This is a genomic window from Aquiflexum lacus (assembly GCF_015476655.1).
Classification (GTDB): domain Bacteria; phylum Bacteroidota; class Bacteroidia; order Cytophagales; family Cyclobacteriaceae; genus Aquiflexum; species Aquiflexum lacus.
The window spans coordinates 1-57,671 of sequence record NZ_JABFHF010000033.1 but is presented as its reverse complement, the minus strand read 5'-3'; the positions used below and the strand labels follow the sequence as shown (position 1 = coordinate 57,671).

At 39.6% G+C, this 57,671-nt stretch carries 51 protein-coding genes and 1 pseudogene; 24 read left to right on the top strand and 28 right to left on the bottom strand.

Annotation, left to right across the window (positions count from 1 at the left end):
* Window positions 1-220: 220 nt before the first annotated feature.
* On the bottom strand, window positions 221-1,867 hold the full coding sequence (locus HMJ38_RS21760; RefSeq protein ID WP_194976558.1) for a UxaA family hydrolase: 1,647 nt from the start codon (window positions 1,865-1,867) through the stop codon (window positions 221-223).
* 104 nt (window positions 1,868-1,971) lie between these two features.
* Between HMJ38_RS21760 and HMJ38_RS21755 the strand changes: the two genes are divergently transcribed.
* The 5 genes from HMJ38_RS21755 to HMJ38_RS21735 all read left to right on the top strand — a co-directional run bounded on the left by HMJ38_RS21755 (window position 1,972) and on the right by HMJ38_RS21735 (window position 7,035).
* Window positions 1,972-2,967, top strand: a complete 996-nt coding sequence (locus tag HMJ38_RS21755) for a sugar kinase (RefSeq protein ID WP_194976557.1) — start codon at window positions 1,972-1,974, stop codon at window positions 2,965-2,967.
* Between the two features lie 237 nt (window positions 2,968-3,204).
* Window positions 3,205-3,864, top strand: coding sequence for a beta/alpha barrel domain-containing protein (locus HMJ38_RS21750; RefSeq protein WP_194976556.1), 660 nt, complete (start codon window positions 3,205-3,207; stop codon window positions 3,862-3,864).
* The gene (locus HMJ38_RS21745) at window positions 3,865-4,845 is read left to right on the top strand and encodes a TRAP transporter substrate-binding protein (protein ID WP_194976555.1); all 981 of its coding nucleotides are present in this window, start codon (window positions 3,865-3,867) and stop codon (window positions 4,843-4,845) included.
* A 403-nt stretch (window positions 4,846-5,248) separates the two neighbouring features.
* Window positions 5,249-5,734, top strand: a complete 486-nt coding sequence (locus tag HMJ38_RS21740; RefSeq protein ID WP_194976554.1) for a TRAP transporter small permease — start codon at window positions 5,249-5,251, stop codon at window positions 5,732-5,734.
* Between the two features lie 5 nt (window positions 5,735-5,739).
* Entirely contained in the window at window positions 5,740-7,035 is a 1,296-nt protein-coding gene (locus HMJ38_RS21735) for a TRAP transporter large permease (RefSeq protein ID WP_194976553.1), read from the top strand.
* Between the two features lie 41 nt (window positions 7,036-7,076).
* Here the strand turns inward: HMJ38_RS21735 and HMJ38_RS21730 are convergent, their stop codons facing one another.
* The 5 genes from HMJ38_RS21730 to HMJ38_RS21710 all read right to left on the bottom strand — a co-directional run bounded on the left by HMJ38_RS21730 (window position 7,077) and on the right by HMJ38_RS21710 (window position 11,468).
* Window positions 7,077-8,279 (bottom strand): BamA/TamA family outer membrane protein, encoded by a 1,203-nt coding sequence (locus tag HMJ38_RS21730; protein ID WP_194976552.1) that lies wholly within the window; start codon window positions 8,277-8,279, stop codon window positions 7,077-7,079.
* A gap of 138 nt (window positions 8,280-8,417) precedes the next feature.
* Window positions 8,418-9,287 carry a PIG-L deacetylase family protein gene (locus HMJ38_RS21725; protein WP_194976551.1) on the bottom strand — a complete coding sequence of 290 codons (870 nt, stop codon included), beginning with the start codon at window positions 9,285-9,287 and terminating at the stop codon, window positions 8,418-8,420.
* A gap of 267 nt (window positions 9,288-9,554) precedes the next feature.
* The gene (locus tag HMJ38_RS21720; protein WP_194976550.1) at window positions 9,555-9,707 is read right to left on the bottom strand and encodes a lmo0937 family membrane protein; all 153 of its coding nucleotides are present in this window, start codon (window positions 9,705-9,707) and stop codon (window positions 9,555-9,557) included.
* 230 nt (window positions 9,708-9,937) lie between these two features.
* Window positions 9,938-10,861, bottom strand: coding sequence for a formylglycine-generating enzyme family protein (locus tag HMJ38_RS21715; RefSeq protein WP_317174582.1), 924 nt, complete (start codon window positions 10,859-10,861; stop codon window positions 9,938-9,940).
* 133 nt (window positions 10,862-10,994) lie between these two features.
* Window positions 10,995-11,468, bottom strand: a complete 474-nt coding sequence (locus HMJ38_RS21710; RefSeq protein ID WP_194976548.1) for a hypothetical protein — start codon at window positions 11,466-11,468, stop codon at window positions 10,995-10,997.
* A 360-nt stretch (window positions 11,469-11,828) separates the two neighbouring features.
* Here HMJ38_RS21710 and HMJ38_RS21705 point away from each other — a divergent pair, with 360 nt between their 5' ends.
* Together HMJ38_RS21705 and HMJ38_RS21700 are read left to right on the top strand one after the other, a co-directional pair.
* Window positions 11,829-12,575 (top strand): DUF2092 domain-containing protein, encoded by a 747-nt coding sequence (locus HMJ38_RS21705; protein ID WP_194976547.1) that lies wholly within the window; start codon window positions 11,829-11,831, stop codon window positions 12,573-12,575.
* 5 nt (window positions 12,576-12,580) lie between these two features.
* A complete protein-coding gene (locus HMJ38_RS21700; protein WP_194976546.1) occupies window positions 12,581-13,885 on the top strand; it encodes a DUF6515 family protein in 1,305 nt (434 codons plus the stop codon).
* 213 nt (window positions 13,886-14,098) lie between these two features.
* On the opposite strand, the gene HMJ38_RS21695 is transcribed toward HMJ38_RS21700, so the two are convergent.
* Together HMJ38_RS21695 and HMJ38_RS21690 are read right to left on the bottom strand one after the other, a co-directional pair.
* Window positions 14,099-14,665 carry a hypothetical protein gene (locus HMJ38_RS21695; protein ID WP_194976545.1) on the bottom strand — a complete coding sequence of 189 codons (567 nt, stop codon included), beginning with the start codon at window positions 14,663-14,665 and terminating at the stop codon, window positions 14,099-14,101.
* A 55-nt stretch (window positions 14,666-14,720) separates the two neighbouring features.
* Window positions 14,721-15,299 carry a hypothetical protein gene (locus tag HMJ38_RS21690; RefSeq protein ID WP_228780202.1) on the bottom strand — a complete coding sequence of 193 codons (579 nt, stop codon included), beginning with the start codon at window positions 15,297-15,299 and terminating at the stop codon, window positions 14,721-14,723.
* A 343-nt stretch (window positions 15,300-15,642) separates the two neighbouring features.
* On the opposite strand from HMJ38_RS21690, the gene HMJ38_RS21685 reads away from it, so the two are divergent.
* The 9 genes and pseudogenes from HMJ38_RS21685 to HMJ38_RS21645 all read left to right on the top strand — a co-directional run bounded on the left by HMJ38_RS21685 (window position 15,643) and on the right by HMJ38_RS21645 (window position 27,002).
* The gene (locus HMJ38_RS21685) at window positions 15,643-16,656 is read left to right on the top strand and encodes a helix-turn-helix domain-containing protein (RefSeq protein WP_194976543.1); all 1,014 of its coding nucleotides are present in this window, start codon (window positions 15,643-15,645) and stop codon (window positions 16,654-16,656) included.
* 124 nt (window positions 16,657-16,780) lie between these two features.
* Window positions 16,781-18,886 carry an alkyl/aryl-sulfatase gene (locus HMJ38_RS21680; protein WP_194976542.1) on the top strand — a complete coding sequence of 702 codons (2,106 nt, stop codon included), beginning with the start codon at window positions 16,781-16,783 and terminating at the stop codon, window positions 18,884-18,886.
* Window positions 18,887-19,201: 315 nt separating this feature from the next.
* Window positions 19,202-20,449: a BamA/TamA family outer membrane protein gene (locus HMJ38_RS21675; protein ID WP_194976541.1), complete on the top strand. Its 1,248-nt coding sequence runs from the start codon at window positions 19,202-19,204 to the stop codon at window positions 20,447-20,449.
* A 136-nt stretch (window positions 20,450-20,585) separates the two neighbouring features.
* A pseudogene (locus tag HMJ38_RS21670) lies at window positions 20,586-21,392 on the top strand (DUF2490 domain-containing protein).
* Window positions 21,393-21,561: 169 nt separating this feature from the next.
* Complete coding sequence (locus HMJ38_RS21665; RefSeq protein WP_194976540.1) at window positions 21,562-22,728, top strand: helix-turn-helix domain-containing protein; 1,167 nt, start codon at window positions 21,562-21,564, stop codon at window positions 22,726-22,728.
* 350 nt (window positions 22,729-23,078) lie between these two features.
* Window positions 23,079-24,917 carry an alkyl sulfatase dimerization domain-containing protein gene (locus tag HMJ38_RS21660; RefSeq protein WP_194976539.1) on the top strand — a complete coding sequence of 613 codons (1,839 nt, stop codon included), beginning with the start codon at window positions 23,079-23,081 and terminating at the stop codon, window positions 24,915-24,917.
* A gap of 211 nt (window positions 24,918-25,128) precedes the next feature.
* The gene (locus HMJ38_RS21655; RefSeq protein ID WP_194976538.1) at window positions 25,129-25,281 is read left to right on the top strand and encodes a hypothetical protein; all 153 of its coding nucleotides are present in this window, start codon (window positions 25,129-25,131) and stop codon (window positions 25,279-25,281) included.
* 89 nt (window positions 25,282-25,370) lie between these two features.
* A complete protein-coding gene (locus tag HMJ38_RS21650; RefSeq protein WP_194976537.1) occupies window positions 25,371-26,126 on the top strand; it encodes a porin family protein in 756 nt (251 codons plus the stop codon).
* A 258-nt stretch (window positions 26,127-26,384) separates the two neighbouring features.
* Window positions 26,385-27,002 (top strand): hypothetical protein, encoded by a 618-nt coding sequence (locus HMJ38_RS21645; protein WP_194976536.1) that lies wholly within the window; start codon window positions 26,385-26,387, stop codon window positions 27,000-27,002.
* 231 nt (window positions 27,003-27,233) lie between these two features.
* Here HMJ38_RS21645 and HMJ38_RS21640 read toward each other — a convergent pair whose 3' ends face one another.
* The gene (locus HMJ38_RS21640; protein WP_194976535.1) at window positions 27,234-27,839 is read right to left on the bottom strand and encodes a hypothetical protein; all 606 of its coding nucleotides are present in this window, start codon (window positions 27,837-27,839) and stop codon (window positions 27,234-27,236) included.
* Entirely contained in the window at window positions 27,839-28,480 is a 642-nt protein-coding gene (locus tag HMJ38_RS21635; protein WP_194976534.1) for a DUF4136 domain-containing protein, read from the bottom strand. The genes HMJ38_RS21640 and HMJ38_RS21635 overlap by 1 nt, the downstream gene beginning before the upstream one ends.
* 170 nt (window positions 28,481-28,650) lie before the next feature.
* Between HMJ38_RS21635 and HMJ38_RS21630 the strand changes: the two genes are divergently transcribed.
* Window positions 28,651-29,421, top strand: a complete 771-nt coding sequence (locus tag HMJ38_RS21630; protein WP_194976533.1) for a DUF2490 domain-containing protein — start codon at window positions 28,651-28,653, stop codon at window positions 29,419-29,421.
* A 194-nt stretch (window positions 29,422-29,615) separates the two neighbouring features.
* Here the strand turns inward: HMJ38_RS21630 and HMJ38_RS21625 are convergent, their stop codons facing one another.
* Together HMJ38_RS21625 and HMJ38_RS21620 are read right to left on the bottom strand one after the other, a co-directional pair.
* Window positions 29,616-30,275, bottom strand: a complete 660-nt coding sequence (locus tag HMJ38_RS21625) for a hypothetical protein (RefSeq protein WP_194976532.1) — start codon at window positions 30,273-30,275, stop codon at window positions 29,616-29,618.
* Window positions 30,276-30,308: 33 nt separating this feature from the next.
* Window positions 30,309-30,764 (bottom strand): copper resistance protein NlpE, encoded by a 456-nt coding sequence (locus HMJ38_RS21620; protein ID WP_194976531.1) that lies wholly within the window; start codon window positions 30,762-30,764, stop codon window positions 30,309-30,311.
* 292 nt (window positions 30,765-31,056) lie between these two features.
* Here HMJ38_RS21620 and HMJ38_RS21615 point away from each other — a divergent pair, with 292 nt between their 5' ends.
* A complete protein-coding gene (locus HMJ38_RS21615; RefSeq protein ID WP_194976530.1) occupies window positions 31,057-33,597 on the top strand; it encodes a glycogen/starch/alpha-glucan phosphorylase in 2,541 nt (846 codons plus the stop codon).
* A gap of 76 nt (window positions 33,598-33,673) precedes the next feature.
* Here HMJ38_RS21615 and HMJ38_RS21610 read toward each other — a convergent pair whose 3' ends face one another.
* The 3 genes from HMJ38_RS21610 to HMJ38_RS21600 form a co-directional block, all read right to left on the bottom strand.
* Window positions 33,674-34,774: a lipase family protein gene (locus HMJ38_RS21610; RefSeq protein WP_194976529.1), complete on the bottom strand. Its 1,101-nt coding sequence runs from the start codon at window positions 34,772-34,774 to the stop codon at window positions 33,674-33,676.
* A gap of 16 nt (window positions 34,775-34,790) precedes the next feature.
* Window positions 34,791-35,405: an HdeD family acid-resistance protein gene (locus HMJ38_RS21605; RefSeq protein WP_194976528.1), complete on the bottom strand. Its 615-nt coding sequence runs from the start codon at window positions 35,403-35,405 to the stop codon at window positions 34,791-34,793.
* 85 nt (window positions 35,406-35,490) lie between these two features.
* Window positions 35,491-36,492, bottom strand: coding sequence for a helix-turn-helix domain-containing protein (locus HMJ38_RS21600; RefSeq protein ID WP_194976527.1), 1,002 nt, complete (start codon window positions 36,490-36,492; stop codon window positions 35,491-35,493).
* 729 nt (window positions 36,493-37,221) lie between these two features.
* Here HMJ38_RS21600 and HMJ38_RS25405 point away from each other — a divergent pair.
* Together HMJ38_RS25405 and HMJ38_RS21595 are read left to right on the top strand one after the other, a co-directional pair.
* Window positions 37,222-37,365 (top strand): hypothetical protein, encoded by a 144-nt coding sequence (locus HMJ38_RS25405; RefSeq protein ID WP_228780201.1) that lies wholly within the window; start codon window positions 37,222-37,224, stop codon window positions 37,363-37,365.
* Window positions 37,366-37,866, top strand: a complete 501-nt coding sequence (locus HMJ38_RS21595; RefSeq protein ID WP_194976526.1) for a sterol desaturase family protein — start codon at window positions 37,366-37,368, stop codon at window positions 37,864-37,866.
* A gap of 92 nt (window positions 37,867-37,958) precedes the next feature.
* Here HMJ38_RS21595 and HMJ38_RS21590 read toward each other — a convergent pair whose 3' ends face one another.
* Window positions 37,959-38,507 (bottom strand): ferritin, encoded by a 549-nt coding sequence (locus tag HMJ38_RS21590; protein WP_194976525.1) that lies wholly within the window; start codon window positions 38,505-38,507, stop codon window positions 37,959-37,961.
* Between the two features lie 303 nt (window positions 38,508-38,810).
* Between HMJ38_RS21590 and HMJ38_RS21585 the strand changes: the two genes are divergently transcribed.
* The gene (locus HMJ38_RS21585) at window positions 38,811-40,151 is read left to right on the top strand and encodes a Gfo/Idh/MocA family protein (protein WP_194976524.1); all 1,341 of its coding nucleotides are present in this window, start codon (window positions 38,811-38,813) and stop codon (window positions 40,149-40,151) included.
* A 54-nt stretch (window positions 40,152-40,205) separates the two neighbouring features.
* Here HMJ38_RS21585 and HMJ38_RS21580 read toward each other — a convergent pair whose 3' ends face one another.
* From HMJ38_RS21580 to HMJ38_RS21570, 3 genes are all read right to left on the bottom strand, one after another.
* Window positions 40,206-40,781 (bottom strand): hypothetical protein, encoded by a 576-nt coding sequence (locus HMJ38_RS21580; protein ID WP_194976523.1) that lies wholly within the window; start codon window positions 40,779-40,781, stop codon window positions 40,206-40,208.
* Window positions 40,782-40,861: 80 nt separating this feature from the next.
* Window positions 40,862-41,422: a GNAT family N-acetyltransferase gene (locus tag HMJ38_RS21575; protein ID WP_194976522.1), complete on the bottom strand. Its 561-nt coding sequence runs from the start codon at window positions 41,420-41,422 to the stop codon at window positions 40,862-40,864.
* A gap of 13 nt (window positions 41,423-41,435) precedes the next feature.
* The gene (locus tag HMJ38_RS21570) at window positions 41,436-42,560 is read right to left on the bottom strand and encodes a pyridoxal phosphate-dependent aminotransferase (protein ID WP_194976521.1); all 1,125 of its coding nucleotides are present in this window, start codon (window positions 42,558-42,560) and stop codon (window positions 41,436-41,438) included.
* Between the two features lie 225 nt (window positions 42,561-42,785).
* On the opposite strand from HMJ38_RS21570, the gene HMJ38_RS21565 reads away from it, so the two are divergent.
* The gene (locus HMJ38_RS21565) at window positions 42,786-43,577 is read left to right on the top strand and encodes a hypothetical protein (protein ID WP_194976520.1); all 792 of its coding nucleotides are present in this window, start codon (window positions 42,786-42,788) and stop codon (window positions 43,575-43,577) included.
* A 608-nt stretch (window positions 43,578-44,185) separates the two neighbouring features.
* Here the strand turns inward: HMJ38_RS21565 and mgrA are convergent.
* The 9 genes from mgrA to HMJ38_RS21520 form a co-directional block, all read right to left on the bottom strand.
* Entirely contained in the window at window positions 44,186-45,202 is a 1,017-nt protein-coding gene (gene mgrA, locus HMJ38_RS21560) for an L-glyceraldehyde 3-phosphate reductase (RefSeq protein WP_194976519.1), read from the bottom strand.
* Between the two features lie 267 nt (window positions 45,203-45,469).
* On the bottom strand, window positions 45,470-45,757 hold the full coding sequence (locus tag HMJ38_RS21555) for a helix-turn-helix domain-containing protein (RefSeq protein ID WP_194976518.1): 288 nt from the start codon (window positions 45,755-45,757) through the stop codon (window positions 45,470-45,472).
* Window positions 45,754-46,002 carry a type II toxin-antitoxin system RelE/ParE family toxin gene (locus tag HMJ38_RS25400; protein WP_317174583.1) on the bottom strand — a complete coding sequence of 83 codons (249 nt, stop codon included), beginning with the start codon at window positions 46,000-46,002 and terminating at the stop codon, window positions 45,754-45,756. Before HMJ38_RS25400 ends, HMJ38_RS21555 begins: the two co-directional genes overlap by 4 nt.
* Before the next feature lie 205 nt (window positions 46,003-46,207).
* On the bottom strand, window positions 46,208-47,539 hold the full coding sequence (locus HMJ38_RS21545; protein ID WP_194976517.1) for a YfcC family protein: 1,332 nt from the start codon (window positions 47,537-47,539) through the stop codon (window positions 46,208-46,210).
* A 175-nt stretch (window positions 47,540-47,714) separates the two neighbouring features.
* The gene (locus tag HMJ38_RS21540; RefSeq protein WP_194976516.1) at window positions 47,715-48,374 is read right to left on the bottom strand and encodes a hypothetical protein; all 660 of its coding nucleotides are present in this window, start codon (window positions 48,372-48,374) and stop codon (window positions 47,715-47,717) included.
* 47 nt (window positions 48,375-48,421) lie between these two features.
* Window positions 48,422-49,186 (bottom strand): hypothetical protein, encoded by a 765-nt coding sequence (locus HMJ38_RS21535; protein WP_194976515.1) that lies wholly within the window; start codon window positions 49,184-49,186, stop codon window positions 48,422-48,424.
* A 248-nt stretch (window positions 49,187-49,434) separates the two neighbouring features.
* Window positions 49,435-49,686, bottom strand: a complete 252-nt coding sequence (locus HMJ38_RS21530) for a hypothetical protein (protein ID WP_194976514.1) — start codon at window positions 49,684-49,686, stop codon at window positions 49,435-49,437.
* 101 nt (window positions 49,687-49,787) lie between these two features.
* Entirely contained in the window at window positions 49,788-50,531 is a 744-nt protein-coding gene (locus tag HMJ38_RS21525) for a LytR/AlgR family response regulator transcription factor (RefSeq protein ID WP_194976513.1), read from the bottom strand.
* Between the two features lie 2 nt (window positions 50,532-50,533).
* Window positions 50,534-51,385, bottom strand: coding sequence for a sensor histidine kinase (locus tag HMJ38_RS21520; RefSeq protein ID WP_194976512.1), 852 nt, complete (start codon window positions 51,383-51,385; stop codon window positions 50,534-50,536).
* A 546-nt stretch (window positions 51,386-51,931) separates the two neighbouring features.
* Here HMJ38_RS21520 and HMJ38_RS21515 point away from each other — a divergent pair.
* Both HMJ38_RS21515 and HMJ38_RS21510 read left to right on the top strand, forming a co-directional pair.
* Window positions 51,932-52,909: a hypothetical protein gene (locus HMJ38_RS21515; protein WP_194976511.1), complete on the top strand. Its 978-nt coding sequence runs from the start codon at window positions 51,932-51,934 to the stop codon at window positions 52,907-52,909.
* Between the two features lie 12 nt (window positions 52,910-52,921).
* On the top strand, window positions 52,922-57,671 hold a 4,750-nt coding region (locus HMJ38_RS21510; protein WP_194976510.1), incomplete at its 3' end, for an HYR domain-containing protein.

Sequence of the window (57,671 nt, the reverse complement as noted above, 5' to 3'; positions counted from 1 at the left end):
TCATTTGGAAATGCCACATTTTAAGTGACACAAGTTTTAGTATCCAGGTCATGTCCAATAATGGCTTTTTAACCTGAAGGGGAAAAAATTTCCATATTTGTAACATTTTATTCCCAACTGGTTCAGAATTCAAAAGGATTCTAGGCTACCAATGATAGATATAATTTGATTTTTGAACATTAATACTAATTAATCCAACAACCTCTCAAACTTCTCGATTCTACAAAGACACCCCTCTCTTCCAAGGAATAAAATCATCTTGTCCCAAAAGTACTGCTTTGGATTGGACTTCTCCGGATGCAACATGGATGATGAAATCCAGGATTTCTTCTCCCATTTGTTGGATGGTTTTTTCACCTGTGATGACACCGCCTGTATCTATATCGATGATATCAGGCATTCTTATGGCCAAAGTGGTATTGGAGGATATTTTGATCACAGGTGCTATAGGATTGCCTGTTGGGGTGCCAAGTCCTGTGGTGAATAGGATAATATTTGCTCCTGAACCTGCCATGGCGGTGGTGCTTTCCACATCGTTACCCGGAGTACAAAGTAGGTTTAATCCATTATTTGAAACATATTCGGAATAATCCAAAACATCTACCACAGGAGAGGTGCCGCCTTTTTTGGCAGCTCCTGAGGATTTCATGGCATCGGTAATCAGACCATCTTTGATGTTTCCGGGTGAAGGATTCATATCAAACCCGGATCCTACTGCTTCCGCTGAGGCAGCATAAGCTCGCATCAATCCACTGAATTTTTCGGCTATCACCTCATTTGTACATCGGTTGATCAATTCCTGTTCAACCCCACATAATTCAGGAAATTCCGAAAGGATGGTTTTACCACCCAATGCCACTAGTAAATCCGAAGCATGACCAACAGCTGGGTTGGCAGAAATTCCTGAAAAACCATCTGAACCACCACATTCCAACCCAATGGTCAATTTGCTCAATGGGGCAGGTTCTCTTTGAAGCTGATCTGCATCTGCCATGGCCAAAAAAGTTTTTTTGATTGCCTGGGATAGGAAATGTTGTTCTGTACCCTCTTTTTGTTGTTCCAACAGGATGATCGGTTTTTTAAAGTCCGGATTAATTTTATTCAGTTTTTCCTTCAAAATAGCAGGCTGGGCATTTTGACAACCAAGACTCAATATTGTAGCACCTGCAACATTGGGATTATTGATATATCCGGCAAACAAGGCACAAAGTGCCTCGGAGTCCTGACGGATTCCACCACAACCACCATTATGGGTTAAAAATTTGATACCATCTATGTTTTTGAAGATTTTACTCTTTCCCTTTATGGTGTTTTCTTCAAAGCTTAGATTTTCGATTTCAGATTTTTTCCCTGATTTGTACAATTCCGTCATTTGCTGCACTAAGGATTTATAGGCATTCGGTTTGCTGAATCCCAGTACTTCAACAAAGGCATCCTTAATGACATCTACATTTCTGTTTTCACAAAAAACCAAAGGAATGACCAACCAGTAATTTGCGGTCCCCACTTGCCCGTCGGGTCGGTGAAAACCTCTGAACATTTTGTTTTTGTATTTGGAAATATCAGGAGCTTCCCATTGATAATCTTCCGTTTTGCTACTAAAAGTATTGGCTTCGTGGGCCATATTCCCGGTTGTCAGAACACCACCTTTAGGAATCAAAGATTTTGCACGCCCCACTATAGATCCATACATATAAATTTTCGCACCAATTTCAAGATCTTGCATTGAAAACTTGTGTTTTGCAGCGATGTCATTTTTAAGAGTGATTGAATTATTATCAAAATCAATATTTTCTCCGGCTTTTAAATCAGTTAAAGCCACCAAGACATTATCTTTTGGGTGAATTTGCAAAATTTTATAGTTCATTGGATTTTTTATAAATTGCGCAATCGATTGCATAATTTATGTAAAAGAAAAATAAAAAAGAAACTAAATGTGATTATTTTCATAAATGTTTTTAAACTGTGACCATGAATAAAAAAATCGTAACGCTTGGAGACGTCATGATGCGCCTGAGTACGCTTGGAAATGAACGCTTTCTTCAGGCCAATTCCTACCAAATCGTATTTGGTGGTGCGGAAGCCAATGTGGCCGTTTCACTGGCACAATTCGGTTTGAACGCCGCCCATGTCACTGCATTTCCTTCCAATGATATAGGTAAAGCGGCCACTGCTTATTTGAGGCAAACAGGAGTTGAGACCTCCTTTATATATTTTCAGGAAGGAAGGATGGGACTGTATTTTCTTGAAAATGGATCCATGCAAAGGGCATCAAAGATCATCTATGATAGGTTTGATTCTGTATTCGCCAATTTTTCTGGGGATGAGATTGATTGGGATAAGGTATTTGATGGAGCGGATTGGTTCCACTGGACAGGTATTACTCCTGCACTTTCTCAAAAAGCAGCAGATCTTTGTTTGAAAGCATTAAAAAAAGCAAATGAAAAAGGAATAATGGTAAGTGGAGACATCAATTACCGTAGAAACTTGTGGCAATATGGGAAAGGACCTTTGGATATTATGCCGGAATTGATCCGATATACCCATGTTATTGTTGCGGGTTTGTCCGATTTTGAAAACTGCATGGATATTCAGGCCAATGATTTCCTGGAGGCTTGCCATCTGGCTAAAAAAGATTTTCCTCAAATAAAATATATTTCAAAGACCAAAAGAGAATCCCTATCAGCCAATCATAATACCTTGAAAGGCTCACTTTGGAATGGTACTGAGGTATTGAAATCAAGTATGTACGACATGCCTCAGATTGTAGATAGGGTTGGAGGGGGAGATGCCTATATTGCAGGATTGATATATGGACTGCTTCATTATCCGGATCAGTTGGCTTTGGAATTTGCCACCGCGGCTTCTGTCCTGAAACATAGCATTCCCGGAGACGCAAATTTGGTAAGCGTTGAAGAAGTGGATACTTTAGTTAAAGGAGAAAATGTCGGAAAATTGCTGAGGTAAGTTTTCAAATGTGGGACGTGAGGTATTAGAAACAAGAATCAAGATGCGGGAGAGAACCAAGTTTAAAGAAAAAAATGATGAAAAACCCTGAAAGGATTAAACCATATAGAGGCCTTCATGGAATTCGGGGAAATGGAAAAATTGAGGTTGTTTCATCTACCCTGATAGTATAAGGATTTTCCAACCATATCATTCGACAATTCACCAACATACATTAAGCCTAATAAACCTACAAATATGTCATTAACACAGGATGAGATTTTATTGAAAATGTCTGAAACAGGAATGATCCCTGTTTTTAACCATAAAGATATTGACATCGCCAAAATGGTTTTGGATACTTCCTACAAGGCAGGTGTAAGGGTATTTGAATTTACCAATAGGGAATCAAATGCGCTGGAAGTTTTCAAAAATTTAAAGATTTACGCTGAGAAATATGATGACCTACTATTGGGCATAGGGACGATTTTTACCCGGGAAGAAGCCCGGAGGTTTTCTTTTGCAGAAGCTGATTTTTTTGTATCTCCGGCATTTGTTCCTGAAGTTGCCAATTATTGCAATATGAAAGGTAAATTCTGGATTCCAGGTTGTGCGACTTTGACTGAAGTGTATAACGCAAAAACAATGGGAGCAACTTTGGTTAAAGCCTTTCCCGGCAATCAATTGGGCCCCGGATTTATCAAAGCAGTTCTTTCAGTACTTCCTGAAATCAAAATGATGCCTACAGGCGGAGTTGAACCCAATAAGGAAAACCTTTCAATTTGGTTTAAGGCGGGTGTACATTGTGTGGGTATGGGTTCTCAGTTGTTTGACAAAAAAGCCATTGAACAAGGAGATTTCAGCAGCCTTGAGAAAAACATCAAATCAGCATTGAACATCATTCAAGAATTGAAATAAATGATTAAATCCAGATTCAGCATAATCCTATTTCTGATCCTAGCGCTAAATGCCTGCGATGGCCCTAGGGGGGTAAGATTAATCAAATTGGGCCATGGACTAGGGGTCACTCATCCGGTTCACGAAGCCATGGTCTTTATGGCCAAGAGGGTAGAGGAGAAGTCTGATGGCAAGGTCCAAATCCGTATTTATCCCAACCAACAATTGGGAACAGAAAGGGAATTGGTTGAATTGCTTCAGATTGGTAGTTTAGGCATGACGAAGGTATCTTCCGCTACTCTGGAAAGTTTTGCTCCTAAAATTCAGGTACTTTCCATGCCTTACCTCTTTAGAGATGACGCGCATAGAGATAAGGTGTTGAAAGGTGAAATCGGGAAACAATTGCTTTCAGAAAGCGAAGAATTCTGGCTGAAAGGTTTGGTTTATTATGATGCTGGAAAAAGAAGCTTTTATACCAAAACCAAACCAGTGGAAAGTCCCGAAGATCTGAAAGGATTGAAGGTCAGAACACTGGAAAGTAATATGGCGATCAATATGATCAAAAGCTTTGGCAGTTCACCCACTCCTGTTTCCTATGGAGAATTGTATACAGCACTTCAGCAAGGCATTGTGGATGGAGCGGAAAACAATCCGCCAAGTTTGTATACTTCAAGACATTATGAGGTTTGTAAGTTTTATTCCATCAATGAACACACTGCAGTACCTGATGTAGTCATAGTAAGCACAAAAGTCTGGAACACCTTGGACGATGAAGAGAAACAATGGATTCAGGAAGCTGCCGACGAATCTTCCGTATTTCAATATAAATTATGGGCAGCCTCAGTAGAAGAATCCCTAAGAGAAATGGAAAAGGCGGGAGTGACCATTACCTATCCCGACCCGACCCCATTCAGAGAAGCAGTTGAATCACTCTATGAATCATTCAAAATTTCAGAGCCTGAGATGTATGAAATGGTGGAGAGGATCAGGAGGGTGGAGTAGGAGAAGTACCATGTACAAAGTACCATGACCAAGGATACCTTTGATATATCTCTATAAACTGAAGGGAACGTGAGTGGACACTTACATTGGCGAAGAAAGGTTTGATTTGCAAGTGCTGTAGGTACGACCGAAATACTAGCCCTGCAATTTATTGCAGGGTAATATAAAGGTTCATGTGATCAAAAATACCGTAGGTATGAACGATAATTAAATTGGAAGAAAAGGTGTAAAGGAGAAAAAAAACGAACCATAGACTGGATGGGAGTTTCCACTCACACCGGCATAGTAAAATTCAGGAAAAATGATGTACCTGATAACTTGCCAACCTCTAGAAAAAACATGCCTTTCTCCTGTGGCGGAATAATTAAAACCATTACAACAAATCACAAATTAACCCAAAAAAATGACCAACTTAACTTTCAAATCCCGGCTTGATAAAATTGTGGCGGGGGCCTTGATTATATTGATGGCATTAATGGTCATCAACGTTACCTGGCAGGTAATGTCACGGTATATTTTTCAAAATCCGAGTTCTTTTACGGATGAATTATCCAGATATATGCTGATATGGTTGGGAATGTTAGGGGCTGCATATGTGGCAGGACAGGATCAACACTTGGCGATTGATATTTTGCCCAGAAAGCTGAATGGTATTCCAAAAATGAGACTGATGATCTTAATCAATTTATTGGTGTTGTTTTTTGCATTATCAGTGATGGTACTAGGAGGAAGTAATTTGGTGTATATCACATTTATTTTACAACAAAAATCCGCTACACTTCAGGTACCGCTAGCCTTTGTATATACCATAATTCCTATCAGTGGATTATTGGTAATCTATTATCAGATTTTTAGTATAAAAGACCAATTGAAAACCCAAAAAGCCTGATCAATATGGAATATATCAGTATTTTAATTTTAGTTTTATCTTTCATTGTCCTTATGGGAATTGGTGTTCCCGTAGCCTGGAGTTTAGGTATTTCCAGCTTTTTGACGTTGATGGTATCTGTTGCAGTCATTCCATCAGGCACCACAATTGCTCAAAGAATGGGAACAGGTTTGGATAGTTTTGCTTTATTGGCCATTCCATTTTTTGTTCTTGCTGGTGAAATCATGAACAAAGGTGGTATCGCCAATAGGTTAATTGAACTGGCCAAGGCATTTACAGGAAGACTTCCAGGAGGTTTGTTATATGTCAATGTTATCGCAGCCATGTTGTTTGGCGCAATAGCAGGTTCGGCGGCAGCGGCAGTTTCAGCAATAGGTGGAATCTTAGGAAAAAGAATGGATGAGGAAGGATATCCAAAAGGCTTGGGGGCTGCGGTCAATATTACTTCTTCAACAACCGGATTAATTATTCCGCCATCCAATATTCTGATTGTATATTCATTGGCATCAGGAGGGGTATCCATTGCAGCTTTGTTTATTGCGGGGTATTTACCTGGAATTTTCATTGGTTTGATATTGATGGTAACGGCAGCCATATTTATCAAAAAACACAACCTTCCTGCTGGTGAGCGAACCACATTAAAAGAATTGACCAACAAATTTTTCCGTGCTTTTCCATCTTTGATGCTTTTATTTATCGTGATCGGAGGGATTGTTGGTGGGGTATTTACAGCCACAGAAGCATCTGCCATTGCAGTGATTTATACTTTGGGTTTATCATTTTACTATGGAGAACTTAAATGGAAAGAAATTCCCTCGATACTCCTGAAATCTTCAGAAACGACTGCTATTGTGATGTTGTTGATTGCTACATCCATGAGTATGTCTTGGGTGATGTCCAGCGAGGATATTCCCCAATCCATCAGTGCTTCCCTGCTATCAGTTTCTGACAATATTTTTGTCATTCTGATTTTGATCAATCTCATCTTATTGTTTGTTGGAATTTTTATGGACATGACTCCTGCAGTATTGATTTTTACTCCTATCTTCCTGCCGATTGTGATGGAGTTGGGTGTTGATCCTGTTCATTTTGGAATCATTATGATATTAAATCTTTGTATAGGTCTTTGTACACCGCCCGTGGGTTCCGTACTGTTTTTGGGGGTTCAGGTAGCTGGTATTAGCATCGAAAAAGCCGTCAAACCTTTGATACCCTTTTTTATTGCGATGATTTTGGGATTGATCGTAGTGACTCTTTGGCCGGGATTAACTTTATGGTTGCCCAGGTTATTTGGATTGTGATTTATGGATAAAAAGGCATAAATCTTTCTTCCTACTCCCAATTAGAATGTTTCGTTCACATTCAGATAAAACCCCGAATTTCCTTTTTGTCCCCAACCATAATCTGCGGTAATGGTGGTACGGTACTGTTTATTGATCATAACCCTTAATCCAAGCCCATAACCAGGATTAATGGTATCCAAAAGTTTCTCGTTTACAGTTCTGCTACTAAAACTTGCAGCATTTACAAAGACAGTTCCCCCAAAGGTTTCTTTTTGCTTTTGAAGCGGGAAACGGTATTCAGCTTCGGAATATACCATGCTTTCCCCTCTAAATCTTCCCTGTGCATAGGCCCGACCACCTCTTCCAAACATGTCCCACCCCAGGGAGGGAAGGTTCATATAGGGTAAATTACCGGATACCAAGAAATTACCATATCCCCAAAAGGCGATGAGATGTCTTTTCCTTCTTTCACTCACGTTAACATAATGTCTGTAATCCATTAAAATTGTACTTGAGGATTGGTCAGATCCCAAAAATGTGGGGTTGATTTTATAGGAAAGTAAAGCAAAGTTTTTCTCGTATGGAGAGACAGCAACGTCCCGGTTTTCCAAAATGGCATTTAAGGTAATACCCGAAAGAATATAACGCTCTGTATCAAATCCAAGTGACCTATTGTAGTGGTCATGGGCAAACTCCAGACTTGTGGGACTTTTCTCATCAAGGAAGCTTTCAATTTTTGAATGTAAGTCAAAATGATAACCCATACCTAGATAGAAATTTGAAGAGCCTACTCTTTTTAGGACTGTTTCATAAAATCTTATCAAACTGAAATCCATTTGTTGCGCTCCCTGATAAACTCCCGGCAGGTTTGGATCTTCTCCCAATTCATTTGGTGCACCACTTCCAAGGCCAAATGTCGGTTGTGAGGTGATAAAATACCTCCAATCACCTACCAATATCCATGAGTTCTGATCTAAAAAGATATTACTTCTGGAACTAAAAATCCATTGTTTTTTGGTGGTATAGAGAAAATTTCCCACCAAATTGGACAATTTGGTGTCTATTGGATTTCCCATATACCAAGTAGCAGAAGGGGCCAACCCAAACATCCAACCATTAGCAGGATTAGAACCCACTGCGGGAAGAGGGACCCACTTGAAATTATTGATTTTGTTGGGGGAAAATTTTAAAGTGTCCTGTGCTTGTGATTCATTCAAGAATGTTGAAGCAGCAATTATGAAAAACAACAATCCAAATTTCATCTGCTCTGGGGTTTTTTGGGTTGACTAAAATCAGGCATTATGAATCAGGAATGATTACAAAACAACCTTTTATCACCCGGCGCTGAAATTGAAATCAAGATAATTAATTGGTGTCATAATTTTCCAATATTTTTTCTGTTATTTTTTTATCATTGGAAACAATTTTCTGATGTCCTGTTCAGATGGTCTTGAACCATATTCACATATTTCAAAAAGCTCTACCTGTTGGACTTTTGCTGCATTTTCTTTCCCATACCACTTTTCCAATATCTGTAAAGAACTTGGACTGACAGCACTCAGTCTTTTATGTTTCAACCATTCTTTTCGGGCTATTTTATCTTCAGGAACTTCATCGGCATATCCTCCTATCCAAGGTAGCCATTCGTAGAATTGTGATTCGTGAGCATCAAGGGCATGGATTTTTTTATCCATAACTGATGTGATGTCTATGGCTATATCTGCATGAAATGGATTAGGTTTCTGAAAATTATCCTGAAAATAAAGAAAAACGGGATTTTTTGCTAGCGGAGGAGTATCTGCTGCAATATTGGGAACGCCGACCATGTAGGCGGCATCTTGTACCAAAATCGCAGTGTACCTGTGGTCAGGATGGTAGTCATTGGTTCTATGCGAGATCACCACATCTGCCTTCCATTCCCTGATCTTTCTGATGATGTCAAATCTAATGGGTAGTGTGGCCAACAATTCGCCATCGTGGTTGTCCAATACCTCATAGGTTATCCCCAATCTTTTGGCTACCTCTTGCGTTTCCGCCATTCTTCTTTTGGCCAACATGCCCCCTCCTTGTTCCATATGCCCTGCATCTCCATTGGTCACCGAGATAAATTTCACTTGATGCCCCATTTCCACAAAAAGAGCGGCCGTTCCACCTCCTTTTATATCACAGTCATCGGGGTGGGCACCAATCATGATGATTTGAAGTGGTTTATCTTGAGCAAAGGAAATTGTCGCGGTGAACAAGAAAAGAAATAAGAAGAATGATTTCATAAACAGGTTGTTGGGTTCAATTCGGAAGATAGGCAATAGATCAAATATTTTCAATTGAAAATCAATCTCCCAAACCCGTTCTTTTACACAATTGAAGTTAGTAACCAAAATCGTTTGAGATTATCCTGCATGATTCTATTTAAAAGATTTTTTATAGATTGGATGCATTTCCCTTTAAAAATAAAGACCAAAAGACAGTGTTTTCACCTGTCCTTTGGTCTTCTTTTAATTGTGGCAGCAAACAAGTTGCTCTAGTAGTTATCCTGCTTAAGCCCGACTTCCTGATATAACTTTGAAGAGAATGGCTATAATTGCCAATACGAGTAAAATGTGTATCAAACCACCCACACTGTAAACCAAAGCTCCAAATATCCATCCGATAATCAAGATCACCGCGACCAAATACAATAAATTTCCCATTTTTTTTATGTTTAAAGTTTAAATAATATTTTAAAAAGAAAATCCAAACTTGATGCCTAAAACTGGAAATGTACATTAGAGCTATTTAAGCAGGTATTTTTAAAAAAAATGTTTTTTTTTGGTTTTAATGGGTAATTCCTGCCTCACTTTGGGTATATCGATTCTATTTTGGATAAAATTATAAACAAATTTTGATCATCTTCCTAAAAAGTGTCATGATGTTATAGTGTTTACTTCACACACCTGAATCCAACATTTGAAGTCCCGCTGTCATAAGCATGACCTTGTCGGGCTGAAGGTCGATAATTGATACAATAATCATCAGCGCAAAGAAAAGAACCTCCTTTGATGACTTTTTCCAAGGCAAAAGGGTTTTGGGGATTATAGCATTTATTGATCGCACTGTCTAGGGGAGGGGCATTACCGGCTATTCTGTTAAATTGAATCGCATCATACCAATCGGAAGTCAGTTCCCATACATTGCCAATCATGTCATACAGGCCGAAATCATTTGAAGGAAAACTTTTCACAGGTGAAGTTCCCTGAAATCCATCTTCTGTCCTGTTTTCATGGGGAAATACCCCCTGAAACGTATTGGCCATAAATGTGCCATTGGGTCTTAATTCAGTCCCCCATGCATACCTTTGGTGTTCTCTGCCGGCTTTGGCTGCATATTCCCATTCCACTTCTGTCGGCAATCTTTTTCCGGCCCATTGCGCGTAGGCTTCTGCATCCTCGAAAGCAATATGAACTACAGGATGATTTTCTTTACCCTTCAGGTTGCTTTCAGGCCCCTCGGGATGTTTCCAATTGGCCCCTGTAACCCATTTCCACCATTGGCTGATGTCATTCTCCCTAGTGGACACAGGGTGAGAAGGTGGTGAAAAAACCAAAGAACCGGGCTGTAAATCTTCATCAGAAGGCTTTGGCGTTCCCGGTGGTAATTGTAGCTTCATTTCTTCCCAATCAACAAGGCGTTCTGCTAATGTTATGTATCCGGTCTCCTCCACGAATTTCGCAAACTGAGTGTTGGTTACTTCTGTTTCATCCATCCAAAATCCATTGACCTCTCTCTTTACAGCAGGTCTTTCTACAGTGTAAGCATCATTTTCATTTGTACCCATATAAAAACTTCCTCCTTCAATCCATATCATTCCATCTATACTTTGAGTTTGGAATTGGAAATTTGGTTCGCTATTAGACGCTGTTTTAGTTTGGCATTTTGCGAAAATTAAAATTGAAATAAACAATGAGGATATGTAGAAAACGGATGATTTCATAGGTAATTTATATTTCACCAATAAAAGGTAAACTTTCTAACAAAACCACTGAGATGGTGCTGTGGATATAATCATCCAATTGCAAAAATTTTGCAGCATCCGTTGCATTGGTGGCTTTTTTAAACCTCTTGTAATATTTGCTATGAAGCTTAACTCTTGAGGCATCCACTTTCAACCTTCTTTTGGCTAGTTCATCCAGCATGACTTCATCCAAAGTCTCATAGTTTTCGAGATAATCATTGATAATTTTCAATCTTTCTCTTGCTATTGACCTTCTCTCTTCTTCGTATTGCTGATAAATACTCCAAAAAGCTTGTGATCTGGAATCAGGCAAATCCATATACTGTCGGACCAGGGCCTGTTTTTCCATGCCAAAAGCACTTTGTATCAAAGTGATCTCATCATCCACGCTTGGGGATTGAGCCATACTGATTAAAGGTAAAGACAAGAAGAAAGTAAAAATGATAATTTTTGATTTCATGGTTTTTTGTTTTTTAATTAATTTAAAGATCCAAGTAAAAAAAATCTTTTCTTAGAAACAATTTGGCGCTCTAGGATAGCCTTGTTAATTTGACAATTTTAGTCCATAATTGGCATAATTCAGAGATTTGTATGATTCCGCTCTTTCCTTCCCATTTGGAATGAGGTTAAAAAAAACTCATCAAATGAATGTTTTTTTTAGTTATAAAATATTTCCGCACGTTTTCAGTGAAAATTGGCTAAAATTTTTCTTTTCAAGAAATCATTTATCCAATTTTTATTCATTTTTATGATGTGGTAATTTACAAATAATATTTAAAGATTAAGTATCGCTATTCCTCTTTTATCAACGCTGATCAACATGACAAAAAAAATTTCAATTTTATACTTAATTTTATCTCTTGTTCTCATTTATCCAGTCCGATCCCAAGAAGCAGCAACGATAGATAACAAAGCTGTGGTATTACTTGACCGAATGTCTGATTTAATTGGTCAGTTAAGTTCCTGTAGCTTTAAGTTAAACGCATCAGTTGATAAGTTGGTACCTCAATTTGGCCCGGTAAAGGAATATTTAAATCATCAAGTTCATTTTGTAGGTCCTGACAAAATGCATATTCAAACTAAGGGGCCAAATAACCATGCTTACTGGTATAATGGGGATATCTTGATGTATTATTCCCTGACTTATAATCATTATGGATTTATAGATACCCATGAAAATATCATTGAAACCATAGATATGGTCAATGCTGATTATGGGATAGATTTTCCCGGAGCTGATTTCTTTTACCCCACTTTTACGGATGACCTTTTAGAGAACAGTGAAACGGTATCTTACCTAGGTTTAGTAACCATTGACGGAGTGGAATGTCATCATATTGTAGCTGTTGGACCGGAGCAAAATGTGCAGCTATGGCTGAGTAATGATACTTTTACCTTACCCCTTCGTTTTGTTTTCCTTGATAAATCGGAAGAACATTCCCTCCAATATGAAGGAGTTTTTTCTGATTGGGTGATCAATCCCAATTTACCTGATGCGCTTTTTGATTTTGTGGTTCCGGAAAGTGCCAAAAGATTAAGTATAGTACCTAAAACAAAGTCAAATTAAAAGCAATGAGAAAATCACAGACTTATATTCATATTTTATTCACCTGGCTTCTGCTCATAATATTGACATTTAATCCCGAATCGGTTTTTTCTCAAAGGATGAATCATGGTGGAGGCGGGGCCAGAGGGGGAGGCATGGCAGCCCCATCTAGAGGAGGTATGCCATCACAATCAAGAAGTGCTGCCCCTCAGAGAAGTGGGACATCTCAAGGTGGCATGAGCTCTCCTCAACGCGGTGGAGCCGCCTCCCCGTCAAGGGGAGGGGCATCTAGGCCTAGTGCAGCCCCGGCAAGACCTCAAAATGCTCCTTCAAGGAATTCAATCAACGGCGGAGCTCAACGTTCCTCTGATCGTATGACTGGATCCGGCGCTTCCAATCAAAACAGATCCATCAACGATACAAGACAAAGCCGGGATATGAACAATCCAAATGCGGGTAGGGCAGGAGCTTCAACCAGGGACCAGGCTGGTTCAGCTTCAGTGAATAGAGGGAGTTCGAATAGAAGAGGGGATGGAAATACCGGAAGTGCTTCCAATCAAAGACCTTCCTCAAGACCCGATGGGGGTAGAAATCCTGGTGTGGGTAACGGTAACCGACCCGGTGGAGGTGGTTCCGCAGGCAATAGGCCCGGTGGAAACAGGCCCGGAGGTAATAATATCAACATCGGTAACAATAACAATATCAATATCAACGCAGGTAGAAATACCATGGTAAGAGTGAATGTGATGTCTCCCATGATGATGAGACCTCCCATGATGTGGGGGGGATTTATGGTTTGGTCAGCAAATCCCTTTGTTTGGTTTGCTTTCAGACCCTTCTTTTGGGGGCCTATGTGGCATCCTTGGGGATTCCCCATGGCTACATTGCCTCCCACCGCGCAAGTAGTGAACGTAACCAATGTTACCAATGAGACCAATGTAACCAACATTACCAATGTCACCAATGTAGTCAATGAATTCTTTTATGATAGTGGTGTATTCTATCAAAAGGATGACGAGGGGTTTGTGGTGGTTCCGGGTCCTGTAGGTGTAGAGGTAAGCTCCATTCCCGATAATTATGAAAAAGTAACTTTGGAAGATGGGACCATCAATTATTTCTGGGGTGGAACCTACTATGAAAAATCGGGTAAAGGTTACATAGTTGTTCCTCCAACAGCAGGTGCATTGGTCGAAAATCTACCTGATGGGGGTGAAGAGGTAAAAATGGGTGATGTGATTCTTTTGAGATATGGAGAGACTTATTACCAACCTGTTCAGGTCAATGGCAGAAATATGTACGAAGTAGTATACATTGAGGAGCAAGAAGATTGATTTTCATATTAATTTCAATAGAAAAAATCGGGGAATTCCCGATTTTTTTTTATCCTGTTTCTGAAAATTAGTATGAGAGTTCAACTAGTATTGAGAGGGTATTTTCCCCTTAATAATCAATTTATCTATTAAAATTCAGGCCTCTACTGAATGATTTTCTTAAAAAGATTTGCTGAATCATTAGGATTAAGGGTGGAATTACAGCCCAAATTTTCAAAGTGATTTATTAATTCCTAATCCCAACATCCAAGAATTAAATACTTCAAGGCGTAAGTCATATTGCAGCGTAGCGATAAACTCCCATTTCTTGGGTAGTTCCCAGCCTCTTTCGATACCTAACCTGATGATTGATAAATTTTCTTCTTTGGCAAACTCATACCCCGCCCCTGCAATGAAAGACCATTTTTCATGAGGATTGTAAGACCCAACTATTGCTGAGGTTATCGGTCTTTCTCTCACAAATTCTTCCTTTCCTGCAAAATCAATCACTGTATAACTCTCGGTAAAAAAGTCCGAATGTAAACCAATGGCCCATTTTTCATTTAACAGATAATTGTAATCAAAACCCCAAGAAGGGACGACGAGCATCTTTTTTTCTCCATTCGAAAACCCCGAGGGAACATGGGTATGTCCCAGAATTAAAGCAACTTTGTGTCGTAGTATTTTACTTTCTTCTATTTCAATATCCTGGTCCAAATTGACTTCCTGTGCAAGAGAAAACTTTGTTATTCCAAAAAAGAGAATAAGAATTAATATTTTTTGAAAAAAGGTTGATTTCACCTTATTTTTCTGAAACCAGATCAATAAAAATGATTTCGGAAAGTACCCGTTTAAATCATACCAATTCATCCATATCCTTTCCATACTTCCTGATGATCGTCATGATTTTGCTTATTGGCATATCCAATGGCTTTAATTTTGATTGATGAATTAACTTAAGCTCACCGGCTTTAGCGTCCGGGGGTTCAGGGAAGAAAACCATACTCAATCCATCAGTTCTTTTGTTTACTTCAATCCCAATTTTCCAATCTCCATCTTCGCCCATTAATACTGCATTCCAGTGTTTTTCTTCCACTCCAATAGCTTCGTTGGCACGGGATTTCATCATGGTATATCCGGGAATGATTAAGGAAAACCCTTCATCAAGTACTTTTAAAAATAGCTTTATCCTTTTTCTTTCAGCCAAAAATCCAAAAACATAACAAATCAACAGGATAGTAAATAAGCTTATCAAAGTAAGAACCCCAATACCAAAAATCCTTTCATCCGGTAAGATCTCCTTGATTGGCGAAATTATTTGCTGAACAATATGGATTGCTTTTTCAAAGACGAAAATCAAAAGAATGATAGGTATCATAAATAAAAGGACACCTTTTAGTACACGGTTTATCAGCACTTTTTTCCAATCCATCATTAAACTTGAGAAAATAGAAGACCCATATTTGTATTGTTTCAGAAAAACTATTTTCCACCTTGGACTCTCAAAATTATTTTTAATGTTGGATCAGTAGAAAGAAAAAATAAGGGTTCTTGCCAAGAGCTACTGAATTTTGGCAAACTATTTAAAAAATAGGCTATATTCGTTATGTGGAGTTTCAGATTTGATTTGACTTTGTATGGAAATCACCCTAATGAATCTTTTTTTCCTTTTTTCGATGTTTATTGGGTCTTTGGTTGGGCTGATTTTGATTTATTTTGGATTTAAAAAAAATCGACACAACATCTTGCTGGGTATTAATTTTTTATTACTTACCTACATGTCATTAATTATTTGGCTGCTAACTTCTCAATATCACCTCCATTTTCCATTTTTTTACAGGACAGGTAATATAGCAGGATTTATCTTTATGCCTTTGATGTATTTTTATATTCGGATGGTCTTGACAGGTAGGGGACTAAAGTGGAAAGACATGGTTCACCTGCTACCCGCACTGGTGTTTATAGTTGATTTTTGGCCTGTATATATGCTTGATAACTCTGAAAAAATCATGCTTATTCAATCAGAAATTTCCAATCCCTCTCTATTTGCAAGTTTCAGTCGAAGCCGTTTTTTTCCTGCTGATTTCTATACGCCTTTTAGGTCTTTGGTTCTGGCTTTTTATTGGGTGCTTTCGGCCATCTTAGTATGGATCAACGCCAGAAAACAGGAAGTTTTTGGTTTTGCCAAAGAGTGGTTTATTTGGATCAAGATATTCTTGGGTTTAGAACTTTTGGTTTTCTTCCCCTTCTTATTACTGTTTTGGGCTGTTAATCCGATCATGAATTTCTTTTTGGTTCATTTTACCATTGTTATTCTAACATTTGTAACCGGTTTTTCTTTGGTCTTTTTTCCAAAAATTCTTTATGGCCTGGATCAGGACTTATTTGAGGAACATGTGATAAAAATCAAACCGGAAAGGGTTGAAAATCTATCGGAACAAAAGGCAAAAGATATTAAAGAAAAACTGGATCAAGTTCTGGATAAGGATAAAAAATTTCTTCAACTCGGATATACCATTCATGCTTTAGCTGCTGATATTGATATTCCCGTGTATTTGTTGACACTATACATCAACCATCATCTCAATACCAATTTTTCTGATTTGATCAACCAAAAGAGAATTGAGGAATCCTGTAATCTGATTAAGTCCGGGAAGTTTGGGCATCTTTCTTTAATAGGCCTTGCGGAAAAATCCGGGTTCAGCAATCGGAATTCTTTTACCCTTGCCTTCCAAAAATTCAAAAATGTTTCTCCCTCAGTTTATATCAGATCTTTAAAGGCAAAAGCTTAAATAAATCTCGCCAATTTTGTTCAAAGATTGGCATGTAGTAGTATCCAAACTGAGAATAATTTTAGTCCCATAAGTACATTTATAAGTTATTTGAAATTTAATAATTTATAAAAAAATTATGGACATGAAACCTGTTTATAAAACCCTAATGATTCCAATTTTTTTGGTGATAGTAGCCAGCCAGATCAGTTGTTCCAATCAGAATCCCGAATCTTCAGGGGATGATTTGGCGGTAAGTGACCACTTTGACTCGAAGGGAAAGGCTCCTTCAGAATACACCAAGAAAATCCTCGACGAAGCGAGGAACTCTCTTCCATTTTCCGATACACGTGATTTTGAGGAGAACAAAAAGGGTTTCATCGCAGCGATGACAGAGCGTCAGATCATGTCCGCTCAGGGACATGTCGCTTGGGACATGGATGCTTACAACTTTATCGATGAAAAGGAGCAGTTCAGCAGTATTCATCCCTCCCTGTACCGCATGGCTAAACTCAATCAGAACTATGGGCTTTACGAGGTCACTCCGGGCATCTATCAGGTGAGGGGCATCGATCTGTCGCAGATAACCTTCATCCGTGGAAAAAAAGGATGGATTGCCTATGACGTTTTGGTCAGCTCAGAGACAGCAAGGGCTGCTTGGAAGCTGTTTCAGGAGCATGTTGGTGGGGGCTTGCCGATCTCAACGGTCATCTATTCCCACAACCACGGCGACCACTGGGGAGGCGTGCGGGGATTGATCTCTGATGAGGACGTGCGATCCGGAAAGGTTCAGGTGATCGCGCCCGATGGTTTCATGCACCACCTGGTTTCTGAGCTTGTATTTGCCGGAAACGTGATGAACCGGCGACTTTTCTACCAATACGGCTTGCTATTACCGCGAAACCCGTATGGCTTCGTAAGCCAAGGCCTCGGCCATGGCGTGTCTCTCGGTTCCGTTGGTCTTATTGCTCCCACCAAACTGATCACGAAGCCCATCGAGGAAGTGATGGTAGACGGCGTTCGCATGATTTTCCAATTGACTCCGGACACAGAAGCACCCGCAGAGATGAATACCTACATGCCAGACTTGAAAGTTCTGTGGATGGCGGAAAACGTGCAGAATGGAATGCACAATATCTACACGCTACGCGGTGCACCGGTACGCGATGCCCTAAGGTGGTCGAAATACATTAATGAGTCGCTATATCTTTTCGGAGACAAGGCCGAAGTAATGTTTTCCTCTCATCACTGGCCTCGCTGGGGCAATGAACGCATCCGGGAAGTATTGCGCGACACCCGTGATGCTTATGCGCACCTGAATAATCAGGTGCTCCATCATGCCAATCAGGGTGTGACCATCAATCAGATCCACAACATTTACGCACCACCGCAAAGTCTTCAAAAAACGGCATGGCATACCCGTGACTATCATGGCTCCGCCGAAAACAACGCCCGTGGGGTTATACAGCGTTTTCTGGGTTATTGGGATAGTAATCCTACCAACCTGATCCCGCTTTCGCCTGAAGAATCCGCTCCCTTGTATGTTGAAATGATGGGAGGTTCCAAGAAAATATTGGACAAGGGCGAGCAACTGATCGCCGATGGCAAATACAAGCATGCCACCGAGATACTGAACCGGCTAGTCCAGGCTGAGCCGGACAATCAGGAAGGAAAAGATCTTTTGGCTGATGCCTTTGAGCAGATCGGCTATCAACAGGAGAATCCAGGTCTTCGCAACAGCTTCCTTGCTGCTGCCTATGAATTAAGGAATGACATTCCGGCATCTGCGATTCCAAGCTCCAGTAGCCCTGATGTTATCCGCGTCATGACCACAGGTCAGTTTCTCGACTTCCTCGCGATCCGGATGGACGGCCGAAAAACCCAAGGCATGAAGTATGGTATCAATCTTATCACTCCTGACAATGGCGAGAAGTTCGCCGTTGAATTAAGTAACGAAACCCTGACCAACATTCAAGGTTATTTGTTACCGAATCCGGACCTTACGATTACCATCAATCGAAAAGACCTAGAGAAGGCAATGATGGGAGTTCAGACTTTGGCGGATATGATCAAGGACGGAACAGCAAAGACCAAAGGAGATCCTTCGATCCTTGCCAAAATTGGTTCGGCAATGGTCAACTTCGATCCACGGTTTCCGATTATGCCAGGTACCCGTATTCGTGGATCTCAGGATTTACCTGCTACAGATGCTTATTCAGCTGAAGGTTTAAGACGAAATACACCGGAATAGAAATGCATTAACATGCAAGATTATGCAAAGGTTATAAAGCACATGCGAACACGATCCTTGATAAAATATGGAATCAAAGCCATTGCCAAAAAACACTTTGGCAATGGCTTGAAGCCAAGTGTTTTAGGTTATTTCCCATGAATGTCCAGATAAGTATTTTAAAATGGATTTACCATTATTGGAGAAGGATCAATATCACTTTACTATTTAAAAAAGTACTTGCCATGATTTGCTAAATGCAGGCAAGTAGAGAGAAAACTTGGTACCCACTTTTATTACATTCGATCAGTTAAATTTAGTTTATCCAAAAAAATTATGAAAAAGACATATACTGTTATTTGGATTTTGGCCTTCTTATTTTTTACCCCCTTGAGCTTATTGGCTCAAGGTGAAATGGATTCCGGGGAAGAAAGCGGCAATAAAGAGAAAAAAGAAAAGAAAGTAGACATCAATATTCTTCCTGTAGTAGCCACAAATCCTACTGTCGGGGTTTTATTTGGAGTATTGCCGGGCGTCAATTGGAATATGGGAACACCGGAAGATACCAGAAACTCCACCGCATTGATAGGTATTTATTATACTACACTCAATCAGCTTTTTACTTCCGTTCGTGCAAATGCATTTACCAAAGAGGATAAATTCAATCTGTTGACTGATATCCGTTTTAACCTCAATGCGCAACCCACTTATGGCCTTGGATCAGTTTTGGATAAGAGCACCTTGGTGGGTGGAAAGGATACCCCTTCAGACAATCCCTATCCGCCATTTCAGGAACAGGAAATGATGTATTTTAATAATTTCAGGTTGTATCAAACCGTACAAATGAGGCACAAGAAAACCAATCTTTTCTATGGCATAGGCTATCACTTGGATATCTTTTGGGCAATAGATGATAAACAGCTTGACCTTGATGCTGATCCCCAGAGAATTACCCATCATTACAGATACCAGGACTTAAAAGGAATGAGTACTGAAAAATACTCTCAGTCAGGCCTTTCGGCGAATGCCACGTTTGATAGCAGGGACAATGTAGTAAACCCCTATGTCGGACAATTGGCAGCCATATCATTAAGGGCTTTTCCGGAGTTCTTGGGAAGTACCACCAATGCTTCCCAATTGTGGATGGAATACCGAACCTATGTCAACCTGGATAAGAACCGTGCTCGTAATGTATTGGCTTTTTGGACTTATGGTTGGTTTGTTACCAGTGGCACTTCCCCGTACCTTGCTTTACCTGCGATTGGCTGGGATATGTTTGCCAGGTCAGGTAGGCCATTTACACAAGGTAGAATAAGGGGTGAAGATCTTGTGTATGCAGAAACTGAATGGCGGTTTCCATTGCAACAGGAAAAGGATAAATGGGGAGGCGTACTATTCGTGAATACCTCTACCGCTAGCAGCAGAACTGAAGACATTAATCAAGCAGGTAATTTTGTATTTGGTTATGGCGGAGGTTTGAGATTTATGATCAATGAGAAGAAAAGGGTAAATTTAGGTCTCGATTATGCTTTTGGTGCGAATGGTGCGCAAGGATTATTCGTGAATCTAAATGAATACTTTTAACAATTCGTAGACTTTAGAAATTGAGATAATAATTAGATTGATTAAGGGGGAAAAGGTGAAAAACAGACCAAGGTCAAGGTACATTGCATTTTGTTGGATTTCTTTGTCAAAGCAGATCAACAATCATGCAGCAGCTATGAAATTCCAAATCTTGAGCATTACCATTATGAAATCAAACTGGAGGCTGTTTTTCCCTTTTTTTGTTTTGTTGATGGCCAATTTGGAGATCCAGGCCCAATCCGATCGTCCCCAATGGTGGTACACTTATAACCATACGGGCAGGTTTTCCGACAGGTGGGGTTATGCTTTTGACCTCAATCACCGCAGCAATGGGGTAGTGCCCTTCAATTCTACTTTGTCTGCAGCTCGAGTTGGCATGACCTACCATACCCATACCGGTTTCAGATTTACCGCAGGCTATGCTTGGTTTGGTACTTATGTTTCAGAAAAGTACAGGATATGGCTGCATGAAAACAGGATTTACGAGCAGGCCTAGTATACGCATTGTAGTTCCAAACATAATTTTGTACACAGGATTCGCATAGAACATCGATGGCGGGAGCAGTTTACGGACATCAATTCGGAAGCAACCACCGTTTTTCTTACCAACCGGTACCGTTACCTGTTTCAAATGGACGGACCCATTCGAAGGAGTCAGGAAAGGACAACCATATTAAGGTGGCAGGCAGCCAATGAGTTTTTTATCCACAACAAGGAGAATGTGGGCTATATGCTTTTTGACCAAAACAGGACTTTGGCAGGAGTGATGATCTCTCCTAAAGGAAACCTTAGCCTTGCGGTTCTTTACCAATTTATTTTGCTTCAACAGCCTTTGCTGCGTGAGCTTCAGACCATCCATTCATTCAGGATTACCCTTTTTCATCAATTGGATTTAAGAAGGGTTAAAAAGGATGATGTCTATGAAGTTCCTGTGGTTGATTGAGCCTAAAATTGGATCCGCGGATGGGTTTCAGATTATAGATTTCGCTTATTTTTAAGACTTTTTTCAATTACCGACTATATATTGATTAGCTTTTCCTAGTTTCAGGTAATAAGACTAAATTTAGATTCATATAGTAATAAGTTACTGATCTGATTTTTCCAAAAACCCAATGGAAATCAATTTTGATTTTATCTCCTTAGTTCATTTGGCGGCGATACTATTAGGCATTGTGTCCTCAGCCGTCATACTTTATTTTGGGTTCAAAGCCCATCCCGCCAATCAACCTTTGGGCCTTGGGCAGTTGAGCATTTCCTTGGGTCTTTTTGTCAGTTTTTCCCTGGTTTCCCAATTAATTGTCTATTGGCCTTTTTTGTATAGAACCGTACAGATTTTCGCCCTGATTTTTATTCCAATGCCCTATTTATATACGGTATTCTATATAAGGAAACGGCGGTGGAGGTGGTACGACTTGTTGCATGCGCTTCCTTTATTGATTTACCTGGTTGATTATTGGGATGTTTTGTCCATGTCTTCGGCACAAAAACTACTCCTCATCCAACAGGAAATCAATGACCTCGATACCATGGCCAAATTTAACCAGGGCAAATTTATCGGTCCGGGTTTTCACCATGTATTCCGTACGGTCTTGTTTAGTGCCTATTGGGTAGCACAAGTAATCCTTTTTGTAAAATGGGTCCGAAGTCAATCCTCAATAACTTTACAAAACAAGGTTTGGCGTAACTGGATGTTGGTGTTTCTGGGGTGTCAATTTTTCTTATGGTTCCCTTTTTACCTTTCTCTTTTTTGGTTGGATAAATCGACTACTTACTACATCACCAACTCTTTTTCTGTGGGATGGGTGATGCTTTCAAGTCTTTCCCTTTTCTTTTTTCCTTCTTTGCTCTATGGGAAGTCTTATGAAGGAGGTAATAGGATAAAAAATTTCACCAAAGCCCTTAAGAAAACCCAAATTTCTGAAATAGATGAAAAGAAATTAGAGGACATAATTCAGGAAATGGAGAGGAAGATGGAGGTGGAAAAATTGTTTTTGAATGCCAAATACAGTATCCATGATTTTTCCAATGACATCAATCTTCCTGCTTATCAGATTTCCAAAAGTCTGAACGCTTTCAAGGGTTTGAGTTTTATAGATTTTATCAACCAAAAGCGTGTACTTTTTTGCGTTAAGAAATTCAAAGAAGGGAAATGGTCAAATTACACAGTTGAAGCTATTGCAGCTGAATGCGGATTTAATAACCGTAATTCTTTTACCAATGCTTTTAAAAAATTCCTTGGATCCTCCCCAACTGAATACCGGGAAAACCTAAAAAATTAACATCAATTTTTTTAAGAGAAAATGGGTCAGTCCTGTAAATAAGTTTGTGGTTTTTCGTGGCAGATTGGTTTTATGTAGCCTACTCATTTTTCTATCACCAAATGATTAGTTTTCGCCATTCTTGATGGAATTCATGCCAATACATTTAGCCTTCCGCAATGCATTGAAGTATTTTTGAGTTGAGGCAATTATTAAATACCCAATAACACAATTGCTTTGTGTTGAATTCGCATAAAAATTACAACCGATACGTCTTCAACCAATTTTAAAAAAGCAATAAATAGTTTTTGTGTTCTTATCGGCTATTTAACTACCATAATTTTCTTTCAAAAACCTAAACAACAATTTCTATGAAAGCATCCAAATTCTTTTTTGGAATTATTATTTCACTCATTCCTTTTTTGGTAAAAGCCCAAGAATTGAAGGTTGAAAAAAAGGGGACTTTTATGGGCACCCCCTATGAACTTATAGAATTTCCCAATGGAGCATGGGCAAACAAAACCCTGCAGACCGACTATAAAATGTTCAAAGTCCCATTGTCGTCCAATTTCATAAAAAAGGAAGTGGTAAAAATTGCGGATGGCATCTATACCATCAATGGTTTGTTTGCATCGTATATACCTGTTATTGAAACCAAGAATGGGGTGATCCTCTATGATAGTGGTACTAGCCCGGAAATAGGAAGGGAGATCCTGAAAATGCTGGAAACAGTAACCAATAAGCCTGTGATTGCGGTGATCTACAGCCACTCGCACTACATTTATGGAAGTACTGCCATCAAAGAAAAATACCCAAATGCCTTATTCATTGCCAACTCAAGGCTTGCATCTAACTTAGCCTCCGGCCAAGCGGCTGGCAGCGTGTTTCCTGAGATCGGCCCCCTCTTGAATGGCGGCTTAATGCAGCAGTTTCATATGCTGCTGCCACGGGAAGGCAAGGATGCACCTTTTGGTGGGTTCATCTCTTTTCCTGACATCAGCGGATTTGTGGTGCCTACCGTGGAGGTCGAAGATGGACAAAAGCTCAATATTGATGGCGTTGATTTTCAATTTTTCACCGGGTTCAATGTTGACACGGACGACCAGTTATTGGTATGGATGCCGAGCAAGAAGCTGGTATTGAATAATGCATTCTGGGGTTTTATGCCCAATATGTATTCTTTGCGTGGTTCCAACTTCAGGGACCCGGAAATCATAACCCAGGCATTGTTTAAGATCAGGGATCTGGGTACGGAAATAATGCTGAGTACGCATGGTGTGCCCACTGTGGGTAAGCAGGAGGTGAAGGAAACCGTTGAGACCTATGCCGATTTTTACAATTTTGTGAAGGATCAGACCTTGAAAGCTATGTTGTTGGGAAGGAGTCCGCAGGATTTGGGCAAGTTTTTAAAATTACCGGAGCATTTTCGCAATGCGGAATATTTGTGTGAAACCTACGGTGCATTGGAAACATTTGCCGAACCCATATATCATCATGCCCGTGGATGGTTTGATAACGATGCTGCCAACATTTTTAAACTTACACGTGAAGATGAGGCAAAAAACCTGATCAAAGCAATGGGAGGCCCTGAAAGTGTATTAAAACTGAGCGACGAGGCCATCAAAGACGGTGACCAAATATGGGCTCTAAAATTAATCAACTACCTGTATGTGACAGATCCTAGCAACCAGACTTACCGCACCCAAAAAGCACAATTGCTTTACCAAATGGGCATGGTGCTCGAATCGCAAAATGCGCGCAGTTGGTGCATTACGCAGGCCTATGCGCTTACCAACAAATTGGCTTTGCCACGGTTGGTTTTGCCGGATATGATTGTGAATAATATGACCCCAACGATGCTACTTACCCAATACAAAATAAGAATAGACCCAGAAAAAGCAGGTAATACAAACTACTTATTGGCTTTTGCGGTTGGCGATGCCAAAAAAGTTGGACTTCATTGCCGTTATGGTGTGGTTGAATTTATTGATGATGTAGATAAATATATTCAAACTCCCGATGCAATCCTTACCATTACCCAATCTTCTTTGGTAGATCTATTTATGAATAGGAAAGCAGTGGGTCAAATTCTGGCAGAACAAGGCAACTCAGTAAATGGAGACAAGCAAGAAGTTGAAAAATTCTTATCAAATTTCGATGAGATCTTTAGTCCTCAAGTGAATCAGGCGATACCTGTCATTCAAGAATAGCCTTTAAGAGTAGTAATGGCTGATTTTCCTGGGCTTTAAGGTAAGAATTCTTGAATTTAAGCTTCCTATGGCTTTGAAGGATTTCTTTGACAAGACATTTAGCTTGCCTGATTTTGAAGTGGTGGATTAACATGTATAGCCCATCTTGCAGTAGCAGGGTGGGCCATTTCATGATGTAGCGTTATTATAATGACGTTTGTTTTTTTTCTACATGAACTTTGTAATTGGCAATGTCCTTAAGCCAAAAACCATTTTCAGGGAGGTAGATACTGTGGATAATGCACTGACTCTTTCTCTATATTTTAGGATAAATGCACCTTCCTGTGCAACAAGAGCGCCGTTGATAGAAGTGCTCAACAGATAATAAATTAGATTACCCGAGTTTCTTTGGGAAATCTCAAAGCCACTTTGCCATCAAATTTGTATGTTTGCGGTGTTGGTTTTAAACAAACAATGATGCGTTTTATTAAGCTTTTGATTTTTTGTTTTGTATTTCATTCCGGGATTGCTCAGCAGGAATTTTCATTTAATGAAGAAGTATGGTGGGGAGTGATGACTTCTGCCCAGATTTCCAATAGACTGGCTGTTTGGAATGATGCCCATTTTGTCAACGAGCTGTTTTTTATCTATAGGACAGGTTTAACCTATCATCCAAAAAGAGACAATTTAGTAACTACTGTGGGCTATGGCTTTTTGAAATTAGGAACTCCGAATTCGGAAGGAAGCCTGATCAGACCGGAACACAGACCCTGGATGCAGACCATTTACAGGGTACCTTCCACTAAAAAGCTGAGCACCAGCTTCAGGTTCAGGTATGATGCCCGCTTTATTCAAAATCTGGAAGCGGGAAATCTCACAGATGGTTTTTCATTTAATCACAGGTGGAGATTTAACAATGCCTTGAGGTATGCTTGGGGCAATGTGATCAGCAAAAATACCAGGTTTACAACGACGATGCTCAACGAAGCATTGTTTCGAACAGGCCCAGGTCCCAATGGTGTAAGGCATGAGCATAGGACACATTTTTTGGGGCAGCTGGGAAAAGGGAATTTTGTTTACTCCTTAGGATATGTGATCAGGTATATCAATACCAGTCCCACTGTGGCCAGAATCAACCATGGTCCTGTAATATGGGTGACGATTAATTTGAATTTCATGAAGGGCAAACTTCCTACTTTTATAGAGTATCCTAGTGATCATGTTGATTGATCTTTCTTGTTGTTAAACCTTTACTGATAGTAGCATTTTCAGACTTTTTGAAGCCCTTAAAAAATGTGTGTATCCGTTTGTGCCAAGATTCATATAATCTTGGCATAAACGGATAGTTTTTGTCCTAACGTACGTTTTTTATCAATTTGATTATCCATTCCTTTGATCTTTGTTTAGTTAAACGAGCTTATTTACCTGTCTACTCTAAACAAAATAAAAAATCGCTTTATTTCTAAAATTTTAAAATTTATCTAAACAATGAGAAAATTATTAATCATATTATCTCTTTCGATTTTGCCTTTGGCTGATATGATGGCTCAAGGTATTGAAATCACTCCCATTACCGGGTACACCTTTCAGGCTGGATTTAATATTTCAGGTGGCAGGGCCTTTTTGCGGGATGGCCAAAATTGGGGAGGTATGATGGGCTTTTCATTAAATGAGGTCACTGAGGTTGAATTGGCATATAGCTATATGGGAACCAGCGCTGTTGCGAGATCATCGAATTTACAGGACAATGTAGATACACCCGCTCAGGTTCATTATGCTACCATCGGTATGAACAGGTTATTTCCTACGTCTGAAAAAATGACACTTTTTACAGGAGCCAAATTAGGGACAGGTACATTGGCTTTTCCTGAAAGTAATTTTAGGAATATCACGAAATTTACCGTCGGGTTTCAAGGAGGTATGAAATTTTATGCTTCGGATAGGGTAGGGTTACGGTTACAGGCAAATCTTATGATGCCTGTTGTTGGTGTGGGTAGTAGCTTGTGGTGGAGTCCCGGAGGTGGCGCAGCTGTAGGGGTATCTGGTTGGTCTCCAATAGTACAGTTTGGATTTACAGGTGGATTGATTTTCAGATTGCAGAATTAGAAATCTTTTTTCACCTGAATCAAATTTTGGTTTGATCAAGAGAAACTCGCTTCCTGAGTAAAAACAAAAGAAGGACCTGATTCATAATTTGAATCAGGTCCTTCTTGGTTTTTTGAACTGCTGGTATTACTTATTGTCTTATTTGGCTCATGAAGAATTTTGTTTCAGTTTTATTCAACATGTTTTCTACTAAAGTTCCATAGAATAATAATAGTTTTTGTTGATTTTCAATTACCTCTGCGTCACAACAAAACCAAGATTAATACCCAAAGCAGACTGGGCCGGGAGTTTGGATCCGCCTAATGTATTATAGTATTTCCCGGATAGTTTGATGGCCACATATTCGCTTAATTGAAAAATAGAGCCTACTTCGGGTCGGATCCCTATTTGGAAAGCGCTTGATCTTTCCTGAAATATTCCCAGTTCAATCCTTCTTGCATTGATGACAACACCTGCCCCAAATGAAACATAGGGACGAATAGGACCGGGTTCGGTAAAGAAATAAATAGCAGCGGGCATTATCGGAACCATGGTCTGATATCTGAATTGTGTACCGGTAATTGACAAAGTTCCGCTGTTTAAAGTTTCTCCGGGTATTTTTTCAAACAGGGAAATAAATCCAATTTCAGCACCAAATCCCAATTTGGAATCAGACATCATGTAATACTCGATGTTACCACTTCGAGCGCTTGTGACTCCGATAAAATTAGCTGTATTACCGGTAGGTATTGTAGGTGCAAAATTAAAACTGAGGTAGGTGATTTGTCCAAAAGATTCCACGCTAAATAGAACTAGGATGAGGACAAAAAGATATTTTTTGGATGTATTACTTGTCATTATCTTGTTAAATAAGGAGATTGAACAAAAGCCTGATCTATGGCACGGACTATCCTGTTGGAATTGTCACCGCTGGATCCTGACACAATCCCATTGATGACAGAAATCCAATGTACAGGGATCTGGTTTTGAGAAGTTAGTCCTTTTGGATTGGTCATTTGGAGCAAAACTGTACCAGTTTCAACTGATGTAATGGCAGAAGGCAAATATCCCGGGTAGACCCATTCCCATTCAGGTGAAAAATTGGGGTAATACCAGCCCCAAAACCACCAATCGTAATTAAAGAAAACCCGATCGCCTACTGCAATTGAAGGTAAAATTATCAGATCCGGATCATTGAATTCACTGACTTGAGTAAATCCTCTTGCGGTCATATTACTACGGATTCGATTCAATATAGCTTGGCTGATAATGAAATCTGCAAGTGGAGGTGTGGTTCCTGGATTTTCTAACGTCTCCCTGTCAATCAGGATGACATTGTCCGGCATGGAATAAGTAGCAGGTACACTGAAATTGAAGCCGGAATCGAAATTGGTATACACGATATCCAACTGATCAGCCGAGTCAGGTCCGTCTGGAACACAGGAATTGGCTAGAAGGAGAATCAGGAAATAAACAATTGGGGAAAAGTAATTTTTCATAGATTTACTGATAAAATAAATATGCACGAATATATAAAAGAGATTGGTAACTTGTTGTCAGCTTGTGGAGTATATTGGTTAAAGGTTTGAAATTGATTTAGTAAAAAATACCATGCATCTAATTTTCAGTAATTTACCTTTATGGCTTTACATGAAAAAATTTTGAATAAATGAATGTGATTATTAAGAAAATTTGCCTTGTTTTTTTATTTTTTTTTATACTTACAGAAAAACCACTTTATGCACAGCGACAGTTGCAGGTAAATACTGAAGTTTGGTATGGATTGATGACATCCGGTCAAATAGCACCTAATTGGTCAATTTGGATCGATACCCATCATGTTCCCGAATTGTTTGTGATCTATCGGGGAGGATTGACCTACCATGCCGAGGACCAAAAGATTGCGGTCACTGCGGGTTATGCTAATTTAGGCCTGACAACACCTTTTTCGGAAGGGAAACTGATTAGACCTGAACACAGGCCTTGGGCCCAGCTGGTTTACAGGTTACCAACCCAATCTGATTTTTCAGTTCGATTTAGGTATAGACATGATGCACGATATAGGGCCAATTTCAATTCTACTGAAATCACAGATGGGTATTCTCTGAATCATCGGATGCGCTTCAATGCCAGTTTAAGATATAATTGGAGAAATGCGCTAAGTCCACATTTCAATTTTTCCACCACCTTGTTCAATGAATCCTTGTTCACTGTTGGTCCTTCCCCATCAGACAATCCCTTTGAACATCGGGTTTTTGTGTTATTCAGTTTTCAGAAAAAAGCCATCACTTTTTCACCCGGATACCATATCAGGTTTGCGACACCGAACCCAGAAACCCTTAGAATCAATCATGGATTGTTTTTATGGATCAATTTTAATTATAATTTCAAGAATTTTAGACGACATAATTTAAAAGAATTTCCTGGTGACCATCTATAAAAAAAAGGATGTCAGGTGAAGTACCGACATCCTTAGGATTATATAATATTTTATGGTTATAGGCTTTTTTGCCGGAAAGTTCAATCTCTGTTCAATTGGGAAGGAATACAGATATACCAGCCATTAGCGCATTTCATTTTTTGCTGATTTGATTGGTTACTAGGAAAGAAGCGCAGATCCCTATAAAATTTAATTTATTGTCTTCTTACTACACCTTCTTCCATCATTCTTTCTATGACTACTTCAGCGAATTCAGCGGAGAATTTTTCTAAAGATTTTGGATTCAGGGTTTTTGATTGTGCTGACCAAACCAGCAATTCTGATTTGACATCATAAACATTGATTTCGATAAAATATTTTCTGTCATTGACAATGTGACCGGGAGTCATCATCATACCATGGTTCATACCCCAGAATCCACCGAAGTTTGCACCCATTCCCCATCCCGGACCCATCATTGGTCCGCCCATCATCATTGGTCCACCCATCATGGCACCAGGAATATACCTTTGTTCATCCTGAACATCAATAAGCGTTAATGTCATGATTCCATCTTGACCGTTTTGGTACACCACATTCATCATGGCGTTTTTGTCCAAGTCGGTGCTCATCCAAAAACTTGGTCTGATGGTGGCATTACTCGTGGTAGATGATACTCCGATGGAACTTAATATCCGTCTGATATCATCTTCTACAGTTTGCCTTTTGCCTACATCACCTATAATAGCAGCAACATAAAGGTTGCTATATCCAGTTTGGTTTTTATCCGGACTGACCCAAGACCTGGTGACTCTTGTAGAAGGAGCACAGGATGAGACTAAAATAATCAAGGAATAAAGTAAAATTTTTTTCATATTGGATTTTATAGAATCGTTTGGTTTTATTATTTATTGTTTGTTCAATTTGTAGTTATCAGCCAATTCACCGGTTATCCGATTTCCTTGCATATCAAGTTGAAAAAGAACATTCTCACCGACGAAGAATTGATTAGGTAAATCTTCTCCATGAAGAGTAATGGTATTTCCGGCCCCGTTCCAGGAGAAAGTACCTGAACTTTCAATTATCTCGTTGTCATCCTTACCGAGATAAGTTGATTTGCGTGTGTAGGAATCACCCGGACCAAGTTCCAAGGTCACTTCAATTCCCTCACAATCTGCACAGGGGAGAAGCCCTTTGTAAATCCCATGGTAATCCAAGGAGTTTTGGGAGGTGTGATTGTCGATGACATCTTCAAACATCTCATCATCAATTATTAAATCATCTTGGTTGCTTGATTTTTGGCAAGAAAAAATTAGAGTGAATCCCGCTAAAAAAAGTAGGATTAATGATTGCTTTTTATTCATTAGTAGGTTAATATAATAAGTTGTTCGAATATACTATCAATTCGTAATTGAACAAAGACAAGTATAAGTTTTCAAATTATTTTTACAACAATAAACAGGAAATTAAATGTTGCCTAAATGAATCTTTATAAATTAAAGAAGTAAAATAGTACTTTTGGAAAATTCGAGATTGAGGCGTATGAAAAATCTACTTTTTTTATAAATGATGTTTTGATTAACTTTCCAAGATATTTGGGAGAGAGAAATTGTTATCTATTTATAAATTCGCCCCAAAAAAATAAAGCTAGAAAAAATGAAAAAATCTCAACCTAAAGGAGAAATAAGTACTAAAGACATTAATGAGAACCACTTGACAGAAGATCCGAGGACGGGTTTAAGTGTAGAAGCATTAAAAAAAGCAATTTCAAATAATCTTTTTTATGTTCAGGGAAAATACCCGGAAATAGCTACCCGTAATGATTACTATATGGCCATGTCCTACGCTGTAAGGGATAGAATGCTACAAAGATGGACCTCATCGGTCAAGCAATATATTGATGGGAAAAACAAAATTGTTTCCTACCTGTCAGCTGAGTACTTGTTAGGCCCGCATTTGGCAAACAATCTGATCAACTTGGGTATTTTTTCCCAAATGGAGGAAGCCGTCAAAGAATTGGGTATTAATTTGGATTGGTTGATTGAAAAAGAAATTGAGCCGGGTTTGGGTAATGGCGGCTTGGGAAGGTTGGCTGCTTGTTATATGGATTCTTTGGCAAGTCTCGAAGTGCCTGCCATTGGATATGGTATCCGGTATCAATTCGGGATATTTGAACAGGATATCAGAGATGGGTGGCAAGTAGAGGACACTGACAATTGGCTCAGGAGGGGAAACCCATGGGAGATTGCTAGGAGAGAAGTAAGCTATGATGTCAAATTAGGCGGATACGTTCAGCGATATATGGATGAAAAAGGGAAGTTGGTCAATAATTGGAAACCAGATTGGGTAGTCAAAGGGGTAGCCTATGATACTCCGATATTGGGTTATAAAGTCAATACGGCCAATACCCTGAGACTTTGGAAATCAGAAGCACCTAAAACCTTTGATTTCCAGTCCTTCAATGCCGGGGATTATAACAGCGCAGTAAATCAGAAAATCATCTGTGAAAATATCAGCAAGGTATTGTATCCCAATGATGAGCAGATTGAAGGTAAAAAGCTCAGATTGCAGCAGCAATATTTCTTTGTGACTTGTTCTTTACAGGATATGATCAATATTCATCTGAGGAGTGGAGACAAAATTGAGAATTTTCACGAGAAATTTGTGGTTCAGTTAAATGATACCCACCCATCCATTGGAATAGCAGAAATGATGCGCTTGCTTATGGATGTACACAAAATGGAGTGGGAAGATGCTTGGCAAGTAACCACCAAGACGTTTGCTTATACAAATCATACTTTGTTACCTGAAGCGCTCGAAACATGGGATTTAGAGCTTTTTGCCTCTGTATTGCCCAGGCATTTGGACTTGATTTATGAAATCAATAAGCGTTTTCTTGACAAGGTGTCCATTAAATATTTTGGTGACCAACAGAAGATCGATAGCCTTTCTTTGATAGGAGAGGGACCGAGAAAATATATAAAAATGGCCAATCTTGCCAGCGTGGGTAGTTTTGCGATCAACGGTGTGGCTGCATTGCATTCAGATCTTTTGAAAAAAACTATTTTGAAAGATTGGTATGAACTTTCTCCGGAAAAATTCAGCAACAAAACAAATGGCGTGACTCCAAGGAGATGGATGGTGCTGAGTAACCCACTTTTGACCAAACTGATCAGCAGTAAAATCGGTGATACATGGATCAGACACCTTGATGAACTCAAAGGGCTTGAGAAATGGGCAGAGGATCCTGAATTTCAAAAAGAATGGATGGATGTCAAGTTGGAGCAAAAGAAACTATTGGCCAGAAAAATTTACAACCGCTTGGGCGTTAAGGTCAATCCTGAGTCACTATTTGATATTCAGGTCAAGCGTATACATGAGTATAAAAGACAGCATTTAAATGTTTTGCATATTATTCATTTATACAATAAGATCAAGCAAAATCCTGATATAGATATTGTTCCGAGAACTTTCATTTTTGCAGGAAAAGCAGCTCCAGGATATCGAAGGGCTAAATTGATTATCAAACTCATCACTGCTGTCGCTGAGGTGGTCAACAACGATCCGGACGTCAGGGACAGACTGAAAGTGGTCTTCTATCCTAACTATAATGTGACCAATGCCCAGAAAATATATCCCGCGGCAGACCTTTCTGAGCAAATTTCTACCGCAGGTAAAGAGGCTTCCGGAACCGGAAATATGAAGCTTTCAATGAACGGTGCCCTTACTGTTGGTACTTTGGATGGTGCTAATGTAGAAATCAGAGAATGTGTTGGTGAAGAAAATTTCTTCCTTTTTGGTCTGACTGCAGATGAGGTAGAAGAAACAAGAAGGAATGGCTACAAACCTTGGGAATATTATCAAAATAATAAATCCTTAAAAAAGGTCATTGACCTGATCAATTCAGGATACTTTTCACACTTGGATAAGATGATGTTTAAAGAACTGACTGAATCTTTGATCTATGACGATCAATTCCTATTACTAGCTGATTATCAATCCTATGTCGATATACAGGATAAAATTGATGAAGCATTCAGAGATAAAGCTAATTGGGCAAAAATGTCAATTCTTAATACAGCAAGAATGGGTAAGTTTTCCAGCGATAGAAGTATCCGTGAATATTGTGATGATATATGGAAAGTCAAATCAGTACCGGTAGAATTGATCAATAATTCAAATAAAATCAAAGATTAATCAGGAATAACAACTTCGCATCCATTAAAAATCTTGAATTCCGTATCAATGACACGTTTTATCGATACTTGGTAATTCAAGGTTTTTCTAGATATTTCCTTTCTGCCAGGTCTATGTAAGGTTGGTGCAAATGGTGCATAAAGACCGTTTTAGAATTGTCGGGGTATTTTTCCCTGTATTGATCATCTGCTAAAAGTACAATGGTATTTCCAGTTCTTACATAAAGGCTGCTTGCTATAAACTCAGGTTTCCGAAATTCTGGGAGACTCCTTTTTATAATTGTACTGGCCTTATCTCCCAGGTATTTCTGAAAATTTCTTTGGGCTTTTCTGGTGGGCTTATCCAATTGGTTAAAAACCCTTCTCATGACAATTCTATCTGGAAACTTCTGATTTTTGATGACTTTTTTGGCATCCTTAAAGGGATTGACTTCATTGAAGTCATCAATTGTCTGAATTGAAAATGGTACTTGGGGAACCCAATCTGAGGCATTGACAACATTATAAGCCCAGCCTTCACTCGCTAATGATTCAAAATCATAGGCATAATGCAAATTGCCTGGTTTGGGTGCGGCACTGCAATAAGTTTTCCATCTGATGTCACCTGGAATTTTTTGCTGTTTTTGAAGAAAATTCAGGTGACTGGTCAGAAGGTATGCTATTCCGCCACCTTGACTGTGTCCAATGATCAAAAAATCTTTGATTCCCTTTTGATACAAGGAGTCCAATTTTGGAAGAATGTCTCTGGACAGAAAGGCTGTGCCAACAAGCCAGCCAATATGAACAGCTGCTTTTTGATCTTCTGCCAATTGATACTCAAATTGGAAATCATCACTGAGATGGAGTTTTCCTGTGGCAGGAACCATTCCTGCATAAAAGTTTTCCAGCCAAGAAACAGGATCAGCAGTAGTGCCCCTGATACTGATTACAGCTGATTTTTGATGCTCGGCTATCCAAAGATCCCACCTGTTTTTTAAACCCATTTCAGGGGATTGATAGACCAATATGTGGTTTTCCGGTTCAGGGAATTGGTTATAGTAACTACTGTCCCCCGTTGCCCTTGTAGAAATTTTCATTAATTCCAAGTACTCCAATACTTCGAATGAAGGTTGGAGATTTTGCGCAAAAATTTTACTTATTGGCAACAAAAAAATGATAATACTGAAAATAGTTCTCATAAGATTTCCCTGAATTTTAATGTTGGGAAAGTTTCGATTTAAAATTGCCAAAAGCTTCTTTTAGATCTCCGGCTTTTCCTTTTAATTTTTTCAAAGTGAAGGCCAAGGCAATATTGAACATCCCTAATGAAAAGAATGCCAAAGCAGTAAAAAACACAATGGTCAATCCACCTAAAGTAGGATTAAAAATAATCATCAATGCAAACACAACAGATAATGTTCCACTAAACAAAAGCCATCCCCAGCCATCAGAACCGTATTTTTTCATGTCAAAAGCAAATCCAAAAGTAGCGAAACCCTTAAACATAAAATAAAATGCAATCATAAAAGGAAGTACTGCCATGGTTAATGCTGGATGAAAAAACAGGACAGCGCCAATCACAAAATCAAACATGGCACCGGAAAAATGCCAACCCCAATCATCGATTTCATTTCTGTTGGAAATTGAGAATATCAATTGAAAAATCCCTGATACAAACATAAATGAAGCGAAAATAATGGCCAAGGTTACATAACTTTTGACAGGTGTTGAAATGGTCCAAATACCAACCAAAATAAATCCTGCTCCGATCAGGAGGGGTAACCACCAATTTTTGATCATGAACTTACTTTTTTTCAATACTGATTCCATAATTTGATGTGATTAAATGAAAAGATTTTAAATAATATTTGCCAAAATATAGAAAAAACTTAATGTATTCTATAAAAGCTTCCAATTACCTGATATTATCAATTTTTTCTTCAATTTTTTTTCGCAATTTATTGAAGAACATTCCTCTTTCTATCTCTCCAGTAGTGCTGATCATGGTTGATTTTTTCATCAAATTATCAAGATTGGAAAACATGGCATCATTGAATTTTGGATCCATGGATCCAATAAAGTACAATACGCTGTGATTCAGGTAAGTTATCCTGACATTATCCAATTCTGTGAAAAATGAATTATCACCGATCACAAATTCATTGACAAATAAATGATAGGGGGCACTTTCTGGAGTTGGAGATTTTCCCAAATGATATTTCAATCCAATTTCCGCCTGACTTTCTAAATGATTGACGGTTTCCTGTAACTGATTGTATAAAGTGATTGCCAAATCCTTGGAGGGAATCCAGCCCATTTCATAATAGATATCAATTTGTCTGATTGTAGCATTTATCCCTTCTTCATTCCAGATTTCTGTCGTGGGAAGTTGGTTGTAGAGTTGAATGATTTTATTACAAGTGTCTTTTACTTTGAAATAGAAAAGATTTTCATCGGTAAATTTCTCATATTTCAGGGAGTCATAAAAAAGTATGGATTTCATAAAGAAAAAGAATTTAAATGAGGCAAGTTCAGGAAAATAGAGCTGATAGAATGGTGGCATATCTTTGACATGGTAATAGATATGTTTATTTTTTTGGGCATGTAACATCTGAAACTGCTTGAGAACATCTTCCAACCAAAACTCAAAACTATCTTTGGTAAAAGAATTGAGCTTTCCGTGGAATACAATGGCATTGGTCTGCAGGTTGAATACCTGATCCAGGGAGATATTGAAATGCTGACTGATTTTTTTGATTTCTTCCAAGTCTATATATTTTTCACCCCTGATACGGCGATAGGCAGAATCATTGCTGATACCAAGAAGGTCGGATATCTCATCAACAAGTGATTTATAGTGGGGTATTATATTTTTGATATGTTGGAAAAACTGAACCTGTATTTCTGAGTTTGCCATTTTCAAAAAGGGTTATTTGGATTAGAGTGAAAATTTCATAAAAGCATATAATAACTTAAATTTTATTTTTCATATAAAGTTTAAACAAAATAAAATATTAGAATTTTTGTGCCTTACAGTGCTTAAGGTAATGTTTTTACCAAAATATTTCAAAAAATTTTATATGAATAAAATCATATTTTATTATATAATAAATAAAAGATAAAAACTATGATTTTTTAAAATTTAAACTGTGTTTATTAGCTATTTTCTATACAGAAATTGAACGCCTGTTATTTGAGAATTTGTTGTTTTGTTAATCCTTTTTACCTGTAATTAGAAAAAGCTGATACAGGAATGGCAAATATTTTGGATATCAAATATCCATGAGGCATTCTTTTTTTTTGGAAGACCATTTTACTTCGGGATTCTTCTTTATCTATGGAATTCGCACAAGGATTTATCCATTGAAATTCAAAAAGAGTTTTGAATATTTTACTAATCCTTACCAATCTTCTTGGGATTTTTTCAGCAATCAATAAAAATTCAAGCCCGCAGTATCGAAATACAGAATTATGACCAAACCTATTTTTAGATACCCCAATTTCAATTCGGATTTCCTTTGAAGGGAAGATAATTTGGATCTATAATTTGTGATCAGGTAGTATTTCAGATATACCTCTCAAGATGGAAGTATTCTCCTGATTGAAATTACCACATCAAGCTTTGTTAAAATAAAAACTCTAAAAAATGAAAACGATGACGGGATTCCCACAAAAGTCTGATCAAATCAGAGAAGTCAGCAAGTGTATAGGTACGTTCCTTATCATTGCCATTTGTCTCTTATGGATTGCTGATTTTACAAGCCTTTTCGGTTTGAGGTTTATGGTTTAATTGTTTCTGGGATGGCTGACCTGGACATTTACTGAATATTTTCTTCACAGGTTCTGGATGCATAACTTTTTCAAAGCAAAAGGCAATAAATTATATGACATCCATATGAATCACCACAAGCATCCACAGGATATTAAGATAAGTGGTTTTCATAGAAGATTGACATTTGCAGGAGTGATACTTTTGATTCCACTTTCAATTTATTTGAATAATTATTTTACTGTTTTTACAGGATTCTATATTGGATTTATGCTTTACAGCATATTGCATCTGATATTGCACAGACCATGGAGCAAATATCTCATGCCTAATCTCCAAAAATCCCATATACATCACCATGGAAAATATCCCAATAAGGGTTTTTCTTTCAGTATGATATGGTGGGATTGGATGTTTGGAACACTTCCTCCAAAAGAGGCAAAGATTTCAAAAAAGATGTTGAAATTCTATTTTAAAGAGGAAGATCATGATCATTTGCAGGATAAAAAATTTCTAATGTGAGCACATTATCAAAGGGTATTTTTTAAATAAAGCGGGTATTGTATCCCGCTTTATTTTTCGACCCAAAACAGATTTTCAGGTTGTTTTTGGTGTTAAACGGCTTCTCCCCCGGCGGTAGCGTTATGTAGTTTTCCCAATTCCTGATCAATGGTCCAAAGCCCAATGCCTTCTTCACCAATGATGTCAAATAGTTCCAATGCCCTCCTGGCCAAAGTTTCCTCTTCACGCTGTTCGGTTACATACCATTGCATGAAGCTAAAAGTGGCAAAATCCTTGGCAACAAAAGCATGGTCTACTATGGAGTTAATGGATTTGGTTACTTTGATTTCATGCTCCAAGATCAACTCAAATATCTCTCTCAAAGAATTGAAATTATGTCTTATTCCATTTATTTCTGGCTGAATAGCATGTCCTCCGGCTTCATTGATATAGGTGAAAAGCTTCATCATATGCATTCTTTCTTCATCAGAATGGACATATAAATATTTTGCGGCATTCTCATAACCCATCATGTGGCACCATGATGCCATGGAAAGATAATAGGCGGAGGATTTACCCTCCATTTCAATCTGCTGGTTCAATAATTTTTCTGTATCATGCAACAACGAGCGCTGAAGTGTTACGATTTCTCTGTTTTTCATAGCATTACGGTTTTATACAAAAATAACTAATTCCGATCGATATGGTTCTCTTCGTACATTTTTTACTGAAATTTAGAATTGGTATAAGTTTAAACTATCCTTGCCTTTCCTTCAAGTTTTAAAAATAGAAGGATATTTTTGATGAAAATAAGGATAAAAATAAAATTCTCCTTTTATACTATCGGTTTTAATAGTCCGCACTATATATTTTATATTTAGCCGAATTTTAATTTTAAACACAATAAATCTGTCCAAGTTAAAGTTTGTAAATCTCAATATAACCTTAAACAATAACCCAATAAAATGAATTCAAGAAGAAAATTTATCCAAAGTAGTTTATTGGCTTCCGCAGGATTATCAATCCCCACATTTGTGTCTGCAGATTCCCTTATGGAACTGTCCAAAAAAATAGCCCCTTCCGACAGATTGAATTTTGCGCTGATAGGTGCCAAAGGAATGGGTTGGTCAAATATGAATGCTCATTTGAAGATGCCCAATGTCCACTGTGTAGGCATTGCTGATATTGATTCCAATGTTCTTGACCAAAGGGCAGAGGATGTAAATAAGCAAAGGGGTATTAAACCTAAAATATACAAGGACTATAGAAAACTACTGGAAGATAAAGACATAGATGCAGTCATTGTTGGAACTCCTGACCATTGGCATTGTCTCAATATGATTGACAGTTTATCAGCTGGAAAGCACGTATATGTCGAAAAGCCAATAGCCAATACCATGGAGGAGTGTAACTTGATGGTCAAGGCAAAACAGCGTTACGGTAAAATGGTACAGTGTGGACAGTGGCAGCGCAGTGGTAGCCAATATGCGCAGGCTATTGACTATGTCAAGTCCGGTAAATTAGGTCAGATACGTTTGGTCAAAACCTGGGCTTATCAAGGTTGGATGAAACCGGTCCCTGTAGTTCCGAATGGACCTGTTCCTCAAGGCGTAGATTATGATATGTGGTTGGGGCCTGCGCCAAAAAGACCTTTCAACGAAAACAGATTCCATTTTAACTTCCGTTGGTTTTGGGATTATGCCGGAGGATTGATGACAGATTGGGGAGTTCATGAGATAGATATTGCGCTCTATGCCATGGGAGTTACTGCACCCAAATCAGTCATGGCATCCGGAGGTAAATTCGCCTATCCTGATGATGCCTCTGAGACACCGGACACCCTGCAGACAGTGTATGAATACGATGGTTTCAATATGTTGTGGGAGCATGCAACCGGTATAGATGGTGGTAATTACGGCACCACAGAAGGAATTGCCTTTATTGGAAACAATGCTACCTTGGTAGTCAATAGGGGAGGTTGGAAAGTGATTCCTGAAACTGAAATGAAGGACGGTAAAAGAGTTGGTAAATTGGAGGAAGTCCAATTGATCAAACCTGAAGGAAATCCTTTGGAACTACATGCAAAAGGTTTTGTAAATGCCATTACCAGCAATGACGAAAGCAAACTGACTTGTGGGATTGAAACGGGTAGTATTGCCGCCATTAACGCCCAAATGGGTAACATTGCATACAAAACCGGTAAGAAAGTATATTGGGATGCAAACAAAGGTCAATTCACAGACAAGGAAGCCAATGCCCTTATGAAAGCCAATTACCAAAACGGTTGGAAATTACCGACAGTTTAAAAGGAATATTTTGGTAACAAAAGCCTGCTTGATTTTCATCTGGCAGGCTTTTTTTTAGGGAACAAATGCTGATAAATCAATCGGCAAATTATTTGTTCCTGATATTTTTATACCATCTGTGGTTGTCCAGTTATGTTTAACAATCACCCTGTTTTTAGCCAGATCAAAGGTCAAGTTAACCGTACCGCTTTCGGCATTATGAAATGTCGCAAAAGTTAAATCATTGGGAATATAGCTTAAAGAGATTATAGGACCGATGGTAAAATTTTTTCCTACCAAGGTTGGAAAAATTTCCTGGTCAGTAATTCCAGAAGCAGAAAAGACTTTGTAATCTCCATTCTTCAAGGGGAATTTTGGGAGACTTTCACCATCATAAACAGCGTGTACACCAATAGTGATTATACTTGAATTTGGAATGAAGGGTGTTCTAAATTCCACATCTGTCGACAATTCGAGATTGGCCCAATAATGTCCATTTGCTTCTGCCACGTCAACAGGTCGTAACAGGGTGATTTTTGCAGAAAAAAAACTGATGGGTTGATCTCCAATCAGTAAGAAATTGTCTTTGCTTGTCTGAAGTTCTTCAATGGTAGATAGGCTGCAGCTTGAGAAAAGGAGCGTAAAACCCATACATAATATGAGTATTCTAAATCGCAAGGTTGATGGCGAATAATTCAATAAAAGCATTTAAGTGGATAGTTTATTATTTATTACCAGTCATTTTCTCTTTTGACATAATTCCATTCAGATTTCAGAATACTGTAATAAATGGTGTCTCTCCTACGGTCCTTGGTCATAAGGGTATGGCTCCTCAAAACGCCCTCTTCGATAGCACCGATATTTTTCAATGATTTTCTTGCCTGTAAATTCAGTACGTCAGTTTTGAATTCCACTCGTTCTAATTCTAAAACCTCAAAACAATGGGACAACATGAGTTTCTTAACCTGATTGTTTATTCCTGTCCCCTGAAATTCCCGGCCTAGCCAAGTCCACCCGATTTCAAGCCGTTTATCTCTTTGGGATATATTTCCAAATGCCGTAGCACCAACCAACTGCTGCGAATTTTTGTCAATGATGACAAATTGTAGTCTTTCCTTATCAAGTGCAGGTTTTGCCCATCCTCTTATTCCTTCCAAACTGGAAAGATCATGCGTATAAAATCTCCACATGTCAGGTATTGAAGTCAATAATAAAAGTTCGGGAAGGTCTTTTTCCTCGATTGGCCTTAACAAAATATATTCGTTTTCTAGCCTTAATTCAAAATCAATCATTGTCTTAAACCTGTTAACCCAAAGTTTCGATCAGTGCATTATTGAAAAGCTGTACTTCCTCAATCGTACCTGTGCTTACCCTGCACCAATCATTGAAGGGGGGGAATGGACGACCAACAATGATTCCTTTTGCAAGCATTTTCTTTGCAAGGGAGGTTGCATCTTGGTTGGCATGAAAAAACACAAAATTGGCTTGGGAGGGTAGAAAGGGGAGTTTCAATTGATCTAAGGTCGATTCGATCAAATTCCTAGCCTCTTTGTTTTTACTTAAGCTGAATTGATAAAACTCGTCGTCTAGCAATGCCGCCTTTCCTGCTTCAATCGCCATAATATTGGTATTCGCTACCACCCTTTCAGATAGTTTTGCTGCTATATCCGGTCTTGCCACCAAATAACCCAATCTTATCCCTGCCAATCCATATACCTTTGAAAGTGTTTTTGAGACGATCACGTTTTTGCCCTCCTTCACCAATTGGGTCATTGAGGGGTAATTTGGATCCTCGATATAGTCACAATAGGCCTCATCACTGAATACCATTGTTTTTTTGCTGACAGCATTGCAGAAGTCAAGTACTTCATTTGCAGGAAGCAGTTTTCCTGTTGGATTATTGGGGTTACATAAAAAAACAAGTTTTGTTTTGGAGGAAACCCGTTTTTCAATTTCCTGAAGATCATAATTCAAATCTTTGTTCAAAGGAACCCAATTGATCGTAGCACCCCAGGTCTCAGCGTAGGTCATTAAGGAAAGAAAAGTGGGTAGTCCTGAAATAATTTCGTCCCCGGGACCAGCATAAGTAATTCCGGTTATTTTCAGTCCTTCTGTTGAACCTGCGACAAGTACAATATGGTCAGTCGGAACGCCTTCTTTTTCCGCTATCATTTTTTGAAGACTCGAATTAAAAGACCATGGATACCTACAACCTAGATCAAAGGCTTGTTCCATAGCTTTCCTTACCTTGAGAGAGGGGCCATAAGGATTTTCATTGGATCCTAATCTGATTAAAGAATCAAGTGGCCTGGGATTGAATTTTCTGACTTCTTCGGTTGATAGGGCAGAGATTGCCCCAGTTCCTGTAAACAAAGCTGTACCACTTACAAATGAGGCACTTTTCAACCATTGTCTTCTTGATAGTTTCATGGTTTTTTGATTTTAATGCAAAATGTAGGAAGATATGGCTTTTATTCCTAATGCTTAACTTTTTATGAGGTTTAAAAAGCGTAAAATTAAACTTAAAAAGAGAGTATTTTACCAAAGTAGTAATTTACTTAAAAAAAAGATTGATAATATTATAAAATTCAAAATATAATTCCTAAATTTTACGGAATAGTTATCAGATGATGTAAAACTTAAAATAATCAGACAATGAAAAAAATAAGTATTCTATTGTTCCTGGGTATTTTTGCCTTCAGTTTGGCCAATGCCCAACAGACACGTTATTTGGTTTTTGAATTCTTCAAAGTGGAATCCAATCAAACTTATGATTTTATTGAGTTTAAAGATTTTATGGATAAGGTATATCGCGCTGCTGTAAATGATAAAAAAATCCAAGGTTGGGATTTTTGGTCTTTGCAATCCGGAGCCGATCCTAGTGAATTCCAATACATCACCATTACTTATTTCAAAGACCCTGTTTCCATGATGAGCGGGCTTTCGGAGGAAGATATGGTGAGATATGCCATGATTGCTTACCCGCACCTCACAGAAAAACAAGTGAAGGAAAAATTTGATGATGCCATTCAAAATAGAGATTTAGCGCAAAGAGCTTATATGCAGGAAATTGCTTCAACAAAAGACAATTTTCAATTAAGAGCCGGAACGCTAGCCTCTTTTGACCTGATGAAGGCAGTGGAAGGAAAGTTTAATGAATATGAAAAAGCTGAGAAGGAAGTATTTTTACCCATTCATCAAAACAGAATTGAAAAAGGTTTGATGGGGAGTTGGAGTTTACTGAGAACAGCCCTGCCAATGGGTAGTGAAGCTAAATCAACCCACCTGACCATGAACATTTACAAAGATTATGTTCAGTTTTTCAATGCGCAGGAATATGAGGATATGGAATCCACCGCAGAACAGCGGGCCGCACAGGAAAAAGGTCTGAAATCCCGCGATCAAAAATTCATTTATTTGGCTACCTTGGAAAATGCCATTCGTTAAACATTGAGATTTATTGTAATTCACATATCTCTTCTAATATCTCAGCTTTGCTCTCCAGCAGATAATCACATAGGGGATTTAATTTGAACCACAAAAGGAACAAAAGGTAACAAAAGACTATATTCAGTATCTTTTGTGTTCTTTTGGCACTTTTGTGGTTCCATCATTTTTTTTGTTTAAACAATAGAGCTAGCCCACTACCATTGACAGATTTTGAAATCGAGTGTTTAGAACTACAGATAGCATTAAATCTATAATAAAACTTTGCCTTGTCACCTCGACGTCAGGAGAGGTCTACTGCCCATTTTGATGTCATTTCCTTTCTGTAAATGCCAAATTTTCTCCACTACCAATGACAGATTTGTAAATTGATAGTTTCGAACTACAAATAGCATTCAAGTCCAGGAAGAACCTTGCCTTGTCACCTCGACGTCAGGAGAGGTCTGCTGCACGTCTTGATGTCATTCCCCTTTCTGAAAATGCCAATTTTCTCCACTCGGGATGACACAGAACCCAATGTCATTTCCTATTCTGAACATTTTAAAAATATTGAGGAATCGCAATGACGAACCCCCTTCTTCTAGGCTATCGCATCTCGGTTCTAAGCTTTAAACCAATATCTTCTCGATTTCCTTTAACTCTGACTCGGTGAAATTCAGATTTTTTACGGCATTCACATTATCAGCCAATTGTTCGGGTTTGCTGACCCCAACCAAAACCGTGGTAACCCTTTCGTCTTTCAATAACCATGCAATGGCCATTTGGGCCAGGCTTTGACCACGGTTCAAGGCGATTTTATTCAGTGCACCTACTTTGGACAATACTTCATCAGAAATCTGACTTTCTTTGAGATACCTGCCGTCTTTAGCTATCCGGCTGTCCTCAGGAATTCCTTTCAGATATTTGTCTGTCAATACTCCCTGTTCCAAGGGAGAAAAAGCGATTGAACCAACGCCCTTTTCACCAATGACGTCCAAAAGTCCATTTTCTACCCAACGGTCAAACATGCTGTAGCGGGGTTGATGGATAAATAAGGGAGTGCCCAAGTCTTTTAATATCTGATGGGCTTTGGCTGTGTCCTCAGCGCTGTATTGAGAAATGCCCACATAAAGCGCTTTGCCTTGCCTGACAATATGATCCAAAGCTCCCATGGTCTCTTCCAATGGTGTTTCTGGGTCTGGTCGGTGGTGGTAAAATATATCCACATAATCTAAACCCATTCTTTTTAGACTTTGATCAAGAGAGGCGATTAGGTATTTCCTTGAACCCAAATTCCCATAAGGTCCCGGCCACATATCCCATCCTGCTTTGGTAGAGATAATCAACTCATCCCGGTAGGGTCTGAAGTCCTTTTCCATGATTCTGCCAAAATTTTCCTCAGCAGATCCATAAGGAGGACCATAATTATTGGCCAGGTCAAAATGGGTGATGCCAAAATCAAAAGCCTGACGCAGAATAGTTCGTGCATTTTTGAAATCAGCATTGTGCCCGAAATTATGCCAAAGGCCCAATGAAATCAAAGGAAGTTGAATACCGCTTTTACCACATCTTCTAAATGGCATGTGGTCATAACGGGTTTCATTGGCGATATAATTTGGAAGAGGTTGTTGGTCGTTGATTTTCATTTAAATGTTATTTGTAGGTATAATTGGTATGAATTTTTTGTTGCTTAAAGTTATTCCATATTTCCTTATTTACCAGAAATGCTTGGAAACAAAGGATTATCTAGCATTGAATACTAAACTACCAAAAGTCCCTTTAGGTCGAAGATCCCGATGTTTTCGGGGGATAAAATATGGGTAGAACCAAATGATTTTCATGGTTACTCGGAACCGCCCGTCTGCCTTTCAGCAGACAGGCTGTATCCAAGGTGATGTTGGCAAATCGTTTTTTTAGATTTGTAGGTTTAAATTCAATTTTGCCCCCAAAGCATTAAAAATCCTCATTACCGTCTCAAAAGTCACATTTCCGATACTATTTTCTAATCTTGAAATTTGTGCTTTTTTTACTCCCACTAATTCGCCTAATTGCTCTTGAGTCAAATTCTTCTTTTTTCGGGCAATTTTAATCATATCGCCTATGAGTTCAAGTTTAAGCTCAAATTCATATTCTTCCCTTTCTAAAGTTCCTTTTTTCGCAATTAAAAGGTCTTCCGCTTCATCTAATTTGTAACTTTTCATTTATTTTTGTTTTTTAGATAATTTGCTCTAATATTTTCGGCTTTGTCAATCTCTTTTTTATCCACTTTACTGGTTTTCTTAATGATTCCGTGTGTAGCGAAAACAAGAGTTTCAGTTTTGTCCTCTTTGTCCCAAAATGCCAAAAGTCTGTATTGAATTCCTGAATATAAAGTTCTAAATTCCCAAATTTCACTAGTGAGTTTTTTAAAGAATTTAGGGTCAGAATTTTGCTCGGCTCTCCTTATATTCTGAAATATTTACTTTCTGACCTTTAAGTCTTGATTTTGGACAAATTTAAAGGCATCTTCTAAAAGTATAGTCTCAAATCGTTTTATCATTCATTTTTAAATAAAATCATGAATCAAAGCTACAAAAATGTTTCGTTAAATGTAAACATTTTTCGGTTTTTCAAATGTTTGCCAACATTCTATATCAGAAAGAAAAAGAAGTTTAAAGGATAAATATCCCCAATACCACTGAAATCCCGGCAAAAGCAAAAATGACCAAAATTGGTTTCCATGCAAATTGGATCCAATCTTTGTAAGATATACTGGCTGCCGCAAGGATCGCCATCAGACCGCCATTACTGGGAGTAACCAAATCCATAATCCCCGCACCATATTGATAGGCCAATACTACCACCTGTCTTGACATTCCGATCAGATCGGCTATTGGAGTCAGCAAAGGCATGGTCAAAACAGCCTGTCCTGAGGTACTGGGAACTGGAATATGCAGCAAAGCCTGTGCAATCATCATCCCAAAAGCCGAAAGTCCTAAGGGTAGGTGTTCTAATGGATTAAAAAGCGCATAGATGATGGTATCAATGATCTGCCCTTCCTGCAATACCAAATAGATACTTCTCGCCAACCCAACGATGATCCCTGCAAAAATCAATTCTGCAAACCCCTCTGCATAGGCTTTGGCAGTACCGTTGATTCCCAATTTACCGATGATTCCTGCTGACAGTCCCAATGCAAAAAATATGGCAGACATTTCATTGTAGTCCCATTCCCAATTGCTTAATCCATAAATCATAACCGCAAATGTAATTGCGACCAAAACAAGGATAAGGCTATGGGAAATGGATAGTTTACTTGGGATTTCGCTCTCTCCTGAAGTGTCAAAAGAAATATCTTTCCCATATTTGACCATATAAAAAATCCAAAAGCTTAAAGCAATTATAAAAAAGACCATTCGGTACATGCCTCCTGAAAAAACCGGTACTTCGGCTACTTTTTGGGCAATGATTACTGAAAATGGATTGGTCGGTCCAAATGCTCCGCCGATGATTGCGGAACCGAGACAAATACCGACAATTGCTATTTTGGTATATCCGATCTTACGGCTGAGGATCAACAACACCGGAACCATGGCGATGATTTCTTCCTGCAGTCCGTTCAGGGTCCCTGCTGTGGCAAACAGTATTCCAACCAATGCCAGTAAAAAGGTTTTGCCGTTTTTGAACCGGTGAATCAAGGCTTCCAATCCGGATTTAAATGCACCTGTTTTGTCCACCACATAAAACGCCCCACCGATAATCAAGATCAATACAACTACTTCTACACCTTCAATAATACCCTCCGGGACACTGAGAAACATTTTCCCAATACCCACCGGTTGATTTTCCAATGTTTTGTAACTGCCCTGAACTACCACTTCCCTTCCTGTCTCTTCATCCAACACCCTGTCATAAGAACCTGCAGGTATCAGATAAGTCAATATTGTTGCCAGCACTACAAATGCCAACATGATGATCATGGGGTGGGGGAAGGAAAGTTTCATAGTTGGGGACCAATATTTGGAAAGTAAAAATATCGGAATTTTTGGTTTTGGTTCGAAGGTTTAAGAAAGTTCTAAGGTTAGGGAATGTTCAATTCGTTGATGTCTAGAATTCGAAAAATAGAAAAATGGATTTAAAAGTTTAAACCTTGCAAGGTTTTAAGGTAAGAAAGCCGGACTATTTTCTTCTGAATCCGTGTTTTGTTAAAACTATATTACTAAGCTGACCCGATCTCCCCATCCAAAATCCCAAGGCAAAAATCAAATTGGTTATGATATTGACTACATTTTGGATAAACCACAGATCAGTGGCGATTTGGGTGTTGAGGAGGCCTTTGACAAAAAAGGTGCAGAAGTTGTAAAAAAAGATTCCAAAAACTATCCAGAAGGATAATGGAAGGGATTTTTCTTTTTTCCCTTCCACTATCTCCAATACCAAGAACCCCGCAAAAAAGGCCAAACTTACCTCTGTGAAGATGTAATAGGTAGAAAAGGCAGGTTGATAAAAAATGATCAATAGCCAAAACAGAAAACTGAGTAGCATGAAAATCTTGGTCAATTTGACAACGACCTTGCTTTGGCTGAAATACCCGATCCACCAAAAGTAAAATAGCGGTTCCACCAAACTATAAGCATAGCGAAAAAACCAATTTCCTTGGGTATTGTTCGTGATATACATGTACCAACCGGTTAGATCAATCAGAAATCCAAAAAACAGAAAGACCAAAAACAGCGGGTATGGCTTAAGCTTATGCATACCCAATCCTAGCCCTGAAAGGAAAGGAAGAAGCACTGAAAAGGTAGATATGATCTTAAGGTAATAAGCAGCGTCCGTCATGCAATAGTTATGGGCAAAATTGTCAAAGCCAGAAATCAAAACCTGATTCAGGTTTGCTCCTCTGTGTTTGGTGGTGGTGGAGGCCAGGAATTTTGAAGGATTAAACCGGATTTTTCTCTAAAATCTATGTTTTTGAAAAGTAATCCATTTGAATTATACCCCATAAGGATCAACCGTATACGATTTGAACTAAAGTATTTTTTATGGGAATTATCATAGCCAAAAAAATATTTGATATACTCCACATCCGCATTTTTTACCAAGTTTTTTACTTCCTCATTGATTACTCCCTCATTTTCAAAAAAACTGCAATAGTACCGGTTGAATTTCCTTCCCCTAGGATCTTTTCCGAATTTTGTTCTAAGTTTTCTCACTGTGTCAACGTCGATTTCTTTGTCCTCGCTTTTGTGCACAGGGTTTGAATCCAAAATTAAATCCAATATATCTTTTTCTGTGATTTGAGGTTTGTCGCATAAGATAATTTTATCACTGTACAGCAATGTCTTTTTTTTTGGTCTACCAGGCACCCTTTCTGGACGATACTCGCCTTGTTCAAATGCCAAAAAACACTTTGGCAATTCTAGATTTGGATCTTCATTTCTGCAAAACCAAGCCATGGTACCTTTGAAAGGAAGCATATCTTCTTTATTTGGGTCCATAAGTGTGGATTTTTCAATTATTCCGCCTATAGCCTCCTTAGATCCTATTTCACAAAGGGCTGGCTGTTTCATAAAATTGTATACCAACCAAGCCGCATCATTTGGACTGATTTCATAGGACTCTTCCAATTTGAAGTTTTTATCTGTTTTCATATTCTTTTATATTTTTTCTACTGACACTGAGAAATATATTTGAATAAAAAATTGATTTAAATTAAGTTTTCTTACCCATTATTTTATCCTTTAAACTACCAACTTTTATTCCTTAATATATAGAACCCATAATGTTGGTAAATCACTGACAATTTTTCAATGTTCCAATCTTCCAATTTTCCAATTCACCTCATACTCCATTCTGCTGCCAAGTCTAAAATCTCACGTCTCACATCTTCTGTCTTTTTTCAAATCCCCACTCCCCCCCAATCTTTTTCTCCCTTTCCCAAACGTTTGGTCAGTTGCATCTCGGCGGATTTTGGGGAAGAAATACTCAGCGTAAACTGCCCCCCGATCGGACTGTCCACATACCATTGGAGTACATGTTCATCATCACTGAGTTCCAATTCCACAGGAAATAAGGAAGCAACCGGGCTACCATCCAAGATCAAATGGATTTCTCCCTTTTCTACAAATGCACTGACCACAAGCTTTTTCATACGGATTAATTTATCCATTTGGTGGTATAAAGTCCAACACAAATTAGCAAATGGAAAAATCTCCATAGAACATGGTAAACTTTTAGTTGAATTTGGTTAGATCATCGGATATTTTTTAAGAATTCATCCTTTCTCCTTCTGGAAACATCCACATAGCTTCCGTCCTCCATTTTCACTTGGCCGCCCTCTCCTTTGAGGTATTCTTTGATATATGCCAAATTGATCAAATGACTGTTGTGCACCCGGAAAAAACCCTGCTCCAAAAGCATCTGTTCACATTCCTTGAGGGTTTTGGATACGATGATGGTTTTTTTATCAATCAGGTGAAAGGTGGTATAAGTATTGTCCGATTCGCATCGGATAATGTCCTCGATTGGCACAAAAAGATATCCGGATAGGGTAGGGAGGGCAACCTTCTTTTTTGGGATGGATTTATGGAGATTGTTCAGTAATTCCTGCACATGGTCGAAGTTGCTTCCCTTTTGCATTTTGGACCGGAATTTTTCCAATGCCTGATCCAATTCGGTTTCTACTAATGGTTTCAGCAAGTAGTCTACCGCTGCCAAGCGAAAAGCAAGGGTAGCGTAAGTATCGTAGGAAGTGGTAAATATGATTGAAAAAGGGATGCTTTCAAATCCCGACAACCAATCAAAAGCATTGCCCGGTGGAAGGTCCACATCACAAAAAACCAGGTCCGGTTCCTCCTTTGATACCAATTTGGAAGCATCTTCCAAATTGAAAGCCTGACCAACCAATTGTAAATCAGGATATTTTTCCAGCAATGCTTTCAATTGACTTTGGGCAGCTGCTTCGTCTTCTATGATAATGACCTTGTATTTTTTCATAGCTAATCTTCAAAAGGTATCCTAATCTGCAGGACTTTCCCTGGAATCCCATCTTTTCTCTCTTCGAGCCTGTATCCTGATTTATTGTTGTTTATTTGGTTAAGCAAATCAAAACGTTCCTGCATCAACTGCATCCCCAAGGAAGTCTTTTTGACCTGTTGACTGAGATTTATTTCTTTTTCTAGAGGTTTACTATTGGTCTTTTCATCCTTGATTTCGCACAACAAATGATTGTCATCCGCTTGTGAAATCACCATGTCGATTTTTCCGCCTCCGGATACCCCATGCCAAACTGCATTTTCCAAAAAAGGCTGAATCAGCATGGGCGGAATATAGATGGTATCCGGGTCCAGGCCATTTTCGACAGTAATGGAAAAATCAAAAGTGTGATTCAGGCGTAACTGTTCGAGTTCCAGATAAACCCTGTTGGCATCCAATTCTTCTGAGAGGGGGACTGTTTTTCGCTCACTGCTTTCAAGGACATAACGGATTTGTTGGGAGAACTTCAATAAATATTGCCCGGCTTCATTGACAGGATGGCTGTACATATAATGATGGATTGAATTCAGGCAATTGAAGATAAAATGGGGATTGATCTGGGCTTTGAGGGCTTTGAGGGTTACTTCGGTTTTTTGGAGCTGTAGTTCTGTTTCTTTTTCTTTAATTTTTGCTTCCCTTTTTGAGCGGTAGAAGACAAAAATCACAAAGGAAAATGCTACCATCACAGGAATAAGTGCAAATAAAATCAGGGTTTTGATCTCGGTATCAATCTGGATTTGTAAAATTTTAAGAGAAAATACTGTGGAATAATATTGATTGTTCCAAAAATCACCAAAAAAAACCATCTTAATCATTGTAATATGAATTTTAAACCGATAATATAAGATTTATTTTTGGTTAAATTTGAGAAGGTTATTTTTCTTTAAAAATTAAAGCATATTAATTTAGTTTTGAGATTAGAAACACTTTTTTAATTTTTAAGGTCATAGGTAAAATACATTTATTAAAACCGAATTCAACCATTTTCCATCCGATTTTTAAGTCAATTCCACCATTGGCTATTTCAAGTTTCTCAACTAGCATCTCTACAAGTACATTTAATTCTGATTTTCAACTGATTGATTTCATTTTAAAACAATTTAAGGGTAATGAGTACTTATTTTTCAATGCCGTCTCTGCAAAAGGGGCGGCATTTTTTTGATACATAAATGAAATATTCTTTTTCCAAATTCTCCCCGGAACCGACAGATTCTTAATGGGATTTGCCGATTGCTAAGTCACACTGTTTTCCAGATCATATCATCGTTAGATTTAAATTAAAATATTATTCTCATACCATTTCTACTTTGGTTCAATCTTTTTTTCCACCATTTACTAAAACTCTTAACTCTATGAAAACCATGAAAAAACTTCTACTTTCTTTGTTTTGCCTGATTGTTTCAGTCGGACTTTTCGCTGCCACCCGTACTGTCAGCAATAATGCTGGGGATGTAGCCCAATTCACTTCCATACAAGAAGCAGTGGATGCTTCCTCTGATGGGGATATCATCCTGATAAGCGGTTCATCCACCAGCTATGGAAGTTTCACTGTTAACATACGTCTGACCATTATAGGTCCGGGAGCAAATACGGACTTCAACGGTGGTGCAAACGCGACCATCGGCACCCTGACTTTTGGCAGTAACCAAGCTTCCCAATCCATTTTGTTGGGCCTCAATATCGGCGCTATCATCATTGGGGTTGCTGATTGCGATGAAGTGCAGGTAAGAAGGTGCCAGGTTAATTATTTGTACCATAGTCCAAACGATCCCTCCCGAATCCCTCAAAATTGGCTATTGGAAGAAAATAATTTATATGGTAGTGGAGTTTACAATTACTATGATAATAATTTGACAGCCAATTGGACGATTAGAAATAATTATATGAATACATGTGTAATTAACGGTTCAATTTTATCCAATAATGTATATTATGCTGGGTCTATTCAAGGGAGGGCAAATGTAATTACCAATAGTGTTTTTTATGGTTCCTCATTTAGTCTTAATCAATCCAGTATAGCAAATTCTATATTCAACAATGCTCCGAATATTGACTTTTCAGCCAATAGCGGTTCTGGAAACTTTCTTGAAACAGATCCTCAATTTGTGAATTTTACCTTTTCATCCGATTTGTACAGAATGGATCTTTCATTGCAGCCAGGCAGTGTAGGCATCAATGCCGGTACAGACGGGACAGATATTGGGTTGTTCGGAGGTAAAGGATTTTTGGTTTCTGGCTTGCCGGGTATACCAAGTGTCGAATCTTTGGTCATACTGAACCCCACCGTACCCCAAAACGGTACGCTGAATATCCAGGTTGAAGGTAAAGCCAACAATTAAGTTGACACGACCATGAGAACCTTTTTATGCATCCTATTGATGGGGTGGATGTGGTTGCCCTTTGCAGCAAGGGCACAAAATCCAACCATCACAGCGGCGGAGTATTTTCTGGATGCCGACCCAGGTGTGGGCAGTGGAAAGTCTTTTCCAGTGCCTGCATCTGCTAATCCAAGTGTTCAGACTCAGGTCAGCCTTCAGGGGTTGGCCTTAGGTTTCCATACACTTTCGGTCCGGTTCAAAGACAGCAATGATTTTTGGTCTGTCGCACGGACACGTGTGTTTTTGATCGAAAGTCCCGTAGATTCTGAGGAAGTCAGTACCGTGGTAAGTATGGAATATTTTATCAACACAGACCCAGGACCCGGTAATGGCACCAAAACCAATATTACTCCGGGAGCCGAAGCTTCATTGGCAATCCCTGTCAGCCTCTCTGGCTTTCCTGAAGGTTTCCATAATATTGCTGTAAGGTTTCAGGACCAATCAGGAAAATGGTCAACTGCGAGGTCACGGATATTTTTTATCCAAAATTCCATTACAGATTCGCCTTTGCTTCCAATCACAGCGGCTGAATATTTTATAGATAACGACCCGGGACCTGGTTTGGGAAAATCCCTCTCCGTGAACCAAGGTCCCAATCCCCAAGTCTTGGGAAATATTTCCCTTACAGACATTCAGCCAGGTTTCCATAACATCGGCGTCCGTTTCAAAAGTCAGGATAATATTTGGGGTCTTGCCAGGAGTAGTGTGTTTTATGTCAATGATGAAAACTTCGGTAAACCCACTATGGTGGACTATGTAGAGTATTTTTTTGATGGCGATGATCCGGGAGAAGGCAATGCCACATCTATAACTTTAGATCAGCCGGCATCGGCGATTTCTGTAGAAGCATTGATTGCCGTGGCTGATTTGTCACAGGGTACTCACAGTATCACCGTACGTATCAGGGATACCCAAGGAATTTGGAGTCCGGTGGTCAGTAAGGAATTCATTGTCGGTGAGCCACAATTTACGGTGCCTCCTAAACCTGATTTGGCAGAACTGCCAACCCTTGAGGATGCTTGCGCCATCAACCTGTCGGATTTGACCGCACCAACCGCAACCGCCGAAGACGGCAGCAAGGTTATAGGGACAGCGGATGAATCATTGTTTCCGATTACCAAACAGGGTAGTTCTGAGATCATTTGGACCTTTACGGATATATCAGGCCTTAAATCCACCCAAAAACAATTGGTAGTCATTGAGGACAAGGAGGCGCCAGAAATCTCGATACCGGGTCGAATTGTCTTGAATGCCAGTGCAGATCAATGCGTATTCACCAATGTGGATTTCAGTGGAGTTACCGCCACCGATAATTGCGGTGAGCCAACACTGACAAACAATGCTCCCGAGAATTTTGGCTTCGGCATTACTGTTGTCACATGGACTGCGACAGATGCTGCGGGAAATCAAGTTCAGTCAACCCAAGAGGTTGAAGTGATTGACAATATTGCGCCTTCGATTACCGCTCCTGCTGACTTGGTAATCGAATTACCGGCCGGATCGGATGGTATCGAAAGCATAAATATAAACCTTGGTTCACCATTGATTTTGGAAAACTGTGGTTTACAGCTGCTTGAGAATAACGCACCGGTAGTTTTCGAAGTCGGTTCGACGAATGTTACTTGGACTGCTGTCGATTTGGCTGGCAATACGGGGACCGCTTTACAAAATGTTATCATAACGACAGAAGTACTGCCTACCATTTTAGCACCGGCACCTCTAAATGTAAGCACGGATGCTGGAAGCTGTTTTGCAACCGTTGCGGATCTTGGCACACCCAGCGTGACAGGCGAGAACATCCCCAACGACGGCATTAGCAATGATGCACCGGCAACCTTCCCTATCGGCACAACTGTGGTCACCTGGACCGTTACGGATGGAAAGGGCAATATTGCCACTGCCACACAGGAGGTAACTGTAACTGACCCCGAGCCACCTACTATTACAGCGCCAGCTGCTGTAACCGTCTTGGCGACCTTGTCACGATGTGATGCCTCGGATGTAGCACTTGGCCAACCAACTGTAGCTGACAATTGTGGTATCAAATCTATAACCAATAATGCACCTGAACTCTTCCCATTTGGAAATACGACAGTAACTTGGACAGTGGAAGACCTGAACGGAAATGTGGCGACAGCCAGTCAAATTGTTACTGTCACAGAAGATCAAGAACCGCTGATCACTGCCCCTGCGGATCTGCTTGTGCAGATTGCGCCAGATGCTGACAGCGCGACAGTCGTAGCACTGGGTCAAGCAGAGGCTTCTGATAACTGCGGTATCGATAAAATAGAAAACAATGCACCCACTGTGTTCCCACTTGGCGTGACAGTTGTTACCTGGACCGTTTCAGATATCAGTGGCAATACGGCCTCGGCAGAGCAGATCGTTACGGTGACCAGGGAAATCCTGCCCACCATCACAGCACCACCTGCCATTACGGTCAACAATGACCCCGGCACCTGCGGCGCATCAGGCATTGAACTCGGAACACCTTCAGTGACCGGTGAGGATATACCTGCCGATGGCATTACAAATACCGCCCTTGAAACCTACCCTGTGGGAACCACCAATGTGGTATGGACAGTCATTGACGGCAGAGGCAATACAGCCACTGCGATACAGACCGTAACCGTGGTGGACAAAGAGGCTCCGACCATCATCGCACCGCCTACAGTCAATACACTAACCGTGGCCAATGGCTGCGAGTCAGGAGAGATTGATTTGGGTGAACCAAAGGTTTCGGACAACTGTGAAGTCCTGTCATTCAGCAATAATGCCCCTGAGGTCTTCCCGTTGGGCACAAGCACAGTAATATGGACAGTGATTGATGTCAATGGCAATGAGGCCACCGCAGAACAGACCGTTATTGTGGTGGATGAAGAACTGCCGCTGATCACCGCCCCTGCGAACATCACCATCAGGATAGAGGCCGATGAAGATTCGGCAGAGGATGTGGAACTCGGACAGCCTACCGTCTCAGACAACTGCAGCATCGATGAGGTAAGCAACAATGCACTTGGCAGTTTCCCTGTGGGTACTACTACAGTAATCTGGACCGTCCGGGATGGAAGTGGCAATGAGGCCACTGCAGAACAGACCGTCACAGTGACGAGGGAGGTTTTACCTACCATTACCGCACCACCTGCCATCACGGTCAACAATGACCCCGGCACCTGTGGCGCCTCAGCCATTGAACTCGGCACACCAACAGTGACCGGTGAGGACATCCCATCTGACGGCATCAGCAACAATGCCCCTGCAACCTTCCCTGTGGGCAATACCCAGATCACCTGGACAGCAACCGATGCCTCGGGCAACACAGCCACCGCATCGCAGACGGTAAGAGTAGAGGACAATGAAGCACCTCAAATATCCGCCCCTGCCAATATCAGTATTCAATTGCAGGCAGGAGAGGAGTCAGCTACTGATGTGGAACTCGGAACCCCGACAACTTCCGACAACTGTGGTGTGGCAGAAGTAACCAACGATGCACCGACGTCCTTCCCGATAGGAACCACCATTGTAATCTGGACAGTGACCGATGTCAACAGCAATACAGCAACGGATACCCAGAGCGTAACCGTGATTCCTGCGGATACTGAGACGGATCTTCCGACAGTCAGTGCTCCCGCCGATATCCTCGTGGATACCGACAAGGGAATCTGTGAAGCAAACAATGTGGATCTTGGCATAGCCACCTTTACGGGAGACATTCCTGATGGCGGACTGAGCAATGATGCCCCTACATCCTTCACGCTAGGTGAGACCATTGTCACCTGGACGGTAACAGACAGAAGCGGCAATTCGGCCACTGCGGTACAGAAGGTAACGGTCAGGGACAGGGAACTACCGGATATCAAGGCCCCTGCCAATCTGGTACTGAGCGCAACAAGCGGCGGAATCTCTTCCTCCGAGGTTGATCTCGGTGAACCGGAGGTATCAGACAACTGCAGCATTGCCGAGGTCAGGAACAATGCCCCTGCGGTGTTCCCCATAGGCACCACGACAGTGACCTGGACAGTCATTGATGGCAGCGGTAATATATGCACCGCCAAGCAGCGTGTGACAGTCAACCTTATCGAAGGAGAATGTGAAGTGACTGCCAAAGCCAAACCTGTGGTGACACTGAAACTCAACAGTCAGGGCAAGGCAAGACTTAACCCTGATATGGCCGATGACGGTTCCACGGCCTTCTGTGGCCCGCTGAAACTCGACCTGAGCAAGTGCGACTTTACCTGTGAGGATATAGGGGAGAACAGCGTCAAGCTTATAGCCAAAGATGCGAAAGGCAACAGGGACGAAGTTGAATTCAAGGTGATTTTAGTGGATGAGACCAAACCAAAAATCAAAGTTGAGAAGAAAGCCTTTGTCTGGATGATGAAGAAAGGGGACACCTTTACCATGCCTGACTTTAAGGACAGGGTGGAAGCCTCCGACAACTGCGGCTTTGAGCTTCATCAGTGCCCTGAACCCGGAACCAAGTTCAGAAAACCTGAGAACAGCTTTGTGGAATTCGAGGCCAAAGATCCTTCGGGCAATAAGGCAACCGACAAGTTCAAGTTCAACCTGCTGGTCTTCAAATGCAAAGTGCCGAACAAAAACGGCAGGACGACAGGGGAGCAGGAGCTTTCCGATATGCTGATTGTACCTTGGAACACATCGTTCGATAAAGCCATCAGCGAGGGCATTGTCTTCGAGGAGGGCAGCGATCCGGAATATATCA

Excerpts from the sequence above, each read along its gene's own strand:
- HMJ38_RS21760 (WP_194976558.1), bottom strand. The coding sequence starts at position 1,867 with ATGAACTATAAAATTTTGCAAATTCACCCAAAAGATAATGTCTTGGTG.
- HMJ38_RS21755 (WP_194976557.1), top strand. The coding sequence starts at position 1,972 with ATGAATAAAAAAATCGTAACGCTTGGAGACGTCATGATGCGCCTGAGT.
- HMJ38_RS21750 (WP_194976556.1), top strand. The coding sequence starts at position 3,205 with ATGTCATTAACACAGGATGAGATTTTATTGAAAATGTCTGAAACAGGA.
- HMJ38_RS21745 (WP_194976555.1), top strand. The coding sequence starts at position 3,865 with ATGATTAAATCCAGATTCAGCATAATCCTATTTCTGATCCTAGCGCTA.
- HMJ38_RS21740 (WP_194976554.1), top strand. The coding sequence starts at position 5,249 with ATGACCAACTTAACTTTCAAATCCCGGCTTGATAAAATTGTGGCGGGG.
- HMJ38_RS21735 (WP_194976553.1), top strand. The coding sequence starts at position 5,740 with ATGGAATATATCAGTATTTTAATTTTAGTTTTATCTTTCATTGTCCTT.
- HMJ38_RS21730 (WP_194976552.1), bottom strand. The coding sequence starts at position 8,279 with ATGAAATTTGGATTGTTGTTTTTCATAATTGCTGCTTCAACATTCTTG.
- HMJ38_RS21725 (WP_194976551.1), bottom strand. The coding sequence starts at position 9,287 with ATGAAATCATTCTTCTTATTTCTTTTCTTGTTCACCGCGACAATTTCC.
- HMJ38_RS21720 (WP_194976550.1), bottom strand. The coding sequence starts at position 9,707 with ATGGGAAATTTATTGTATTTGGTCGCGGTGATCTTGATTATCGGATGG.
- HMJ38_RS21715 (WP_317174582.1), bottom strand. The coding sequence starts at position 10,861 with ATGATATGGATTGAAGGAGGAAGTTTTTATATGGGTACAAATGAAAAT.
- HMJ38_RS21710 (WP_194976548.1), bottom strand. The coding sequence starts at position 11,468 with ATGAAATCAAAAATTATCATTTTTACTTTCTTCTTGTCTTTACCTTTA.
- HMJ38_RS21705 (WP_194976547.1), top strand. The coding sequence starts at position 11,829 with ATGACAAAAAAAATTTCAATTTTATACTTAATTTTATCTCTTGTTCTC.
- HMJ38_RS21700 (WP_194976546.1), top strand. The coding sequence starts at position 12,581 with ATGAGAAAATCACAGACTTATATTCATATTTTATTCACCTGGCTTCTG.
- HMJ38_RS21690 (WP_228780202.1), bottom strand. The coding sequence starts at position 15,299 with ATGATGGATTGGAAAAAAGTGCTGATAAACCGTGTACTAAAAGGTGTC.
- HMJ38_RS21685 (WP_194976543.1), top strand. The coding sequence starts at position 15,643 with ATGTCATTAATTATTTGGCTGCTAACTTCTCAATATCACCTCCATTTT.
- HMJ38_RS21680 (WP_194976542.1), top strand. The coding sequence starts at position 16,781 with ATGAAACCTGTTTATAAAACCCTAATGATTCCAATTTTTTTGGTGATA.
- HMJ38_RS21675 (WP_194976541.1), top strand. The coding sequence starts at position 19,202 with ATGAAAAAGACATATACTGTTATTTGGATTTTGGCCTTCTTATTTTTT.
- HMJ38_RS21665 (WP_194976540.1), top strand. The coding sequence starts at position 21,562 with ATGGAAATCAATTTTGATTTTATCTCCTTAGTTCATTTGGCGGCGATA.
- HMJ38_RS21660 (WP_194976539.1), top strand. The coding sequence starts at position 23,079 with ATGAAAGCATCCAAATTCTTTTTTGGAATTATTATTTCACTCATTCCT.
- HMJ38_RS21655 (WP_194976538.1), top strand. The coding sequence starts at position 25,129 with ATGAACTTTGTAATTGGCAATGTCCTTAAGCCAAAAACCATTTTCAGG.
- HMJ38_RS21650 (WP_194976537.1), top strand. The coding sequence starts at position 25,371 with ATGATGCGTTTTATTAAGCTTTTGATTTTTTGTTTTGTATTTCATTCC.
- HMJ38_RS21645 (WP_194976536.1), top strand. The coding sequence starts at position 26,385 with ATGAGAAAATTATTAATCATATTATCTCTTTCGATTTTGCCTTTGGCT.
- HMJ38_RS21640 (WP_194976535.1), bottom strand. The coding sequence starts at position 27,839 with ATGACAAGTAATACATCCAAAAAATATCTTTTTGTCCTCATCCTAGTT.
- HMJ38_RS21635 (WP_194976534.1), bottom strand. The coding sequence starts at position 28,480 with ATGAAAAATTACTTTTCCCCAATTGTTTATTTCCTGATTCTCCTTCTA.
- HMJ38_RS21630 (WP_194976533.1), top strand. The coding sequence starts at position 28,651 with ATGAATGTGATTATTAAGAAAATTTGCCTTGTTTTTTTATTTTTTTTT.
- HMJ38_RS21625 (WP_194976532.1), bottom strand. The coding sequence starts at position 30,275 with ATGAAAAAAATTTTACTTTATTCCTTGATTATTTTAGTCTCATCCTGT.
- HMJ38_RS21620 (WP_194976531.1), bottom strand. The coding sequence starts at position 30,764 with ATGAATAAAAAGCAATCATTAATCCTACTTTTTTTAGCGGGATTCACT.
- HMJ38_RS21615 (WP_194976530.1), top strand. The coding sequence starts at position 31,057 with ATGAAAAAATCTCAACCTAAAGGAGAAATAAGTACTAAAGACATTAAT.
- HMJ38_RS21610 (WP_194976529.1), bottom strand. The coding sequence starts at position 34,774 with ATGAGAACTATTTTCAGTATTATCATTTTTTTGTTGCCAATAAGTAAA.
- HMJ38_RS21605 (WP_194976528.1), bottom strand. The coding sequence starts at position 35,405 with ATGGAATCAGTATTGAAAAAAAGTAAGTTCATGATCAAAAATTGGTGG.
- HMJ38_RS21600 (WP_194976527.1), bottom strand. The coding sequence starts at position 36,492 with ATGGCAAACTCAGAAATACAGGTTCAGTTTTTCCAACATATCAAAAAT.
- HMJ38_RS25405 (WP_228780201.1), top strand. The coding sequence starts at position 37,222 with ATGAAAACGATGACGGGATTCCCACAAAAGTCTGATCAAATCAGAGAA.
- HMJ38_RS21590 (WP_194976525.1), bottom strand. The coding sequence starts at position 38,507 with ATGAAAAACAGAGAAATCGTAACACTTCAGCGCTCGTTGTTGCATGAT.
- HMJ38_RS21585 (WP_194976524.1), top strand. The coding sequence starts at position 38,811 with ATGAATTCAAGAAGAAAATTTATCCAAAGTAGTTTATTGGCTTCCGCA.
- HMJ38_RS21580 (WP_194976523.1), bottom strand. The coding sequence starts at position 40,781 with ATGGGTTTTACGCTCCTTTTCTCAAGCTGCAGCCTATCTACCATTGAA.
- HMJ38_RS21575 (WP_194976522.1), bottom strand. The coding sequence starts at position 41,422 with ATGATTGATTTTGAATTAAGGCTAGAAAACGAATATATTTTGTTAAGG.
- HMJ38_RS21570 (WP_194976521.1), bottom strand. The coding sequence starts at position 42,560 with ATGAAACTATCAAGAAGACAATGGTTGAAAAGTGCCTCATTTGTAAGT.
- HMJ38_RS21565 (WP_194976520.1), top strand. The coding sequence starts at position 42,786 with ATGAAAAAAATAAGTATTCTATTGTTCCTGGGTATTTTTGCCTTCAGT.
- mgrA (WP_194976519.1), bottom strand. The coding sequence starts at position 45,202 with ATGAAAATCAACGACCAACAACCTCTTCCAAATTATATCGCCAATGAA.
- HMJ38_RS21555 (WP_194976518.1), bottom strand. The coding sequence starts at position 45,757 with ATGAAAAGTTACAAATTAGATGAAGCGGAAGACCTTTTAATTGCGAAA.
- HMJ38_RS21545 (WP_194976517.1), bottom strand. The coding sequence starts at position 47,539 with ATGAAACTTTCCTTCCCCCACCCCATGATCATCATGTTGGCATTTGTA.
- HMJ38_RS21540 (WP_194976516.1), bottom strand. The coding sequence starts at position 48,374 with ATGACGGACGCTGCTTATTACCTTAAGATCATATCTACCTTTTCAGTG.
- HMJ38_RS21535 (WP_194976515.1), bottom strand. The coding sequence starts at position 49,186 with ATGAAAACAGATAAAAACTTCAAATTGGAAGAGTCCTATGAAATCAGT.
- HMJ38_RS21530 (WP_194976514.1), bottom strand. The coding sequence starts at position 49,686 with ATGAAAAAGCTTGTGGTCAGTGCATTTGTAGAAAAGGGAGAAATCCAT.
- HMJ38_RS21525 (WP_194976513.1), bottom strand. The coding sequence starts at position 50,531 with ATGAAAAAATACAAGGTCATTATCATAGAAGACGAAGCAGCTGCCCAA.
- HMJ38_RS21520 (WP_194976512.1), bottom strand. The coding sequence starts at position 51,385 with ATGATTAAGATGGTTTTTTTTGGTGATTTTTGGAACAATCAATATTAT.
- HMJ38_RS21515 (WP_194976511.1), top strand. The coding sequence starts at position 51,932 with ATGAAAAAACTTCTACTTTCTTTGTTTTGCCTGATTGTTTCAGTCGGA.